This window comes from Corynebacterium sp. Marseille-Q4381 (assembly GCF_036881695.1).
GTDB lineage: Bacteria > Actinomycetota > Actinomycetes > Mycobacteriales > Mycobacteriaceae > Corynebacterium.
Genome location: NZ_JBAJNR010000002.1, coordinates 223,218 through 272,157, shown reverse-complemented (window position 1 = coordinate 272,157; position 48,940 = coordinate 223,218). Strand labels below are relative to the sequence as shown.

The 48,940-nt window shown below is 64.3% G+C and carries 55 protein-coding genes and 3 pseudogenes (1 of these 58 running past the window's edge); 40 read left to right on the top strand and 18 right to left on the bottom strand.

Annotated elements, in window-relative coordinates; translation table 11 throughout:
* Positions 1-128 precede the first annotated feature (128 nt).
* Positions 129-518: a 50S ribosomal protein L7/L12 gene (gene rplL / locus V6D40_RS03140; RefSeq protein WP_334288902.1), complete on the top strand. Its 390-nt coding sequence runs from the start codon at positions 129-131 to the stop codon at positions 516-518.
* A 235-nt stretch (positions 519-753) separates the two neighbouring features.
* Here rplL and V6D40_RS03135 read toward each other — a convergent pair whose 3' ends face one another.
* Entirely contained in the window at positions 754-1,695 is a 942-nt protein-coding gene (locus V6D40_RS03135) for a hypothetical protein (protein WP_334288901.1), read from the bottom strand.
* A gap of 273 nt (positions 1,696-1,968) precedes the next feature.
* On the opposite strand from V6D40_RS03135, the gene V6D40_RS03130 reads away from it, so the two are divergent.
* The 6 genes from V6D40_RS03130 (at position 1,969) to V6D40_RS03105 (ending at position 12,694) form a co-directional block, all read left to right on the top strand.
* Positions 1,969-3,444, top strand: coding sequence for a succinic semialdehyde dehydrogenase (locus V6D40_RS03130; RefSeq protein ID WP_334288900.1), 1,476 nt, complete (start codon positions 1,969-1,971; stop codon positions 3,442-3,444).
* Positions 3,445-3,455: 11 nt separating this feature from the next.
* A complete protein-coding gene (locus tag V6D40_RS03125; protein ID WP_334288899.1) occupies positions 3,456-4,385 on the top strand; it encodes a DUF3068 domain-containing protein in 930 nt (309 codons plus the stop codon).
* Between the two features lie 244 nt (positions 4,386-4,629).
* The gene (gene rpoB, locus V6D40_RS03120) at positions 4,630-8,127 is read left to right on the top strand and encodes a DNA-directed RNA polymerase subunit beta (RefSeq protein WP_334288898.1); all 3,498 of its coding nucleotides are present in this window, start codon (positions 4,630-4,632) and stop codon (positions 8,125-8,127) included.
* Positions 8,128-8,215: 88 nt separating this feature from the next.
* Positions 8,216-12,214 (top strand): DNA-directed RNA polymerase subunit beta', encoded by a 3,999-nt coding sequence (locus V6D40_RS03115; protein WP_334288897.1) that lies wholly within the window; start codon positions 8,216-8,218, stop codon positions 12,212-12,214.
* 190 nt (positions 12,215-12,404) lie between these two features.
* The gene (locus tag V6D40_RS03110; RefSeq protein WP_334288896.1) at positions 12,405-12,539 is read left to right on the top strand and encodes a hypothetical protein; all 135 of its coding nucleotides are present in this window, start codon (positions 12,405-12,407) and stop codon (positions 12,537-12,539) included.
* Positions 12,540-12,547: 8 nt separating this feature from the next.
* Complete coding sequence (locus V6D40_RS03105) at positions 12,548-12,694, top strand: hypothetical protein (protein WP_334288895.1); 147 nt, start codon at positions 12,548-12,550, stop codon at positions 12,692-12,694.
* Positions 12,695-12,704: 10 nt separating this feature from the next.
* Here the strand turns inward: V6D40_RS03105 and V6D40_RS03100 are convergent, their stop codons facing one another.
* Positions 12,705-13,313 carry a DUF1707 SHOCT-like domain-containing protein gene (locus V6D40_RS03100; protein ID WP_334288894.1) on the bottom strand — a complete coding sequence of 203 codons (609 nt, stop codon included), beginning with the start codon at positions 13,311-13,313 and terminating at the stop codon, positions 12,705-12,707.
* 226 nt (positions 13,314-13,539) lie between these two features.
* On the opposite strand from V6D40_RS03100, the gene V6D40_RS03095 reads away from it, so the two are divergent.
* From V6D40_RS03095 to V6D40_RS03065, 7 genes are all read left to right on the top strand, one after another.
* Entirely contained in the window at positions 13,540-13,752 is a 213-nt protein-coding gene (locus V6D40_RS03095; protein WP_334288893.1) for a hypothetical protein, read from the top strand.
* A 6-nt stretch (positions 13,753-13,758) separates the two neighbouring features.
* Positions 13,759-14,115, top strand: a complete 357-nt coding sequence (locus tag V6D40_RS03090) for a hypothetical protein (RefSeq protein WP_334288892.1) — start codon at positions 13,759-13,761, stop codon at positions 14,113-14,115.
* A 198-nt stretch (positions 14,116-14,313) separates the two neighbouring features.
* Entirely contained in the window at positions 14,314-14,682 is a 369-nt protein-coding gene (rpsL, locus tag V6D40_RS03085) for a 30S ribosomal protein S12 (RefSeq protein ID WP_334288891.1), read from the top strand.
* Between the two features lie 7 nt (positions 14,683-14,689).
* The gene (gene rpsG, locus V6D40_RS03080) at positions 14,690-15,157 is read left to right on the top strand and encodes a 30S ribosomal protein S7 (RefSeq protein ID WP_334288890.1); all 468 of its coding nucleotides are present in this window, start codon (positions 14,690-14,692) and stop codon (positions 15,155-15,157) included.
* Positions 15,158-15,413: 256 nt separating this feature from the next.
* Positions 15,414-17,534: an elongation factor G gene (gene fusA / locus V6D40_RS03075; protein WP_334288889.1), complete on the top strand. Its 2,121-nt coding sequence runs from the start codon at positions 15,414-15,416 to the stop codon at positions 17,532-17,534.
* Between the two features lie 349 nt (positions 17,535-17,883).
* Positions 17,884-19,074 carry an elongation factor Tu gene (gene tuf / locus V6D40_RS03070; protein WP_334288888.1) on the top strand — a complete coding sequence of 397 codons (1,191 nt, stop codon included), beginning with the start codon at positions 17,884-17,886 and terminating at the stop codon, positions 19,072-19,074.
* A gap of 99 nt (positions 19,075-19,173) precedes the next feature.
* Positions 19,174-19,863, top strand: a complete 690-nt coding sequence (locus V6D40_RS03065) for a hypothetical protein (RefSeq protein ID WP_334288887.1) — start codon at positions 19,174-19,176, stop codon at positions 19,861-19,863.
* Here the strand turns inward: V6D40_RS03065 and V6D40_RS03060 are convergent.
* The 6 genes from V6D40_RS03060 to V6D40_RS03035 are packed head-to-tail and all read right to left on the bottom strand — an operon-like array spanning position 19,860 to position 23,156.
* Positions 19,860-20,420 (bottom strand): hypothetical protein, encoded by a 561-nt coding sequence (locus V6D40_RS03060; protein WP_334288886.1) that lies wholly within the window; start codon positions 20,418-20,420, stop codon positions 19,860-19,862. The two genes, V6D40_RS03065 and V6D40_RS03060, sit on opposite strands and share 4 nt — an antisense overlap.
* Positions 20,417-21,028: a hypothetical protein gene (locus V6D40_RS03055; protein WP_334288885.1), complete on the bottom strand. Its 612-nt coding sequence runs from the start codon at positions 21,026-21,028 to the stop codon at positions 20,417-20,419. The genes V6D40_RS03060 and V6D40_RS03055 overlap by 4 nt, the downstream gene beginning before the upstream one ends.
* Positions 21,012-22,028 (bottom strand): Asp23/Gls24 family envelope stress response protein, encoded by a 1,017-nt coding sequence (locus V6D40_RS03050; RefSeq protein ID WP_334288884.1) that lies wholly within the window; start codon positions 22,026-22,028, stop codon positions 21,012-21,014. Before V6D40_RS03050 ends, V6D40_RS03055 begins: the two co-directional genes overlap by 17 nt.
* Positions 22,028-22,228, bottom strand: a complete 201-nt coding sequence (locus V6D40_RS03045) for a hypothetical protein (protein ID WP_334288883.1) — start codon at positions 22,226-22,228, stop codon at positions 22,028-22,030. The genes V6D40_RS03050 and V6D40_RS03045 overlap by 1 nt, the downstream gene beginning before the upstream one ends.
* Positions 22,229-22,266: 38 nt before the next feature.
* Complete coding sequence (locus tag V6D40_RS03040; protein ID WP_334288882.1) at positions 22,267-22,593, bottom strand: hypothetical protein; 327 nt, start codon at positions 22,591-22,593, stop codon at positions 22,267-22,269.
* Between the two features lie 2 nt (positions 22,594-22,595).
* The gene (locus tag V6D40_RS03035; protein ID WP_334288881.1) at positions 22,596-23,156 is read right to left on the bottom strand and encodes an Asp23/Gls24 family envelope stress response protein; all 561 of its coding nucleotides are present in this window, start codon (positions 23,154-23,156) and stop codon (positions 22,596-22,598) included.
* Between the two features lie 496 nt (positions 23,157-23,652).
* Here V6D40_RS03035 and rpsJ point away from each other — a divergent pair, with 496 nt between their 5' ends.
* The 15 genes from rpsJ to V6D40_RS02960 all read left to right on the top strand — a co-directional run bounded on the left by rpsJ (position 23,653) and on the right by V6D40_RS02960 (position 34,776).
* The gene (gene rpsJ, locus V6D40_RS03030) at positions 23,653-23,958 is read left to right on the top strand and encodes a 30S ribosomal protein S10 (protein WP_003848085.1); all 306 of its coding nucleotides are present in this window, start codon (positions 23,653-23,655) and stop codon (positions 23,956-23,958) included.
* Between the two features lie 14 nt (positions 23,959-23,972).
* Positions 23,973-24,626: a 50S ribosomal protein L3 gene (rplC, locus tag V6D40_RS03025; RefSeq protein WP_334288880.1), complete on the top strand. Its 654-nt coding sequence runs from the start codon at positions 23,973-23,975 to the stop codon at positions 24,624-24,626.
* On the top strand, positions 24,623-25,294 hold the full coding sequence (rplD, locus tag V6D40_RS03020) for a 50S ribosomal protein L4 (protein ID WP_334288879.1): 672 nt from the start codon (positions 24,623-24,625) through the stop codon (positions 25,292-25,294). Before rplC ends, rplD begins: the two co-directional genes overlap by 4 nt.
* The gene (gene rplW, locus V6D40_RS03015) at positions 25,295-25,600 is read left to right on the top strand and encodes a 50S ribosomal protein L23 (protein ID WP_334288878.1); all 306 of its coding nucleotides are present in this window, start codon (positions 25,295-25,297) and stop codon (positions 25,598-25,600) included.
* Between the two features lie 47 nt (positions 25,601-25,647).
* Positions 25,648-26,481 (top strand): 50S ribosomal protein L2, encoded by an 834-nt coding sequence (rplB, locus tag V6D40_RS03010; RefSeq protein WP_334288877.1) that lies wholly within the window; start codon positions 25,648-25,650, stop codon positions 26,479-26,481.
* Positions 26,482-26,497: 16 nt separating this feature from the next.
* Entirely contained in the window at positions 26,498-26,773 is a 276-nt protein-coding gene (gene rpsS / locus V6D40_RS03005; protein WP_052205395.1) for a 30S ribosomal protein S19, read from the top strand.
* A 3-nt stretch (positions 26,774-26,776) separates the two neighbouring features.
* Positions 26,777-27,136 carry a 50S ribosomal protein L22 gene (gene rplV / locus V6D40_RS03000; RefSeq protein ID WP_334288876.1) on the top strand — a complete coding sequence of 120 codons (360 nt, stop codon included), beginning with the start codon at positions 26,777-26,779 and terminating at the stop codon, positions 27,134-27,136.
* Positions 27,136-27,888: a 30S ribosomal protein S3 gene (gene rpsC, locus V6D40_RS02995; protein ID WP_334288875.1), complete on the top strand. Its 753-nt coding sequence runs from the start codon at positions 27,136-27,138 to the stop codon at positions 27,886-27,888. Before rplV ends, rpsC begins: the two co-directional genes overlap by 1 nt.
* A 2-nt stretch (positions 27,889-27,890) precedes the next feature.
* Positions 27,891-28,307, top strand: coding sequence for a 50S ribosomal protein L16 (rplP, locus tag V6D40_RS02990; RefSeq protein ID WP_334288874.1), 417 nt, complete (start codon positions 27,891-27,893; stop codon positions 28,305-28,307).
* Positions 28,307-28,546: a 50S ribosomal protein L29 gene (gene rpmC / locus V6D40_RS02985; protein ID WP_334288873.1), complete on the top strand. Its 240-nt coding sequence runs from the start codon at positions 28,307-28,309 to the stop codon at positions 28,544-28,546. Before rplP ends, rpmC begins: the two co-directional genes overlap by 1 nt.
* A 2-nt stretch (positions 28,547-28,548) precedes the next feature.
* Entirely contained in the window at positions 28,549-28,869 is a 321-nt protein-coding gene (rpsQ, locus tag V6D40_RS02980; RefSeq protein ID WP_334288872.1) for a 30S ribosomal protein S17, read from the top strand.
* Positions 28,870-29,031: 162 nt separating this feature from the next.
* Positions 29,032-29,997, top strand: a complete 966-nt coding sequence (locus V6D40_RS02975) for an NAD(P)-binding domain-containing protein (RefSeq protein ID WP_334288871.1) — start codon at positions 29,032-29,034, stop codon at positions 29,995-29,997.
* A 49-nt stretch (positions 29,998-30,046) separates the two neighbouring features.
* A complete protein-coding gene (gene glmS / locus V6D40_RS02970; protein WP_334288870.1) occupies positions 30,047-31,909 on the top strand; it encodes a glutamine--fructose-6-phosphate transaminase (isomerizing) in 1,863 nt (620 codons plus the stop codon).
* A gap of 27 nt (positions 31,910-31,936) precedes the next feature.
* Positions 31,937-33,520 (top strand): HlyD family efflux transporter periplasmic adaptor subunit, encoded by a 1,584-nt coding sequence (locus V6D40_RS02965; protein WP_334288869.1) that lies wholly within the window; start codon positions 31,937-31,939, stop codon positions 33,518-33,520.
* Between the two features lie 59 nt (positions 33,521-33,579).
* The gene (locus V6D40_RS02960; RefSeq protein ID WP_334288868.1) at positions 33,580-34,776 is read left to right on the top strand and encodes an ABC transporter permease; all 1,197 of its coding nucleotides are present in this window, start codon (positions 33,580-33,582) and stop codon (positions 34,774-34,776) included.
* Between the two features lie 19 nt (positions 34,777-34,795).
* Here the strand turns inward: V6D40_RS02960 and thiD are convergent.
* The 4 genes and pseudogenes from thiD to V6D40_RS02940 all read right to left on the bottom strand — a co-directional run.
* Positions 34,796-35,611, bottom strand: a pseudogene (gene thiD, locus V6D40_RS02955) (bifunctional hydroxymethylpyrimidine kinase/phosphomethylpyrimidine kinase); the annotation flags it as partial.
* A 15-nt stretch (positions 35,612-35,626) separates the two neighbouring features.
* Positions 35,627-37,225 carry a GTPase family protein gene (locus tag V6D40_RS02950; RefSeq protein ID WP_334288867.1) on the bottom strand — a complete coding sequence of 533 codons (1,599 nt, stop codon included), beginning with the start codon at positions 37,223-37,225 and terminating at the stop codon, positions 35,627-35,629.
* Entirely contained in the window at positions 37,225-39,102 is a 1,878-nt protein-coding gene (locus tag V6D40_RS02945) for a GTPase domain-containing protein (protein ID WP_334288866.1), read from the bottom strand. Before V6D40_RS02945 ends, V6D40_RS02950 begins: the two co-directional genes overlap by 1 nt.
* 141 nt (positions 39,103-39,243) lie before the next feature.
* The gene (locus V6D40_RS02940) at positions 39,244-40,035 is read right to left on the bottom strand and encodes a formate/nitrite transporter family protein (RefSeq protein ID WP_334288865.1); all 792 of its coding nucleotides are present in this window, start codon (positions 40,033-40,035) and stop codon (positions 39,244-39,246) included.
* Between the two features lie 278 nt (positions 40,036-40,313).
* Here V6D40_RS02940 and rplN point away from each other — a divergent pair, with 278 nt between their 5' ends.
* The 4 genes from rplN to V6D40_RS02920 all read left to right on the top strand — a co-directional run bounded on the left by rplN (position 40,314) and on the right by V6D40_RS02920 (position 42,472).
* Positions 40,314-40,682 (top strand): 50S ribosomal protein L14, encoded by a 369-nt coding sequence (gene rplN, locus V6D40_RS02935; RefSeq protein ID WP_052205378.1) that lies wholly within the window; start codon positions 40,314-40,316, stop codon positions 40,680-40,682.
* A gap of 3 nt (positions 40,683-40,685) precedes the next feature.
* Complete coding sequence (gene rplX, locus V6D40_RS02930; RefSeq protein WP_334288864.1) at positions 40,686-41,000, top strand: 50S ribosomal protein L24; 315 nt, start codon at positions 40,686-40,688, stop codon at positions 40,998-41,000.
* A 2-nt stretch (positions 41,001-41,002) separates the two neighbouring features.
* Positions 41,003-41,599, top strand: coding sequence for a 50S ribosomal protein L5 (gene rplE, locus V6D40_RS02925; RefSeq protein WP_334288863.1), 597 nt, complete (start codon positions 41,003-41,005; stop codon positions 41,597-41,599).
* A 90-nt stretch (positions 41,600-41,689) separates the two neighbouring features.
* Positions 41,690-42,472 carry a formate/nitrite transporter family protein gene (locus V6D40_RS02920; protein ID WP_334288862.1) on the top strand — a complete coding sequence of 261 codons (783 nt, stop codon included), beginning with the start codon at positions 41,690-41,692 and terminating at the stop codon, positions 42,470-42,472.
* Positions 42,473-42,545: 73 nt separating this feature from the next.
* Here V6D40_RS02920 and V6D40_RS02915 read toward each other — a convergent pair whose 3' ends face one another.
* The 4 genes and pseudogenes from V6D40_RS02915 to V6D40_RS02905 form a co-directional block, all read right to left on the bottom strand.
* Positions 42,546-42,704: a hypothetical protein gene (locus V6D40_RS02915; RefSeq protein ID WP_334288861.1), complete on the bottom strand. Its 159-nt coding sequence runs from the start codon at positions 42,702-42,704 to the stop codon at positions 42,546-42,548.
* A 103-nt stretch (positions 42,705-42,807) separates the two neighbouring features.
* Positions 42,808-42,927: pseudogene (locus tag V6D40_RS10870) on the bottom strand (carboxymuconolactone decarboxylase family protein); the annotation flags it as partial.
* 94 nt (positions 42,928-43,021) lie between these two features.
* Positions 43,022-43,858, bottom strand: a complete 837-nt coding sequence (fdhD, locus tag V6D40_RS02910; protein ID WP_334288860.1) for a formate dehydrogenase accessory sulfurtransferase FdhD — start codon at positions 43,856-43,858, stop codon at positions 43,022-43,024.
* Entirely contained in the window at positions 43,845-44,126 is a 282-nt protein-coding gene (locus V6D40_RS02905) for a DUF6457 domain-containing protein (protein ID WP_334288859.1), read from the bottom strand. Before V6D40_RS02905 ends, fdhD begins: the two co-directional genes overlap by 14 nt.
* A gap of 136 nt (positions 44,127-44,262) precedes the next feature.
* Between V6D40_RS02905 and V6D40_RS02900 the strand changes: the two genes are divergently transcribed.
* The 7 genes and pseudogenes from V6D40_RS02900 to rplO form a co-directional block, all read left to right on the top strand.
* Positions 44,263-44,982, top strand: coding sequence for a DUF2786 domain-containing protein (locus tag V6D40_RS02900; protein ID WP_334288858.1), 720 nt, complete (start codon positions 44,263-44,265; stop codon positions 44,980-44,982).
* Positions 44,983-45,248: 266 nt separating this feature from the next.
* Positions 45,249-45,647 (top strand): 30S ribosomal protein S8, encoded by a 399-nt coding sequence (gene rpsH, locus V6D40_RS02895; RefSeq protein ID WP_334288857.1) that lies wholly within the window; start codon positions 45,249-45,251, stop codon positions 45,645-45,647.
* 18 nt (positions 45,648-45,665) lie between these two features.
* Positions 45,666-46,202: a 50S ribosomal protein L6 gene (rplF, locus tag V6D40_RS02890; RefSeq protein ID WP_334288856.1), complete on the top strand. Its 537-nt coding sequence runs from the start codon at positions 45,666-45,668 to the stop codon at positions 46,200-46,202.
* A gap of 2 nt (positions 46,203-46,204) precedes the next feature.
* The gene (gene rplR / locus V6D40_RS02885; RefSeq protein WP_334288855.1) at positions 46,205-46,618 is read left to right on the top strand and encodes a 50S ribosomal protein L18; all 414 of its coding nucleotides are present in this window, start codon (positions 46,205-46,207) and stop codon (positions 46,616-46,618) included.
* Positions 46,619-46,658: 40 nt separating this feature from the next.
* Positions 46,659-47,306, top strand: coding sequence for a 30S ribosomal protein S5 (gene rpsE / locus V6D40_RS02880; RefSeq protein WP_334288854.1), 648 nt, complete (start codon positions 46,659-46,661; stop codon positions 47,304-47,306).
* A gap of 6 nt (positions 47,307-47,312) precedes the next feature.
* Entirely contained in the window at positions 47,313-47,498 is a 186-nt protein-coding gene (gene rpmD / locus V6D40_RS02875) for a 50S ribosomal protein L30 (RefSeq protein WP_334288853.1), read from the top strand.
* 7 nt (positions 47,499-47,505) lie between these two features.
* A pseudogene (rplO, locus tag V6D40_RS02870) lies at positions 47,506-47,943 on the top strand (50S ribosomal protein L15); the annotation flags it as partial.
* Positions 47,944-48,188: 245 nt separating this feature from the next.
* On the opposite strand, the gene V6D40_RS02865 reads toward rplO, so the two are convergent.
* Positions 48,189-48,812, bottom strand: a complete 624-nt coding sequence (locus V6D40_RS02865) for a TorD/DmsD family molecular chaperone (protein ID WP_334288852.1) — start codon at positions 48,810-48,812, stop codon at positions 48,189-48,191.
* Positions 48,812-48,940: the 3' end of a dimethyl sulfoxide reductase anchor subunit family protein gene (locus V6D40_RS02860; RefSeq protein WP_334288851.1), read on the bottom strand. 813 nt of this gene lie beyond the right edge of the window; only the last 129 of its 942 coding nucleotides appear in the window; the start codon falls outside the window, past its right edge — the gene reads right to left on this strand; its stop codon occupies positions 48,812-48,814. Before V6D40_RS02860 ends, V6D40_RS02865 begins: the two co-directional genes overlap by 1 nt.

The window sequence follows — 48,940 nt, the reverse complement described above, 5'->3', positions numbered from 1 at the left end:
CCAAGACGGCACGACTTGTTGCCGCACTGCAGGACAAGCAGGACGACGCGGCGTAAACCGCAAACGTCCACCAACAACTACACACCCCATGAAACGACCTCACACGAGGTCAAAGAAAGGAAGCCACAATGGCTAAGCTCACCAAGGACGAGCTCATTGAGCAGTTCAAGGAAATGACCCTCATCGAGCTCTCCGAGTTCCTGAAGGAATTCGAGGAGGTCTTCGACGTGACCGCTGCTGCTCCGGTTGCAGTTGCAGCTGCTCCGGGTGCTGCGGGCGGCGACGCTCCGGCTGCTGAGGAGAAGGACGAGTTCGACGTCGTGCTCGAGTCCGCTGGCGACAAGAAGATCGGCGTGATCAAGGTTGTCCGCGAGCTGGTTCCGGGCCTCGGCCTGAAGGACGCCAAGGAAATGGTCGAGGGTGCTCCGAAGGCCATCCTCGAGGGCGCAAACAAGGACGACGCAGAGGCTGCCAAGACCAAGCTGGAAGAGGCTGGCGCTACCGTCACCCTCAAGTAGTCGCCTAGGGGTGATATCACCCCGCGACCACTCACCCCGGTTCCTGCACCTAGATACGGTGCGGGGCCGGGGTTTTGCGTTGCCGGGGTTTTGCGTTGCCGGGGGTAGTGCCCAGTGTGCGGTGATAGCGGGTAACTCCGGCCGCGATCTGCATTTCCGCAGGTCGCGTTCCGCCGCTGACCGAGTTACCCGCTATCAACTCGCGGCGGGGGAGCCAGGGGCCGCGCCTACGACGCTAGATATCCGGCGGGAGCGGCCCCATCGCGTCGGCAATCACCTGCAGGCGCTCCACCTCGGCGAGGAACTCCTCCTCGCGACGCAGCAGTACCTCCGGGGAAACGCGATAGAGGATAATGCCCTTGTTCTGGATCTTCTTCTCCCTGTTCCGCTCAGCAAGCAGCGTTTCATCCAGCGGTTTGTAGGTCTCGCCGTCGTACTTCACGCCGCCATCGATTTCGATGCCGAGGCGGCGGCGCAGCAGGTCGATGAAGAACTCGCCGACCTTGGCGTTGGCGACCCAACCGTCCATGTTGGCGTCGATAAGCAATGCCCTGGCGTACGACTCGTACGGCGACATCGAGTTCGGGATGGCGTGCTGGACAACCTTCCGCAGCGTGTCGATGTTGCGCGTCGGCCCGAATCTCTCCAGTTCCGCCTCGACGACCTCACGCGTCGTGTGGTGGTGCAAGATCCAATCCATGGCGACCAGCCCCTCGCGGAACCCGTGGTGCAGCGCAATATCGAACGCGGTCGACAGCGGATCCGTCACGCGCACCGTCGCATGCTCCACGATCGTCGGTTTCCTTCCGCGCTGCTCGAGATAGGTACACCCCTTGGGCCATTGGCTTTTCGACGGCACCCTCCCCGCCCCCAACACCAACTCCACCCTTTCCGCAGCCCCAGTTTGGTCCCCGATCACCCACATGCCGTGGATCCGGGCGGCGGATCTGCCCGCCAACGCCGCTTTCCGCATTGACTTCGCGACGGCGAGGCAGCACAGCCACTTCCGCTCGTACGAGCGCAGGCCAGCGAAGTCGTGGTAGGCGACACCGTATTTCGTGGATAGGCCGAGCACCACGGTGCCGGACCCCGCGGCCCCCGAGCCGTCGACAGCCGTGCCATCGCGCCGCAGCTTCAACAGCATTCCGACAAGTTCGTCCTGTTTCCCCCGATCCATACCCGGGATGATGGCAGATGAAACGACAGAGGGGAACGGCGGTTGCTGGAACTGTGGATAACTCGGGCTCGGGCGGCGCGAGTTATCCACAGGTTCGTTGTCCTTGGCTGCGGCCGGCTCTCGGTGATAGCGGGTAACTCCAGCCGCAATCTGCATTTCCGCAGGTCGCGTTCCACCGCTGACCGAGTTACCCGCTATCACCGCCACGGCGCCGCCCGAGCGCCACCAAAGCGCCACCGCGGCGCCGCCCACGCACCGCCTAGGCTGGGCGGCATGAAACGAACGCAGCACATCGACGTCACCAACCCCGCCACCGGCGAGGTGATCGGCCGGGTCCCGAAACAGACCGAAGACGACGTCGAGCGGGCGTTCACCAAAGCGCGGCGCGCGCAGGAGGCGTGGGCGCAGACGAGCTATCGCCACCGCAAGAGGATCATGTTGCGGTTCCACAACCTGGTCATCGACAACCGGGATGAGTTGATGGACCAGATCCAAGACGAGAACGGCAAGAACCGCCTGAGTGCGCTCGAGGAAGTGATGGATGTAGCGTTGACCAGTCGGTATTACGCACATCATGGGCGCGGGTATGTGAGAACGAGGCGTCGGCAAGTGCCAATGCCCTTCTTAACCGTGACGCACGAGCAGCGCCCGCCGAAGGGCGTGGTGGGGATCATTGCGCCGTTCAACTACCCGCTTGCGCTCGCGATCAGCGACGCGATCCCGGCCCTGCTCGCCGGCAACGCGGTGGTGCTCAAGCCGGACTCGCAGACTCCGTTGTCCGCGTTGAAGGGTGCCGAGCTCCTCTACAAAGCGGGCCTGCCGAGGGACCTGTTCCAGGTGGTCACCGGGCCGGGGAGCGAGGTGGGGCAGGCGATCATTAAGCGCTGCGACTTCCTCATGTTCACCGGCTCGACCAAGACCGGAAAAGAGCTGGCCCAACAGGCGGCAGAGCGGCTGATCGACTACTCGATGGAGCTCGGCGGGAAGAACCCCATGATCATCGCCCCGGACGCGCCGCTCGATCGCGCGGTCGAGGGCGCGTGGCTTGCCTGCTTCGCCAACTCGGGCCAGCTGTGCATCTCCATCGAGCGGATGTACGTGCACAGGGACATAGCCGGCGAGTTCATCCCGCGGTTCGTCGACCGCGTGGATCAGATGACGGTGGGGGCGGGCAAGGATTGGGACATCGACATGGGTGCGCAGATCTCGGAGGCGCACACCGACAAGATCGAGGCGTTTGTTAGCGACGCGCTTGCCAAGGGTGCCACAGCGCTGACCGGTGGCCACCGCATCGGCCCGGCGTTCTTCGAGCCGACGGTGCTCACGAACGTGCCCACCGACGCTGACCTCTACACCGAGGAGGTCTTCGGGCCGGTGGTCTACATCGAGGTCGTCGACTCCCTCGACGAGGCGGTGACGAAGGCGAACGACTCGGAGTACGGGCTCAACGCGTCGGTGTGGGCGGGGAGGATGACGGGGCGTCGATTAGCATCCCAGCTTGAGAGCGGAACGGTGAACATCAACGAGGGGTACGCGCCAGCGTGGAGCGCGATGGACGCGCCGATGGGCGGGTTCAAGCAGTCTGGCGCGGGCCGCCGGCACGGGGAGCACGGCATGACGAAGTACACAGAGCCGCGCAACGTCACGCGCACCCGCCGCATGAACCTGATGGCCAACGACCTGCCTCGGGACGTTTTCGCCGACTCCTTGGCCGCCGCGCTGAAGTGGGGCCGCGATATCCTGCGGTAAGGTAGCGCACCATGCACCGTTCCCGCGCTTTTCAGGCACTGCTCGTCGGCCTCGGCGTTGCGCTGCTGGTCGGCGGGCTCGTTGCTCCGAGGTTGCTTCTGGCCAACGCACGCCTGCCCCTCTCCCTCGGCGAGGCCACCTGGACCCTGACGGACGACAACGGCAAACGTCAGGGCCAGCCCGCGCCGGTCACGCGCCAGCTGCACATGGAAATCCGCAACCCCTCCGACGAGGACACCGCCGCCGTGCGCGTCGGCGACACGCTGCGCGCAGGCAAGGCCGGCACCGACTTCGATAACTTGATCACCGCATCCACCTGGTCGTTCGCCCTCGACCGCGAGACCGCCGAGGTGCGCGACCCGGCGGAGGTGCAGCTTGTTATGGGTATGCCCGCGGAGCAGGTGCTTATCGACGCCCCGTGGCTCACCTTCCCCGCAAACGTAGAACAGCGCGCCTACGACGTGTTCGACCCCACCCTTCGCACCTCGGCACCGGCGGAATTCGTGGGCGAGGAGGAGATCGCGGGCCGCACCGTGTACCGCTTCCGCCAGGTCATCGCGCCGGTGAACGTCGCCCAGCTCTACGCCGACGCGCGAAACACCACCTACCTCCCAGGCCCGGAGGGCGAGCCGCAGCGCGCCTTCTACTTCCACTCCGCCGAGCGCGAGCTGCTCGTGGACCGCATTTCCGGCCTCGTGGTCGGCATCAACGAGAAGGTCGACGACTTTTACGGCGACGCAGCCGGCCGCGGCATCGAGAACATTGTGATGTACGACGCGGAGATGGACACGGCGCAGGTCACCGAGCTCGTCCAGGCCGTTTCGGGTGTCGCGCCCGCGTCGCGCGCACATACGATCGCGCGCATCGTCGCCGCCCTCGGTGCGCTGCTGACCGCCCTCGGCGCATTTCTTGCGGTGCGGTTTTCCCGCGCGCGCCGGTAGTGGTGGTAGGCTGCCGGCTGAGTGCTTTACAAGCGCGCCTGTGTAGTATAGGCTGTCTCTTTGCGCTGGAAGCCGTCTCCAGTGTGCGCGCAAACCTTGCTCGAGCGGTTTGGGAAAACCGATTTGACAAGGTGATTTTGCTATCTCTGGGGCGGGTCTTCCGAAGCAGACCAAATGCTAACTTAACCAGCGGAAACGTCGCCAACCTGTATGCCAGAGCAGATTGCTGCGGCCTCCGCCCAAGGTGCTGGAAGGACCCAACTTGGCAGTCTCAGACCAGACCATGAATATGGCTGAAATCCCCGGGGCACCCGAACGCTACTCGTTCGCGAAAATTGCAGAGCCCATCACCGTCCCGGGCCTTCTCGATGTGCAGCTTGATTCCTTCGCGTGGCTCGTCGGCACGCCGGAGTGGCGCGAACGCGAGCAGGAACTCCGCGGCGAGACCGCGAAGGTGACCAGCGGCCTCGAGGACATTCTCGAGGAGATCTCCCCGATCCAGGACTACTCGGGCAACATGAGCCTGAGCCTGTCGGAGCCGCGCTTCGAAGACGTGAAGTACACGATCGAAGAGGCGAAGGACAAGGACATCAACTACTCCGCACCGCTGTACGTGACGGCGGAGTTCATCAACAACGACACGCAGGAGATCAAGTCCCAGACCGTCTTCATCGGAGACTTCCCGCTGATGACGGACAAGGGCACGTTCATCGTCAACGGCACCGAGCGTGTCGTCGTCTCCCAGCTGGTGCGTTCCCCGGGCGTCTACTTCGACGAGACGATTGACAAGTCCACCGAGCGTCCGCTGCACTCGGTGAAGGTCATCCCGTCGCGCGGTGCGTGGCTGGAGTTCGACGTGGACAAGCGCGACACCGTCGGCGTGCGCATCGACCGCAAGCGCCGCCAGCCGGTGACGGTGCTGTTGAAGGCGCTCGGCTGGACCACCGAGCAGATCACGGAGCGCTTCGGCTTCTCCGAGATCATGATGGCCACCCTGGAATCCGACGGTGTCGCCAACACCGACGAGGCGCTGCTGGAGATCTACCGCAAGCAGCGCCCGGGCGAGCAGCCGACGCGCGACCTCGCGCAGTCCTTGCTGGAGAACGCCTTCTTCAAGCCGAAGCGCTACGACCTCGCGCGCGTCGGCCGCTACAAGGTCAACCGCAAGCTGGGCCTCGGCGGCGACCACGAGGGTCTGATGACGCTCACCGAGGAAGACATCGCCACCACGCTCGAGTACCTCGTCCGCCTGCACGCAGGCGAGAACGAGATGAAGGCGCCGAACGGCGAGATGATCCCGATTAACACGGACGACATCGACCACTTCGGCAACCGCCGCCTGCGCACCGTCGGCGAGCTGGTCCAGAACCAGGTCCGCGTGGGCCTTTCCCGCATGGAGCGCGTTGTGCGCGAGCGCATGACCACCCAGGACGCGGAGTCGATCACCCCGACGTCACTGATCAACGTGCGCCCGGTTTCCGCGGCGATCCGCGAGTTCTTCGGCACCTCGCAGCTGTCCCAGTTTATGGACCAGAACAACTCCCTGTCTGGCCTGACCCACAAGCGCCGCCTCTCCGCGCTCGGCCCGGGTGGTCTGTCCCGTGAGCGCGCCGGTATCGAGGTTCGCGACGTGCACCCGTCGCACTACGGCCGCATGTGCCCGATCGAGACCCCTGAGGGCCCGAACATTGGTCTGATTGGCGCGCTGGCCTCCTACGCCCGCGTCAACCCGTTCGGCTTCATCGAGACTCCGTACCAGAAGGTCGTCGACGGTCAGCTTACCGACCAGATCGACTACCTCACCGCGGACGAAGAAGACCGTTACGCCATCGCGCAGGCGGCGACGCCGATGGACAAGGACAACAACCTCACCGGCGAGCGCATCGAGGTCCGCCTGAAGGACGGCGACATCGGTGTTGTCGGCCCCAAGGGCGTCGACTACCTCGACATTTCCCCGCGCCAGATGGTGTCCGTGGCAACGGCGATGATTCCGTTCCTCGAGCACGACGACGCGAACCGCGCGCTCATGGGCGCGAACATGCAGAAGCAGGCTGTGCCGCTGCTGCGTGCTGAGGCCGCCTACGTCGCCACCGGTATGGAGCAGCGCGCCGCGTACGACGCGGGCGACACCGTGATTACCAGCAAGGGCGGCGTGATCGAGAACGTCACCGGCGACTTCATCACCGTTGCCGCCGACGACGGCACGCACGAGACCTACATGCTGCGCACCTTCGAGCGCACGAACCAGGGCACCTGCTACAACCAGACCCCGATCGTGAGCCAGGGCGAGCGTGTTGAGGCCGGCCAGGTTATCGCTGACGGTCCGGGCACGAAGAACGGCGAGATGGCGCTCGGCCGCAACCTGCTCGTTGCGTTCATGCCGTGGGAAGGCCACAACTACGAGGACGCGATCATCCTCAACCAGCGCGTGGTGGAGGAGGATATCCTCACCTCCGTGCACATCGAGGAGCACGAGATCGACGCCCGCGACACCAAGCTGGGCGCCGAGGAGATCACCCGCGAGATTCCGAACGTCTCTGAGGAGGTGCTCAAGGACCTCGACGAGCGCGGCATCATCCGCATCGGCGCGGACGTGCGCGACGGCGACATCCTCGTGGGCAAGGTCACCCCGAAGGGCGAGACCGAGCTGACCCCGGAGGAGCGCCTGCTGCGCGCCATCTTCGGCGAGAAGGCCCGCGAGGTGCGCGACACCTCCCTGAAGGTGCCGCACGGTGAGACCGGCAAGGTCATCGCGGTGCGCCGCTTCTCCCGCGAGGACGACGACGATTTGAGCCCGGGCGTCAACGAGATGATCCGCGTTTACGTCGCGCAGAAGCGCAAGATCCAGGACGGCGACAAGATGGCCGGCCGCCACGGCAACAAGGGTGTTGTGGGCAAGATTCTCCCGCAGGAGGACATGCCGTTCATGGCGGACGGCACCCCGGTGGACATCATTCTGAACACCCACGGTGTGCCGCGCCGTATGAACATCGGCCAGGTCCTCGAGGTGCACCTGGGCTGGCTGGCCAAGGCTGGCTGGACCGTGAACCCGGACGACCCGAAGAACGCCAAGCTGCTCGAGACCCTGCCGGAGCACCTCTACGACGTGCCGGCTGACTCGCTGACGGCCACCCCGGTGTTCGACGGCGCGACCAACGACGAGATCGCGGGCCTTTTGGCTAACACCAAGCCGAACCGCGACGGCGAAGTGATGGTGGACGAGAACGGCAAGACGATGCTGTTCGACGGCCGCTCCGGCGAGCCGTACAAGTACCCGATCTCGGTCGGTTACATGTACATGCTGAAGCTGCACCACCTGGTGGACGAGAAGATCCACGCCCGCTCCACTGGCCCGTACTCCATGATTACGCAGCAGCCGCTGGGCGGTAAGGCCCAGTTCGGCGGCCAGCGTTTCGGCGAGATGGAGGTGTGGGCAATGCAGGCGTACGGCGCCGCCTACACCCTGCAGGAGCTGCTCACCATTAAGTCGGACGACGTGGTCGGCCGCGTGAAGGTGTACGAGGCCATTGTGAAGGGCGACAACATCCCGGATCCGGGCATCCCGGAGTCGTTCAAGGTGTTGCTCAAGGAGCTGCAGTCGCTGTGCCTGAACGTGGAGGTGCTCTCCACCGACGGCACGCCGATGGAGCTCGACGGCGACGATGACGAGTTCGACCAGGCCGGTTCCTCGCTGGGCATTAACCTGTCCCGCGACGAGGGCGCGGCTGCGGATACGGCATAGGGCTAGGACAAGGGGGCGTCGATAAGCAGCTGCTTGCCGACGCACCCGTGAACGAACAGCAACCACCAAGAAGATAAGGAACCATTACGTGTTTGACGTAAACCTCTTCGACGAGCTTCGCATCGGCCTGGCCACCGCCGACGACATCCGTCGCTGGTCCCACGGCGAGGTTAAGAAGCCGGAGACCATTAACTACCGCACCTTGAAGCCGGAGAAGGACGGCCTGTTCTGCGAGCGCATTTTCGGCCCGACCCGCGACTGGGAGTGCGCCTGCGGCAAGTACAAGCGCGTGCGTTACAAGGGCATCATCTGCGAGCGCTGCGGCGTCGAGGTGACCAAGTCCAAGGTGCGCCGCGAGCGCATGGGCCACATTGAGCTGGCCGCTCCGGTTACCCACATCTGGTACTTCAAGGGCGTGCCGTCGCGCTTGGGTTACCTGCTTGACTTGGCGCCGAAGGACCTCGAGCGCATTATCTACTTCGCAGCCAACATCATCACCTCCGTGGATGATGAGGCCCGCCACAACGACCTCTCCACCCTGGAAGCAGAGATGCTCATGGAGAAGAAGGAAGTTGAGGCGGACGCCAACGCGGAGATCGCGGAGCGCGCGCAGAAGCTGGAGGAGGACCTCGCTGAGCTCGAGGCCGCCGGCGCGACCGCTGCTGCCCGCAAGAAGGTGCAGAACGCCGCGGACAAGGAGATGACTCACATCCGCGAGGCCGGCGAGCGCGAGGTGGAGCGTCTGGACGAAATCTGGACCACCTTCACCAAGCTCGCCCCGAAGCAGATGGTTATCGACGAGAACCTGTACGAGGAGCTCGTCGACCGCTACGAGGACTACTTCACCGGCGGCATGGGCGCCGAGGCTATCCAGACCCTGATCCGCAACTTCGATCTCGACGCTGAGGCCGAGGAGCTGCGCGGCATCATCGCCGAGGGCAAGGGCCAGAAGAAGATCCGCGCCCTGAAGCGCCTGAAGGTTGTCGCTGCGTTCCAGCGCTCCGGCAACGACCCGGCCGGCATGATCCTCGACGCGATCCCGGTGATCCCGCCGGAGCTGCGCCCGATGGTGCAGCTCGACGGCGGCCGCTTCGCCACGTCGGACCTGAACGACCTGTACCGCCGCGTGATCAACCGCAACAACCGCCTGAAGCGCATGATCGACCTCGGCGCGCCCGAGATCATCGTGAACAACGAGAAGCGCATGCTGCAGGAGTCTGTGGACGCGCTGTTCGACAACGGCCGCCGAGGCCGTCCGGTCACCGGCCCGGGCAGCCGCCCGCTGAAGTCCCTGTCCGACCTGCTCAAGGGCAAGCAGGGCCGCTTCCGCCAGAACCTGCTGGGTAAGCGCGTGGATTACTCTGGCCGTTCCGTGATTATTGTCGGTCCGCAGCTCAAGCTGCACGAGTGCGGTCTGCCGAAGCTGATGGCGCTCGAGCTGTTCAAGCCGTTCGTGATGAAGCGCTTGGTTGACAACGACTACGCGCAGAACATCAAGAGCGCGAAGCGTAAGGTGGAGCGCCAGCACCCTGAGGTGTGGGACGTGCTCGAAGAGGCGATTGCGGAGCACCCGGTGCTGCTCAACCGCGCACCGACGCTGCACCGCCTCGGCATCCAGGCGTTCGAGCCGAAGTTGGTCGAGGGTAAGGCTATCCAGCTGCACCCGCTGGCCTGCGAGGCCTTCAACGCCGACTTCGACGGCGACCAGATGGCAGTTCACCTGCCGCTGTCTGCAGAGGCGCAGGCCGAGGCCCGCATCCTCATGCTGTCCTCGAACAACATTCTGTCTCCGGCGTCGGGCAAGCCGCTGGCAATGCCGCGCCTGGACATGGTCACCGGCCTGTACTTCCTCACCATGGTGAAGGGCCCGCAGGAGATCGGCGGCGAGGGCGCGTACGCCCCGGCCGACGAGAACGGTCCGGAGCAGGGCGTTTACTCCTCCTACCGCGAGGCCATCATGGCCTACGACCGCGGCGTGCTCGGCCTGCAGGCTCCGATCAAGGTGCGCATCGACCACCTGCGCCCGACCCCGGAGATCGAGCAGGAGCAGTTCCCGGAGGGCTGGACCAAGGGCCAGGCCTGGATGATGGACACCACGCTCGGCCGCATCATGTTCAACGAGCTTCTGCCGTTCAACTTCCCGTACCAGGAAGGCGCGATGGTGCGCAAGGGCGGCGGTTCCGGCAAGGTGCTGCTCGGCGACATCATCCAGTCCATGGTTGAGAAGTACCCGATGATCACCGTTGCCCAGGTGCTGGACAAGATGAAGGACGCCGGTTTCTACTGGGCGACCCGCTCCGGCGTGACCATCTCCATGTCAGACGTGCTGGTGCTTCCGAACAAGGTAGAGGTGCTCGAGGAGTACGAGCGCGAGGCCGAGGAGATCGAGCGCAAGTTCTGGGAGAAGGGCGCGCTGACGGAGGAGAACCGCTACGACCGCCTGGTCGAGCTGTGGCAGGACGCCACCAACAAGGTGGGTCAGGCTGTGGAGGATCTCTACCCGGACGACAACCCGATTCCGATGATCGTGAAGTCCGGTGCTGCCGGTAACATGCGCCAGATCTGGACCCTGGCCGGTATGAAGGGCATGGTTGTGAACTCGCGCGGCGAGTACATTACCCGCCCGATCAAGACCTCCTTCCGTGAGGGTCTGAGCGTGATGGAGTACTTCAACAACTCCCACGGTTCCCGTAAGGGCCTGGCCGATACCGCGCTTCGTACCGCAGACTCCGGTTACCTGACGCGTCGTCTGGTCGACGTGGCGCAGGACGTCATCGTCCGCGAGGACGACTGCGGCACCCACCAGGGTGTCAAGGTGCCGGTGGCCGAGGAGACCGCTGGCTCCTTCCACCGCCACGACCTGGTCGAGACCTCCGTGTCCGGCCGCGTGCTCGCGGCGGACGCGAAGGACGCAGACGGCAACGTCATTCTCGAGGCCGGCACCGAACTGTCCGAGGAGCGCATCGACGCGCTCGTCGCGGCCGGCGTTACCGAGGCAAAGGTCCGCTCCGTGCTGACCTGCCAGACCCCGACCGGCGTGTGCGCGAAGTGCTACGGCAAGTCCATGGCGTCTGGCCAGCTGGTGGACATCGGCGAGGCTGTCGGCATCGTCGCGGCGCAGTCCATTGGTGAGCCGGGTACCCAGCTGACCATGCGTACCTTCCACCAGGGTGGTGTCGGCGGCGACATTACCGGTGGTCTGCCGCGTGTCCAGGAGCTGTTCGAGGCCCGCGTGCCGAAGAACCGCGCCCCGATCGCCTCCGTGGCCGGCACGGTCACACTGGAGGACGAGGGCAACTTCTGGACGCTGACGATCCACCCGGACGACGACTCGGACGACGTGGTCTACGAGAAGCTGTCGAAGCGCCAGGGCCTGGCCCAGGTGCGCCGCCCGATGGAGTCCAACCCGGACGCCTACATCGAGCGCACCCTGCGCGAGGGCGACCACGTTGAGGTTGGCGAGCGCCTTATGCGCGGCGCCGCCGACCCGCACGACGTGCTCGAGGTGCTCGGCCGCCGCGGTGTGGAGAAGCACCTGATCAACGAGGTGCAGGCCGTGTACCGCACCCAGGGTGTGTCGATTCACGACAAGCACATCGAGATCATCATCCGCCAGATGCTGCGCCGCGGCACCGTCATCGACTCGGGTACCACCGAGTTCCTGCCGGGTACTCTGGTGGACCTCTCCGAGGCACGCCAGGTCAACGCGGCAGCGGTTGCCGACGGCGGCGAGCCGGCGGAGATGCGCTCCGAGATCATGGGTATCACCAAGGCCTCCCTGGCAACCGAGTCCTGGCTGTCGGCGGCCTCCTTCCAGGAGACCACCCGCGTGCTGACCGATGCCGCGATCAACAAGCGCTCCGACAAGCTGATCGGCCTGAAGGAGAACGTGATCATCGGTAAGTTGATCCCGGCTGGTACCGGCATCTCCCGCTACCGCAACATTCAGGTCAAGCCGACCGAGGCGGCCCGCTCTGCGGCGTACTCGATTCCGAGCTTCGGCGACTCCATCTACGGCGACGAAGGCTACGGCGAGTTCACCGGCGCCTCCGTCCCGCTGGACGAGTACGGTTTCGACCAGATCTAAGGCGGCCTAGCACTTCTGGCATCTAGCTAGGTCTGCTGGCCCGGTCCCGGTTTCGGGGCCGGGCTTTTTGCTTTTCGACGGACCCCGGCCCCAACTTGGTACGGCGTCTGCAAATGGACGAGTAGGACGCCTGCAAATGGACGAGTAGGACGTCTGCAAATGGTCGATTAGTGGTGTTACGATGCAGCTCATGACCTATTTAGACCGCACCGTCGACGCCGAACTCGACGAGCTCCTTCCCCATGTGGCCGCGGTGGCGTTAGACGGACCTAAGGGCGTTGGCAAAACGGAGACGGCGGGGCGACGTGTTTCCCACAAGAGTTGATCGACGCGATGCCGGAGGAGGACCGCGCGCTCGCCGCCGCGCAGCTCGACGACGGCTCCATGTGGCCCACGAGCTACGCAGTGCTTTCGCTTGACGACGACACCTCCAACCACATCCGCGCACTCATCCGACGGGCTGCCCCGGCTCAGCACTAGCGGTTCAGCGCTAGCTGATGTGGGCGTCGCGTGCCGCGCGGATGATGTCGACGCCGCCCATAAGCGCCAGGCCGCGGACTCGAACCACCGGCGCGTCGCTGGGCAGGTGATCGTGAGAGGTGCTGGACGAGGGGTCGTCGCGACGCTCAAAGCCGCCCAAGACACCGATGCCGTCGTCGATCACCCGGACGTCGTCGGGGACGATGATGTCGATGCCGCCCATCACCGCAAACGCGTTAATCACCGTTTCGTGTGCGGACAGTGTCGCGTTCCTGAGGTCGAGGTCGTTGCCTCCCATGACTGTGATGGAGGTGTGTGTCGGGGCGACGTGCCAACGTCCCTTCTTCACGGACTCGCCCATGATGGAAAAGGAGAGGGCGGAGCCGCCGGGCTGGGAGCTGATGGGCTCGAGGGTCCCGCTGCCGTGTTCCACGGGGGTGAGGTCCGCAACTAACGCAGGCAGTTCGTCGGCGTAGGTGGCGGCCCACAGTGCCTTGGTGCGGTCGTCGAATTCGGTGAGGCTGAGCTGGCCGTCGACGTGGGCGTCGTCAAGCAATTGCGAAATGCGCTCACGCTCGGTGTTGCTGGCCCGCTTGCGGGGAGCATTCGGTGTGGTCATGAGCCCAGATTAACCGGAGCCCGCGCACAGACGCCGTGCTCAGGCTTAATATCCAGGCGTGAGCGGAAAGTCGCCCAAGCGCGACTATTGCGGCGCTGCTCGCCCTCGTCGGTGTGACGGGTATAAGCGGCGGATTCGAGGAGGCCGAGCCGGAAGGTTACATGTTCGCCGAGGTGCCGGAGATGCGCTGGCTTCTCGGCGAACGCACTGCGGAGGTGACCCTCAAATGAGCGCTCCAAGCCGCCGCGTTGCCGCTGTCGCAGCCTCCCTCGCCCTCATCAGCTTGGGAGTGTTCATCCGCGGCCAGCTGCCGAAGGCCGAGGACCTGGTGTACGCGCCGTACGAATACGGCAGCGCTGCCCCGAAACTGGGCACATTCGACAGCGCTCGCGTGACTGTGTCCGAAAAGCTCAACGGTGTGCCCTCGCACGCGAGCTGAGTGCAGATGAATTTCGGATTCACCCCGGAGGCCACCACGGTGCTCCGCGGGCGAATCCAGGCGGAAGACGGCACCCTGTTCGATTCAGTCGATCCTGGGCTTCGTGCGTGCGAGGTGACCTACCCAGGCGTCCGCACCGAGTGCACGATGGTCTTTGAAATACCGCTGGACAAACTCCCCGGTGCCACAAGGGATCGACCTATGAGATGGACCTGGTGGGCGACGGCCCCCATAGCGGTGGCGGTGATGTTCGCGGCGTCCTCCCAATCCCTGGTGGACAACTACCTGCCGTGGACCTGGTCGAAGGAGCAGGTTGTCGAGGCCGGCGCCGCAGGCCAGTTGGGCTGGGGTGGGCGTCGATAAGCAACTTGTGCTCTTTGCGCCACGTGGTGTACCTTTATCGAGGTTTCCCCCGCGAATACCCGCGGAGTGGAAGTTATTGAACTCCATGCGACCCGCTCACACGGTAGTTCATGCAAAACGGCAGGGCCCCGGAAAAGAGCCCCTATTTTTGCATGTATAGCCAAGCTTGGGCGGTCGCGTAACCACGAAAGAGCGTGAATGCCTACTATTCAGCAGCTGGTCCGCAAGGGCCGCAAGGACAAGAAGACCGAGGTTGCTACGGCCGCCCTCAAGGGCTCCCCGCAGCGCCGCGGCGTGTGCACCCGTGTGTACACCACCACCCCGAAGAAGCCGAACTCCGCGCTGCGTAAGGTCGCCCGTGTGCGCCTGACCTCCGGTGTTGAGGTTTCCGCTTACATCCCGGGCGAGGGCCACAACCTGCAGGAGCACTCCATGGTGCTCGTGCGCGGTGGTCGTGTGAAGGACCTGCCGGGTGTGCGTTACAAGATCATCCGCGGCGCACTGGATACCCAGGGTGTCAAGGACCGCAAGCAGGCTCGCTCCCGTTACGGCGCGAAGAAGGGATAAGTAAACAATGCGTAAGCAAAAAGCACCTGAGCGTCCCGTAGTCAAGGATCCGGTTTACAACTCCGAGCTGGTCACCCAGCTGGTGAACAAGGTCCTCATCGACGGCAAGAAGTCCACGGCAGAGCGCATCGTCTACGGCGCACTCGAGATGTGCCGCGAGAAGACCGGTACTGACCCGGTCGGCACCCTGGAGAAGGCTCTGGGCAACATCCGCCCGGATCTCGAGGTCCGCTCCCGCCGCGTCGGTGGCGCCACCTACCAGGTTCCGGTCAAAGTTGAGCCGGGCCGCTCCAACACGCTGGCTCTGCGCTGGATGGTCACCTTCACCCGCCAGCGTCGCGAGAACTCCATGACCGAGCGTCTCGCCAACGAGATTCTGGATGCGTCCAACGGTCTCGGCGCATCGGTGAAGCGCCGCGAGGACACCCACAAGATGGCGGAGGCCAACCGCGCCTTCGCGCACTACCGCTGGTAGTAGTAGAGCCATTTTCGCAATTGCGTCAATGCGCACCGACCCGGTGGACAATCAGCCCGCGGCTTATGCCGTGGTCGAAATATCGATGATTGTCACCGGGTCGTTGCTATGTGGCGCGTAAGCGGGGGTCTCCCAGTGCTACTTTCGCGAAGTAATGGAATAATCGAACAAGGAAAATATCCGCTATAGACGCTTCGGCGTCGCAGAAGTATCGCGGCGCGGCGGTGTCGACAACTAACAAGTTGGGGTAATAAACGTGGCACAAGAAGTGCTTAAGGACCTGAACAAGGTTCGCAACATCGGCATCATGGCCCACATCGATGCTGGTAAGACGACCACCACCGAGCGCATCCTGTTCTACACGGGTATCAACCGCAAGGTTGGCGAGACCCACGACGGTGGCGCAACCACCGACTGGATGGAGCAGGAAAAGGAGCGCGGCATCACCATTACGTCCGCCGCGGTGACCTGCTTCTGGAACAACAACCAGATCAACATCATCGACACCCCGGGCCACGTGGACTTCACCGTTGAGGTGGAGCGCTCCCTCCGCGTGCTCGATGGCGCTGTCGCCGTCTTTGACGGTAAGGAAGGCGTTGAGCCGCAGTCCGAGCAGGTGTGGCGTCAGGCTGCGAAGTACGACGTTCCGCGTATCTGCTTCGTCAACAAGATGGATAAGCTCGGCGCGGACTTCTTCTACACCGTCGGCACCATCGTCGACCGTCTCGGCGCGAAGCCGTTGGTTATGCAGATCCCGATTGGCGCAGAGGACAACTTCGACGGCGTCGTCGACCTCGTCGAGATGAAGGCGTACCTGTGGCCGGGCAAGGTTGAGACCGGTACCCCGCCGCAGATCCAGGAGATCCCGGCTGAGCTTCAGGAGCAGGCTGAGGAGTACCGCGAGAAGCTGCTCGAGACCGTCGCCGAGTCCGATGAGGAGCTCATGGAGAAGTACTTCGGCGGCGAGGAGCTCACCGTCGAGGAGATCAAGGCTGCCATCCGCAAGATGACGGTTAACTCCGAGGTCTACCCGGTCTTCTGCGGCACCGCGTACCGCAACAAGGGCATCGAGCCGATCCTGAACGCTGTCGTTGACTACCTGCCGAGCCCGCTGGACATCGGCGAGGTGCACGGCACCTCTGTGGACGGCAGCGAGGAGCTCACCCGCAAGCCGTCTGTTGAGGAGCCGTTCTCCGCACTGGCGTTCAAGATCGCTGTGCACCCGTTCTTCGGCAAGCTCACCTACGTGCGCGTCTACTCCGGCCAGGCTATCCCGGGCGAGCAGATGCTCAACTCCACCAAGAGCAAGAAAGAGCGCGTGGGCAAGCTCTTCCAGATGCACGCGAACAAGGAGAACCCGGTTGAGCACGCTGACGCCGGCAACATCTACGCGTTCATCGGTTTGAAGGAGACCACCACGGGTGACACCCTGTGCAACCCGGATCACCCGATCATCCTCGAGTCCATGGACTTCCCGGACCCGGTTATCCAGGTGGCCATCGAGCCGAAGACCAAGGCTGACCAGGAGAAGCTGGGCACCGCTATCCAGAAGCTCGCCGAAGAGGACCCGACCTTCACCGTCAAGCTCGACGAGGAGACCGGCCAGACCGTTATCGGCGGCATGGGCGAGCTGCACCTCGACGTGCTCGTGGACCGCATGAAGCGTGAGTTCAAGGTTGAGGCGAACATCGGTTCCCCGCAGGTTGCGTACCGCGAGACCATTCGCAAGAAGGTCGAGAGCCTCGACTACACCCACAAGAAGCAGACCGGTGGTTCCGGCCAGTTCGCGAAGGTCATCGTCACCATCGAGCCGTACAACCCGGAGCCGTCGGAGCTGGAGGAGGGCGAGTCCGCAACCTACAAGTTCGAGAACGCCGTCACCGGTGGCCGCGTGCCGAAGGAGTACATCCCGTCGGTTGACGCGGGTATCCAGGACGCGATGCAGTACGGCTTCCTGGCCGGCTTCCCGCTGGTGAACATTAAGGCGACCCTCGAGGACGGCGCGTACCACGACGTCGACTCCTCTGAAATGGCCTTCAAGCTCGCTGGCTCCCAGGTTCTGAAGGAAGCTGTGGCGAAGGCGAAGCCGGTTCTGCTCGAGCCGGTCATGGCCGTCGAGGTTGTCACCCCTGAGGAGTACATGGGTACCGTCAACGGCGACATCAGCTCCCGCCGTGGCCAGGTGTACGCGATGGAGGACCGCTCGGGCGCCAAGGTTGTGCGCGCGAAGGTGCCGCTGTCCGAGATGTTCGGCTACATCGGCGACCTGCGTTCGTCCACCGCTGGCCGCGCGAACTTCTCCATGGTGTTCGACTCCTACGCTGAGGTTCCGCAGAGCGTCGCACAGGAGATCATCGACGAGCGCAACGGCAACTAAGCCGGGCAGCGCCTCCCGCATCCTTTCCTGACGGCCCGTCGCCGCTAGCCAGGGCGGCGGGTCGAACGAGGGGGAGGAGTGCATCACCTGGTGGGTAGCGGCTCGCTGAGACCCTGCGATCGAAGCAGATCGCCGGGGTTTGAGCCGGCCGTTACCCACTAGGTAGGTCCGGGTTTGATACGGATCGGCCGGTTTGTAAAACGGTCATTCAGAATCTAGGATCATGTAACTGGCACATTGTGAAATGGTCGTTGCTTGGCGTCCTGCGCGAGTGGGCCGTGGAGCAAGGCAAATGTAAACCACGTGGCTGCGAAGGTCGTAGCCACCATGAAGTCCAGGAGGACAACAAGTGGCAAAGGCAAAGTTCGAGCGTACGAAGCCGCACGTCAACATTGGCACCATCGGTCACGTCGACCACGGCAAGACCACCACCACGGCTGCCATCACCACCGTGCTGGCTAACCAGTACCCGGAGGAGAACAAGGCGTTCGACTACGCCGCCATCGACAAGGCTCCGGAGGAGCGCGAGCGCGGCATTACCATCAACATCTCCCACGTGGAGTACAACACCCCGAAGCGCCACTACGCACACGTTGACGCCCCGGGCCACGCCGACTACATCAAGAACATGATCACCGGCGCTGCTCAGATGGACGGCGCGATCCTCGTGGTCGCTGCTACCGACGGCCCGATGCCGCAGACCCGCGAGCACGTGCTGCTCGCTCGCCAGGTGGGCGTTCCGTACATCCTCGTTGCGCTGAACAAGTGCGACATGGTTGACGACGAGGAGATCATCGAGCTCGTCGAGATGGAGGTCCGCGAGCTTCTGGCTGAGCAGGACTACGACGAGGAAGCTCCGATCGTTCACATTTCCGCTCTGAAGGCTCTCGAGGGCGAGCAGAAGTGGGTCGACTCTATCGTTGAGCTCATGCAGGCTTGCGACGATTCCATTCCGGACCCGGTCCGCGAGACCGACCGCGACTTCCTGATGCCGATCGAGGACATCTTCACCATTTCCGGCCGCGGTACCGTGGTTACCGGTCGTGTGGAGCGCGGTGTCCTCAACCTCAACGATGAGGTCGAGATCATCGGTATCCGCGAGAAGTCCCAGAAGACCACCGTTACCTCCATCGAGATGTTCAACAAGCTCCTCGACACCGCTGAGGCCGGCGACAACGCAGCTCTGCTGCTCCGCGGTCTGAAGCGCGAGGACGTTGAGCGTGGCCAGGTCGTTATCAAGCCGGGCGCTTACACCCCGCACACCAAGTTCGAGGGTTCTGTCTACGTCCTGTCCAAGGACGAGGGCGGCCGCCACACCCCGTTCTTCGACAACTACCGTCCGCAGTTCTACTTCCGCACCACCGACGTGACCGGCGTTGTGAAGCTGCCGGAGGGCACCGAGATGGTTATGCCGGGCGACAACGTTGAGATGTCCGTTGAGCTCATCCAGCCGGTCGCTATGGACGAGGGCCTGCGCTTCGCCATCCGCGAGGGCTCCCGCACCGTCGGCGCTGGCCGTGTTACCAAGATCCTCGACTAATTCGAGACTTGGCTAGCACCAGTTAGTTAGCTAAGAAGAGCCGCATCCCGCCACGGGGTGCGGCTTTTCGCGTTTCTGGGGTCCAGTACACTTTGCTGCGTGCAAGGATCAGACCCCACCCGGATCCCGCGGCTCATAAGCGCTCTCCAAGACGCTTGGGAGGGCCAGCCCGATCTCTCGCTCCCGGCATTCATCGGCATGCTGCAGACGAAGGGGTTGTCCTGGGGCTCGACTGAAGAGGAGCTTTTGATGCTTCTCGATGAGGTGTCCTCCCGCCACCCCGCCCTCATCACAGCGGCGCCGGCCTCTCCGACGGTGATCGCTACGTCGTCACCGCGTATGACCGTCACGCTGTCCGGCGGCACGGTCATTGCCCGCAGCGGCGACGACCCCCGCCGGATGCCCGGGCTGTGGAGGTACTCGGGCCTGCGCCCAGCTGGCCCTGGGAGGCCCCTCGTCATCACCGACGAGGAGGGGACGGAGCACCGGATGGGGGTTGTCGAGTTGATGACGGTGATTGACGCCGCGCGTGCACCGGGAACTGCGTTTCTCGAGCAGACAGAAGTGGGTTCGGCTAGGTGGCTTATTCTCTTCGAGGATGGAAGCCGGGCCGTGCTAGGCCAGCGGCTTCGTATGTGGACGACCGCGGGGCGCGAGACCGAACTCGAGATTATCCCGTGGCGCGCTGTTGCGGTGGTACCGGGCGGGGAAATGGAAGTGGCCCCAGCGGGCGGCGGTAAAACTCGCCGGCTGGGGCCGGTTGCGGCAGTCTGGCTACTAGAGGTCTAGGCCGCTACGCGGTCCAGATGCAGCTTCCACACGGCATCGATCTCCATCGTGTGGTTGGCGATACGGAAGTCCTCGTTTGCTCGCTCGATCGCCTGAATTGCTTCCTCGAGCTGGTACTCGGGTTCCGCGGTGACCGTGAATGTCGCGGTCGGGCGCTGGCCGACCATCGCCACGCGGCAGTCTGCCTTGGCGATAGCTTCCTCGCTGGAAAGGGCAGCGCAAGCTGCGTCGCTCAGCCGCTGAACATTGATGACAGTCTCTCCGTGCGCCGGGTCAGCCGGGGTGATCTCGCGGTTGGAGAACGCCCGGCTGCGCACGTTGGCGAGGATGAACCAGAGTCCGAGCAGGAACAGCAGGAGCGCGGAGATAATCAACGCGGAGTTGTACCAACTCTGGTCGGTGACCGCCGCAATTGCGGAGCGGTCGAACTGGTTGAGCCAGTCGCTGACGTAAGGGATATCCCAATACAACGCGGCGGGCAGTAGGCCAGCAACCAGTAGAAGGAGGCCGATGAGAAACGTCACGAAACGGTCGAAGAATGCGAGGCCCTTGGTCATCGTGCCACCTCCTGGGTGTTAGCGGCCTGGTTCGGCTGCACCGGTGCAGTGGTCTTCACCGTGACCGCCGGTGGGGTCTGCAGTCGGTAAAATTCGCCGTTGAGTGCTGCTGCGACGCGCTCCTGCGCTGTTCCCGTGCCGTCTTCAGGCACGTCAACGGTCAGCTTCTTCCGGTCTGCCTTAGAGCGGATCGTTTCCCCGCCCGTCTCAGCGCGGGCGGTAGACGTGGCCTTCCGGGCGATGTCGACCGGGCGCATCCAGACGGATGCGGTGGAATTGACGCGGACGTGGGTGCGCTTGCGCGGTACGAACGAGGCAATGATGAGCCACAGGCCGATCAGCGAGATGATGATTCCCACGGTCACAGCCACAGCGTCGACCACGTGGTTAGCTAAGAAGTCGAGCACGGGCTGCACCCACGAGGTGAAAGGCTCGTCTTGGTATACAAACCACAGTTCCCGAGCCAAAAGGCCCGCAAGCGCGAGGAACGCAAGCCCGACCACAACGGTGATCCATCGGGCAGCTGGGTTCGCTCGCGGCTCGCCGCCAGGGTGCGGTCCGAGGGGGCGGGGCTGTTCCGCCGCGCGTTCTCTAACGGGTGCGGTCATAGTACTTCTCCACCGGTCGGATCGTGATCTGCTTCAGGGGCTGCGGCGCCGGTGCAACAGGCCGGAGCACCTGCTGTGGTGGGGGAGGGGCGACGTGGCGCAGCTTCGGCGCTGGCGGAATCGACACCTCCACCATCGGCGGGCGGTCTACCAGCACCTGCTTCAGGGGCTTGCGCAGCGGCAAGGAAACCGGCTCGACCCGCGTCTGGTGCGCATACACAGGTGCGAGCGCCGGCCTCGGCCGCGCGCGGGCGGGCACGAGCGGGCGAGGTTCCGGCACGTCCACCCCGTGAACGTCCGTCGAGTGGACGTGAATTGCTGCCAGCTCCTGCGGGCGGGTCGGCAGTGGGACGCGAACCTCGCGCTCTGGGGGCACCGAAATCTCCTCGAGTTCGCGGGCAGGGCCGACGAAACCGGAGGTTCGTACGTAGCCCGGTTCGGGGGTTGCCACGTGATCCACCTCTGGTTCCGCGGGCACTTCGACGTGCTCGACCTCGGGCGGCGCCGGGACGGTAACTTCGCGCATTTCCTCCCACGAGGCCGCGACCTCGATCGGCGTCAGTTCTTCGCGCTCCTTCGTCACAGGAGAGGTGACGCGGGACGGGGACACGCGGATTGCGTCCGGTTCTGGCTCAGCGGTGTGGCTCGCCACGTCGTCCCATGTGACGCGGCCCTGCTGCGGGTCGCTTTCCACATGGGCGACGGTGACCTTGACGCGGGACACATCGAGGCCGCACAGGGCTCGGATGTGGGCGATGATCGTGGCGCGCACAGCGTCGGTGATCGCCGCGACCGGCGCAGGGTATGTCGTCGCGATTTCGGCATCGACCGCAGCAATGGAGGAGGCCAAGTCCAAGCGCACGTTAACGCGCGGGTACTTGCGCCCAGCGATGCCGGCGAGCTGCGCGTCGAGGTGGTGCACGCCGGGTACGGTCAGCGCCGCCAGCTCGGCGACGCGCTCCACCGCCTTTTCGCTGATGTGGTAAAACGACTCGTCCATTAGCCTCGGCCTCTGCCGGAGGTCGTGCTCACAGCGCGGGCCAAATCAACGCGCCCGTCGAGCTGGGCGCCGACAACGCCGCCGATGACGGAGAAGAGCAGCAGCCACAGCAGCCCGAGGGCTCCGCCGAAGGTGACGAAGAACGCGACGATAACGCCGATAAGCACGCCGAGAGCCGTCTTGTTCGCAAAGATATCCATGTTAAAACACCAGTGTTTCCGGTTGAAGTGTCTTCCGGTTAGTCGGACGAGGACGCGCCGTCAACAGCGTCGGCGACAACGACGTCGACGAACGTGAAGTCCGTGTTGGCAAGAATCGCGTTTCGCACGTCACCGGCGACAGACTCGATGTCCCTGCCGGAACTGACGTCGAAGACAATGTGCGCCTCGATGCCGGTTCCCGCGTCGCCGCGTTGCGCGTGCTTCAGACCCTCAACGCGCTCTCCGGGAAGCAGGAGAGCGACTTCGCCGACGCGACCCCCGTCGAGGCCCGCCACACCGTCCACGCCTAGCGCGGCATCGCGCGCTGCGTGGGCCGTTTCGCGGGTAACGGTGGCCTGTGCCATAACTACTGGCCCAGAGCCGGGTTAGCTGCCTGGTAGTTCACCGGCTCGTCGTACTGTTCCTGGGGCGCGGCGGTCTCCTGCTCCGGCAGGTGAACGTCGTGGACGGTGACGTCGACACGGTCGACGATCAGGCCGGTCATGCGGGTGACGGCGACGGTGATGTTCTCGCGGATGGCGTTGGCCAGCTCGTGAATAGCAACGCCGTATTCTGCGATGATGGCGACAGCGACGTTCACATGGCCGTCCTGGACAGCGACGTTGACACCCTGCTGCACGTTGGTGGAGGACGTGAAGGACTCGCGGACAGCACCCCACATGCGGGCTGCACCGCCGCCGAGGTTGTGCACGCCGGACACCTCGCGGGCGGCGATGCCGGCGATCTTGCCCACAACGTTGTCGTCGATAACCGTGGTGCCGTGCTCGGTCTCCAGGTTCTCGTTGCGCGGGCGAACCTGCTCCGGCTCAACAGCCGAAGTGGTGGAAGCGGCCGGGGTAGCGGCGGCAGTGTTCGCGGCCGCCGTAGTCTCGGTGGAGGTGGAGTTAGCCGGGGTGTTCTGGGCCATGATGGGTCCTTTCAAAGGGAGATACGTACATGGCAAGCCTACCTGCTTTTAAGGAAATGGGTTTGGTGTTGCGCGGGGCGTCGGCAAGCGGAAATTGCATTTACTTTGTGCCGTGTGTTTAAATACGCAGGTTGCTTTGACATGGCCCGTGCGCACGCACCGGCGATGGTGAAGCGACCATGACACACCCACCGGGGTGGGACATGGCAAATAAACAGCGGCAGTACGCGAAAGGTCACGCACCCTTCCGAGTCTGACACCTATTCCTTATCTATTAAGGGACGGGGAAAGCAATGGCACGTACGCGCAGTTTTGCGCCGTTCGCCCCATCTTTCCGGCAGTGTCATGGCAGTCATTGAACGACACTGGCGTTGAGCCAAGGGCCCAGCCCGGACAACGTTATAGAGAAACTACAAGCTACAACCCCACCAATTCCGAATACGAGCTTTACTCAAGGCAAGTAACGGGAATGTGGGGATGCGAGGAAGAGGTAAGCGTGGCGGGACAGAAGATCCGCATCAGGCTCAAGGCCTACGACCACGAAGCGATCGACGCATCCGCGAAGAAGATCGTTGAGACGGTCACCCGCACGGGTGCCCGCGTCGTTGGACCGGTGCCGTTGCCCACTGAAAAGAACGTGTACGCCGTCATTCGTTCTCCGCACAAGTACAAGGATTCTCGCGAGCACTTCGAGATGCGCACCCACAAGCGCCTCATCGATATTCTCGATCCGACGCCGAAGACCGTCGACGCGCTTATGCGCATCGACCTTCCGGCCAGCGTTGACGTGAACATCCAGTAAGCAGGAGAACAAAAATGTCTGACAACCAGAAAGGGATTCTGGGCAAGAAGATCGGCATGACCCAGATCTTCGACGAGGACAACCGAGTTATCCCGGTTACCGTCGTCCAAGCTGGTCCGTGCGTGGTCACCCAGATCCGTACCCCAGAGACCGATGGCTACTCCGCCATCCAGATCGCTTACGGCGACATCGATCCCCGTAAGGCGAAGAAGCCGCAGGCTGGCCACTTCAAAAAGGCTGGCGTGAACCCGCGCCGCTACGTGGCTGAAATCCGTATGGACGACACCTCCGAGTACGAGGTCGGCCAGGAGTTCAACGCGACCATCTTCGACGGCGACACCTACGTCGACGTCGTCGGCACCACCAAGGGCAAGGGCTACGCCGGCGCCATGAAGCGCCACGGCTTCGCCGGCCAGGGTGCTGCCCACGGTAACCAGGCATCGCACCGCCGCGTCGGCGGCATCGGCGCCTGCGCTACCCCGGGCCGCGTGTTCAAGGGCAAGCGCATGGCTGGCCGCATGGGCGGTAACCGCGTTACTACCCAGAACTTGAAGATCCAACGCATCGACGGCGACAACAACCTGATCCTGATCAAGGGCGCTATCCCGGGCCCGAAGGGCAGCCTTGTTACCGTCAAGACCGCAGTGAAGGGCGGTGCTCACGCATGACGAACTTGACGCTCGACGTCCACACCGCTGAGGGAGCTACCAACGGCACCGTTGAGCTTCCGGCAGAGTTTTTTGACCGCGAGGCTTCGATTGCGCTGATGCACCAGGTTGTTATCGCGCAGCTCGCGGCAGCCCGCCAGGGCACCCACGCCACCAAGACCCGCGGCCAGGTCCGCGGCGGTGGCAAGAAGCCGTTCCGCCAGAAGGGCACCGGTCGCGCCCGCCAGGGTTCGATCCGCGCGCCGCACTTCACCGGCGGTGGCACCGTTCACGGTCCGCAGCCGCGTTCCTACGCGCAGCGCACCCCCAAGAAGATGATCAAGGCAGCTCTCGCAGGCGCACTGACCGACCGCGCACGCAACGGTCGCATCCACGTTGTGGAGGACCTTGTCCCGGGCCAGACCCCGTCGACAAAGTCCGCCCGCGCCTTCATCGAGCGCCTGACCGACCGTAAGTCCGTTCTGCTGGTTACCGGCAGCGAGGATGTCAACTCCCGTCTTTCCGCACGGAATCTGCCGGGCGTCCACATCATCTCTCCGAACATGCTGAACACCTACGACGTGCTCAACGCTGACGACGTCGTGTTTACGGTCGAGGCACTGCACACCTTCATCAACCGCGGCAACGAGCTCGCAGCTGCAGCCGGCGCTACGGAGGAGGAGAAGTAAATGGCTAAGATCGCCAACGCTCGCGACATCATCATCGCCCCGGTTCTCTCTGAGAAGACCTACGCGCTGATGGAGCAGAACACGTACACGTTTTTCGTGAACCCGTCTGCGAACAAGACCCAGATCAAGATTGCCGTGGAAGAGATCTTTGGCGTCGACGTTGCTTCGGTGAACACCGCGAACCGCGAGGGCAAGCGCAAGCGCTCCCGCACCGGTTTCGGTAAGCGCAAGGACACCAAGCGCGCCTACGTCACTCTCCGCGAGGGCAGCGACTCCATCGACATCTTCGGCGGCGCAACGGTCTAAGACCGTGGCTCTCGTATCACGAAGATACCGATAGAAAAGGACACACTATGGCTATTCGCAAGTACAAGCCGACAACCCCGGGTCGCCGCAACAGCTCTGTTTCCGAGTTCGAGGAAATCACTCGCTCGACTCCGGAGAAGTCCCTGCTGCGCCCGCTCCCGAAGAAGGGTGGCCGCAACTCTCACGGCCACATCACCACCCGCCACCGCGGCGGCGGCCACAAGCGTCGCTACCGCGTGATCGACTTCCGCCGTTCCGACAAGGACGGCGTGCTGGCAAAGGTCGCTCACATCGAGTACGACCCGAACCGCACCGCCAACATTGCGCTGCTGCACTACTACGACGGTGAGAAGCGCTACATCATTGCGCCGAAGGGTCTGACCCAGGGCACCGTGATCGAGTCCGGTCCGAACGCCGACATCAAGGTTGGCAACAACCTGCCGCTGCGCAACATCCCGACGGGTACCACCATCCACTGCGTGGAGCTGAAGCCGGGCGCAGGCGCCAAGCTCGCCCGTTCCGCAGGTACGTCCATCCAGCTTCTGGGTAAGGAAGGCTCCTACGCAGTGCTGCGTATGCCGTCCTCCGAGATCCGCCGCGTGGACATCCGCTGCCGCGCAACCGTTGGTGAGGTCGGTAACGCCGACCAGATCAACATCCGCTGGGGTAAGGCCGGCCGCATGCGCTGGAAGGGCTGGCGCCCGACCGTGCGTGGTGTGGTTATGAACCCGGTTGACCACCCGCACGGTGGTGGTGAGGGTAAGACCTCCGGTGGTCGCCACCCGGTTTCGCCGTGGGGCCAGAAGGAAGGCCGCACCCGCAACCCGAACCGTTACTCGAACAACATGATCGTGCGCCGCCGTCGCACGAAGAAGCGCTAAGAGGAGGTAAGACTACATGCCACGCAGCCTGAAGAAGGGCCCGTTCGTCGATGAGCACCTCCTCAACAAGGTGGACGCTCAGAACGAGGCCGGCACCAAGCAGGTCATCAAGACCTGGTCTCGCCGCTCGACCATTCTCCCCGATTTCATCGGCCACACCTTTGCTGTCCACGACGGACGCAAGCACGTGCCGGTGTTCGTAGACGAGTCCATGGTCGGCCACAAGCTCGGCGAGTTTGCACCCACCAAGACCTTCAAGGGTCACGTCAAGGAAACGAAGGGACGTCGATAAGCAATGGCTGAGACCATCACCACTGCATCCGCGACGGCCAAGTTCGTGCGCACTACCCCGATGAAGGCCCGCCGCGTGCTGGCTCTCGTCCGCGGGAAGTCCGTGTCCGAGGCCCTCGCAATTCTGAAGTACGCGCCGCAGGACGCCGCTAAGCCGGTTGCCAAGGTCGTCGCGTCCGCAGCGGCCAACGCCGAGAACAACTTCGGCCTGGATCCGCGCACCCTGGTTATCGCAGAGTGCTACGCCAACGAGGGCCCGACCATGCGCCGCTACCAGCCGCGCGCACAGGGCCGCGCATTCCAGATCCGGAAGCGCACCTCCCACATCACTGTTGTCGTCGAGTCCAAGGAAGAGGCGAACTAATGGGTCAGAAAATCCACCCCCACGGCCTGCGCCTGGGTATCACTTCCGATTGGAAGTCCCACTGGTACGCCGACAAGAACTACGCCGACTACGTTGCTGAGGACATCAAGATCCGGGAGTACCTGGAGAAGAACCTCGAGCGCGCCGGTATCGCCGATGTTGTCATCGAGCGCACCCGCGACCGCGTCCGCGTGGACATTCACACCGCCCGACCGGGCATTGTGATTGGCCGCCGCGGCGCTGAGGCTGACCGCATCCGCCGCGAGCTGGAGAAGCTCACCGGCAAGATGGTCGCCCTCAACATCATCGAGGTCAAGAACGTCGACGCCAACGCGACCCTGGTCGCGCAGTCGATCGCTGAGCAGCTTGTCAACCGTGTGGCGTTCCGCCGCGCGATGCGCAAGGCTATCCAGTCCGCGATGCGCAACCCGCAGGTCAAGGGCATCAAGGTGATGACCTCTGGCCGTCTGGGCGGCGCTGAGATGTCCCGTGTCGAGCGCTACCACGAAGGCCGCGTGCCCCTGCACACCCTTCGTGCGGAGATCGACTACGGCACGGCAGAGGCACACACCACCTTCGGCGTCATCGGCGTCAAGGTGTGGATCTACAAGGGCGATGTCGTCGGTGGCGTTCGTGAGTCTGAGCTCAACGCACCGAAGAACGAGCGCGGTGGCCGCGGCGACCGCGATCGCCGCCCGCGCCGCGGTGGCCAGCGCCGCCAGCAGCGCGCCGAGCAGAAGCAGGAGGGCTAAACATGCTTATTCCTAAGCGCGTGAAGTACCGCCGTCAGCACCGTCCGGGCCGTTCCGGCGTGTCCAAGGGCGGCAACCAGATCAACTTCGGTGACTACGGCCTGCAGGCTCTCGAGCCGGCCTACATCACCAACCGCCAGATCGAGTCCGCTCGTATCGCGATCAACCGCCACGTCAAGCGCGGCGGTAAGGTCTGGATCAACATCTTCCCGGACCGTCCGCTGACCCAGAAGCCGCTCGGCGTGCGTATGGGTTCCGGTAAGGGCCCGGTTGAGAAGTGGGTGGCCAACGTGAAGCCGGGCCGCATCCTCTTCGAGATGTCCTACCCGAACGAGGAGACTGCTATGGAGGCTCTGCGCCGCGCTGGCGCGAAGCTGCCGTGCAAGACCCGCGTGATCAAGAAGGAGGACCAGTTCTAATGGCTACCGGTACCCCCGCATCCGAATTCCGCGAGCTCAACGACGATGAGCTGCGCACCCGCCTGTCCGAGGCGAAGGAAGAGCTGTTCAACCTGCGCTTCCAGCTCGCGACGGGTCAGTTGACCAACAACCGCCGCATCTCCACCGTGAAGCGCGACATCGCACGCATCTACACCGTGCTGCGCGAGCGCGAGCTCGGCCTGTCCGTTGTACCCGAGTCTGCAGGAGCTGAGGCATAACCATGACTGAGGCAAACGTGACTGAGAACAACACTGGCAAGGGCCCGAAGCACACTGAGGCGAAGCCGAAGGAGAAGGGCCTGCAGAAGCGTCGCCGCGGCTACGTCGTGTCCGACAAGATGGACAAGACGATCGTGGTTGAGGTTGAGGACCGCAAGTCCCACCCGCTGTACGGCAAGATCGTCCGTACCACCACGCGCGTGAAGGCGCACGACGAGACCAACTCCGCCGGCATCGGCGATCTCGTCCGCATCGAGGAGACCCGCCCGCTGTCCAAGGACAAGCACTTCCGTCTCGTCGAGATCATCGAGAAGGCTCGTTAAGCAAGCACCGCTTATCGACGCAAGCGTCAACCCGCCCAGCCCAACTCCAGGGCCGAGGCGGGTTTCGCCGTACCTATGGGCAACTGACTAGACTCGCCGTCATGAATCACCTGCCCAAGGTCATGGCGGCGCTACCGCGCATGCCGAAAGTGGTGGGTTTCGTTGGCTGAGCACCATACCGCCATCATCGTTGGTGGTGGTCAATCCGGCCTAGCCACCGCCTATTACCTGCGCCGCCTTGGGGTGGACTTCCTCGTCTTGGACAACCAAGAAGCCCCAGGCGGGGCGTGGTTGCATGCGTGGCCTTCGCTCACGCTGTTTTCGGCCGCAGGATTTTCTAACCTGCCCGGCTGGCCTATGCCGCCGCACCCGGGGTATCCGCCGGCGAGCCACGTCGTCGATTACCTCGAACGCTACGAACGCAGATACGACCTGCCCGTTCGACGCCCGGTCGATGTCCGAGACGTGGAACACGACAGCGGGGTGTTCCGCTTGGATACGTGCGCCGGTCAATTCACTGCAAACCATCTTGTCGCCGCGACGGGCACTTGGTCCGCGCCTTTTGTGCCCCACTATCCCGGCACGTTCCGCGGGCGTCAGTGGCACACGGTCACCTACCCTGGGCCTGAACCGTTCCGCGGCGCAAAGGTCGCGGTGGTTGGCGGTGCGAACTCGGGTGCGCAGATCGCCGGGGACCTCATTGGCACTGCGGAGGTCACGTGGTTCACGCGGGGTGAGCCTCGCTGGATGCCTGATGACGTCGACGGACGAGACCTTTTCCTCCGCAGCCGCCGACAGATCCTGGGCGGCATTGCTGGGCCGGATCTCGGGGACATTGTCGCGCTTCCTCGTCTCCGTGAGCTCCGCGATTCCCACCAGCTCACCGCCACGCCCATGTTCCACAACCTGGATGAGCTTGATCACGACCACCTGATCTGGTGCACTGGCTTCCGGCCAGCCCTCGGCCCGTTCCGTCACCTCGTTCGCGGTCGCGAACCTGTGGTGGACAATCTGCACCTTGTTGGCTACGGCAACTGGAACGGCGAAGGTTCGGCGACGTTGATGGGTGTGGCGCCCTTTGCCAAACAGGCCGCCCGGGACATCGCCGGCATCGAAGAAAGCACCTGAGCGTACCTATTTTCTACCCACGTGGGTGATCGCGTGTAGCGTTTTTCCCATGTGTGGAATCGTCGGATATGTCGCTGCGAATGCGCAGCGCGACGCCAAGAACGTGATCATTGATGGGCTGCGCAGGTTGGAGTACCGGGGCTACGACTCAGCCGGTGTCGCCATCGCGGCGAACGGCACCATCGAGTGCCGGAAGAAGGCGGGCAAAGTCGCCGACCTAGAGGCCGAAATCGCGGACAACCCGCTGGACACTTCCAGCCTGGGCATCGGCCACACCCGTTGGGCCACCCACGGCGGCCCAACGGACGAGAACGCGCACCCGCACGTCGTCGGCGGCAACAAGCTGGCGGTGGTGCACAACGGCATCATCGAGAACTTCGCCGCGCTGAAGGCGGAGCTTGCGGGCAAGGGCTACGCCTTCGCCTCTGAGACGGACACCGAGGTTGCGGCGACGCTGCTGCTGGACATCTACAACGCAGAAGCAGGCGCGGACCTGACAAAGGCGATGCAGCTGACCGCGCAGCGCCTCGAGGGCGCGTTCACCCTGCTGGCGATCCACGCGGACCAACCCGACAAAATTGTGGCGGCGCGCTGGAACTCGCCGCTGGTGATCGGCACCGGCGAGGGCGAAAACTTCCTGAGCTCGGACGTTTCCGGCTTCATCGAGTACACCCGCGACGCGGTCGAGATGGACAACGGCCAGATTGTCACCGTCACGGCGGACGGCTATGACATCATCACCTTCGACGGGGAGGCTGCTGAAGGCAAGGCATTCCGCGTCGAGTGGGACATCACAGCCGCCGAGAAGGGCGGCTACAACTCCTTCATGGAGAAGGAGATTCACGACCAGCCCGCTGCTGTGCGCGACACGCTCTACGGCCGTTTCGACGACACCGGCGCGCTCACCCTCGACGAGCTGCGCATTGATGAGTCGGTGCTGCGCTCGGTGAACAAGATCATCATCGTGGCATGCGGCACCGCAGCCTACGCTGGCCAGGTGGCCCGCTACGCAATCGAGCACTGGTGTCGCATCCCGACGGAGGTGGAGCTCGCGCACGAGTTCCGCTACCGCGACCCGATTGTCAACGAGCAGACTTTGGTCGTGGCGGTTTCCCAGTCCGGCGAGACGATGGACACGCTCATGGCTGTGCGCCACGCGCGCGAGCAGGGGGCGAAGGTAATCGCGATCTGCAACACCGTGGGCGCCTCCATTCCGCGCGAGGCGGATGCCGTGCTCTACACCTACGCCGGCCCCGAGATCGCCGTGGCGTCGACGAAGGCGTTCATCTCCCAGATTGTTGCGGCGTACCTGCTCGCCCTGTACCTGGCGCAGGTGCGCGGCAACAAGTACGCCGATGAGATCCGCCGCATTGTGGCGCAGCTGCAGGAAATGCCGGACAAGATCCAGCAGGTGCTGGACCGCGCAGGCGAGGTGCGCGAGCTGGGCGACGAGCTGGCGGACGCCAAGTCGGTGCTCTTCCTCGGCCGCCACGTCGGCTTCCCGGTCGCCCTGGAGGGCGCGCTGAAGCTGAAGGAAGTGGCCTACATGCACGCGGAGGGCTTCGCCGCAGGCGAGCTCAAGCACGGCCCGATCGCGCTTGTGGAGGAGGGGCAGCCGGTCTTCGTCATCGTCCCGTCGAAGCTGTCCCGCAACAACCTGCACGCCAAGGTTGTCTCCAACATCCAGGAGGTGCGCGCCCGCGGCGCCGTCACCATCGTCATTGCGGAGGAGGGCGACGAGGACGTGGTCCAGTTCGCCAACCACATCATCCGCATCCCTGAATCAGCGGGCCTGCTGCAGCCGCTGCTGGCGACGGTGCCGCTGCAGGTCTTCGCCTGCGCGGTGGCGGAGGCGAAGGGCCTCAACGTCGACCAGCCGCGCAACTTGGCTAAGTCTGTGACCGTCGAGTAGCGCCGGTAGCTTTGCTATCCTAACTGCGTGAAAACTCGAAAGCTCGCTGCTCGTAGCGCGCCGGTTCTCGCGGCGCTTCTCCTTGCTGCCTGCGGGGACGGCACCGGGGCCGTGCCCGCATCGGACACGGTGCAGCTGGCGCCGAAGGACGTGGTTTCAAAGGTGTCGGCGAGCGCCAACATCGGTTCGGTGGAGGTGGTCGCGCTGACCACCACACTGACAGGTCCCGTCACGGCTATCGACGTCCGCGTCGGCCAGCCGGTGCAGGAGGGCCAGATCGTCGCGCGGGTCGACACCTCGAGCGCGCAGCGCGAGCTCGATGCCCAGCGGGCGCAGCAGATGACGTCGGACGTGGCGTCGCAGAACGAGCTCCAGCGCGCCCAGCAGGAGCTGGGGCAGCAGCAGGAGGCGCTGAACCGCGGGCTCAACAGCCGCATCACGCAAGCCGAGGCGGCGCAGCGCGAGGCTCAGCTGCTTTACGACGACGCGTTGGCCACCTTCAACCACCAAAAGCAACTCCACGAGTCCGGCATGGACCCCGACATCGTGCAGCAGGCGAACGCGGTCGACGCGGCCCGCCGCAACGTCACGCTTGCCGGGTTGGATTCGGTGCGCGCGAACGTCAACAACGTGGTCTCGGCGCTGACCTCGCAGATCGACCAGATGGGCCCCGTCATCGGCATCCTCGAGGCGGATGAGCGCTACACCGGCGCCCAGCGCGAGCTGGACGCCGCGCAGCGCGCCTACGATGCCTCCCTCCAGGCAGTCGACGCCGATTTGGAGGCGAAGCAGCGCGCGGTTTCCCAGGCGTTCCAGTCGAAGAACAACGCCGATATCGCTCTCGAGGTCACGCGCCTGTCGGTGCAGCAGGAGCTGGCAGCCACCGCCTCCAGCGTGGACCAGGCGCAGCGCAGCCTGAGCGCGTCCCAGGCTGCTGCCGAGGTGGGGCAGAGCCAGCTGCGCGTCGATGTCGCCTCCGGCGAGGTCCGCTCCCCGATGAACGGGGTGGTCACCGAGGTCATCGCGCAGCGCGGTCAACCGTCGGCGGGGCACCTTGTCACCGTCGCAGACCCGAACCGGCTCATCCTTACCGCGAACGTGAACGAGGTTGACTCGGGCAAGATCACGGTGGGCAACGAGGTCACCTTCACTACTCCGAGCAGCGGGATGAAACAGTACCGCGGCAAGGTCACCGACATTTCCTCTGTTGCGGCGCCAGCCCCGGGCGGGCCCGAGGGCGGCCAAGCCCCGGCGCGGCCGGAGTTCCCCGTCACCATCGAAGTCACCGGCGACACGGAGGGGCTCCGCATCGGCGGCACCGCGAAGGTGCAGATCACCACTGGCACGGCGAAGGAGACGCTAACCGTGCCCCGCGAGGCGGTTATCGACAACAACGGCTCCTACTCCGTCATCGTGCTCACCCCAGTCGACGGCTCCGAGGAGGAGTACGACGTCGCGAGCGCTGACGTCACCCTCGGACTCGTCACCGACCTCGAGGCCGAGGTTAAAGGTTTGCCCGAGGGCACGCGCGTGGTGAAGTCGCCGGGGGACTACCGCGACAGGGTGGGCACCCGGGTCGCGCTGCTTGATAACGGCGGCGAGCAGGAGTGAATCCCCGCGAGGCGCTCAGGCTTGCAAGCACGAGCCTGCGGGCCAACAAGCTGCGCTCGGTGCTGACACTTCTCGGCGTGATTATCGGCATCGCGGCAGTGGTGGCGATTATGTCGCTTGGTAAGGGAATGCAGCAGCAGCTCTTGGACGACTTTGAGCAGTTCGGGCTGAACGACGTTAACGTGCAAGTCAAAGCTCGCCAAACCGAGCAAGACGCAGACACCTGGTACTACGAGGAAGTTCCGGAGGAATCGCTCATCACGCCCGAGATGGTGGACCAACTCCGCGGTTACATTGGTCCGCAAATCCAAGGCATTGCGCTCGACGCCGGCCGCGAGACCGCCCGCGTCACCCGGGGGCTGAACGAGGGCAAGGCTGGAGTCGAGTTCGTCAACGCGGACTACATCGAGGTCCAGAACCACACCCTGACCGCCGGGCGAGTGTTCACCGACGACGACATCGCCGCTGATCGGGCGGTCGCCGTTATCTCCCCGGAAGTCGTGGAGAAGTATTTCAACGGGGACCCCGATTCGGCCGTCGGCGCGAATCTCGACGTCGAGGTCGGCGGGCGCTACGCCAGCTTCCAGGTGGTTGGCGCCTACGGGCGGGCTGCGAAGTCCTCGCCGCTGGTTTACGTTCCGGAGGACGCGCTGATCTACGTGCCGTACACAGCGCAAGCCCGGCTTGCTAGCGACCCCGTCCAGGGTTTCTCCATGATGCAGATCCGCGCGCTCACCCCAGAGGGCACGGACAGCGTGTCCCAAGACGTCACCACGTGGGCGGAGCAGGCGTACGCAGACGACGCGGATTTCGAGGCGAAGGTGCTCGACACCAAGTCCGAAATTGATCAAGTCAACCAGACGATGTCCATGATCAGCCTCGTCATCTCGGCTATCGGCGGCATCTCGCTTTTGGTCGGCGGCATCGGCGTGATGAACATCATGCTGGTGTCCGTCACCGAGCGCACCCGGGAGATCGGCGTGAGAATGGCGCTGGGCGCCACCCGCCGGGCGGTGCGCACCCAGTTCGTGACAGAGGCCATGATGATCTGCCTGCTCGGCGGCGTCATCGGGGTGCTGCTGGGTACCGCGGTGGGTATGGCCGGCACCTCGGCGATGGGCAGTATGGCGCTGCCACCGGTAAGCGCCGTACTGATCGCGCTGCTGTTCTCGCTCGCGATCGGGCTCTTCTTCGGCTGGTACCCGGCCAGCCGAGCCGCGCGCATGCGCCCCATCGAGGCGCTGCGCTACGAGTAGGGGCGGCTTAGACCCCGTCCGCCAAGCGGTAGAGCCGGTGGAAGTGGTGCACGGGTCCGTGGCCTTTGCCCACGTTGAGCTCGTCGGCTGAGGCGATCGCCTCGTGCAGCCAGGTCGAGGTCCAGGCAAGCGCGGCAGCGGGGTCCGAATCCAGCAGCAGGCGCGCTGCCAGCGCTGAGGACAGCGAACACCCCGTGCCGTGGGTGTTCTTGGTGTCCACGCGGGGTACCTCGGCGACGTCCGTGGTCCCGTCGGGCTGGACCAGCGCGTTGGATGCGGCGTCGCCGCTCAAATGCCCACCCTTTACCAGCACCGCCACGCCGGTCGCGCGGGCGTAGTCGCGGCCCTGCTCGAGCGCTTCTTCGAAGCTTTCAGCCTCAGCGTTATTCGTCAGCACCGCCAACTCTGGGATGTTCGGCGTGACCACGGTGGCGTGATCCTTCACAAACTGGCGAAGCGCCTCTTCCGCGTCCTGGGTGAGGAGGCGGTCGCCGGAGGTCGCCACCATCACCGGGTCGACCACCACGACGGGCACGCCCTGGCCCTTCAGGAACTCGGAGACTGTGTTTGTGGTGGCGGCGTCGCCAAGCATGCCCACCTTGACCGCGTCGACCTGGACGTCGTCGAACACGGCAGCGAGCTGGGCCTGAAGGAACTCCTGCGGCGGGGTGTGGATTTCGCGCACGCCCTGGGTGTTCTGCGCGACGAGTGAGGTGACCACGCACATGCCGAACCCGCCTGCGACGGAGATCGACTTCAAATCAGCCTGAATGCCGGCGCCGCCTGTTGGGTCGGTGCCGGCGATGGAAAGCACGTTGGGGATTCGCGTTGTCATGCCACCCCAACGTACCTACTTGGCGGCGGTGGTGATGCGGTTGGCGAAGTGGTCGTAGTCGTTGCGGATCGCCTGCAGCGGTTCGACGACGGTGGTCTGCGAGGTGGCCGCCACCTCTTTCTGTATTGCTGCGCGGGTGCGTCGGCGCACGTTACCGCCGATCACCCCGCCGAAGACGGAGGTAATCAGGCCGATTACCAACCCGATGAGCAGTCCGGCCATGATCAACAGCGTCGGCACCGGCCAGCCCTCGACCTGCGGGACGAGGTTATCGCCCACGAGCGGGGTGAGCACACCGGGCACGAACGCCACCACGAGGTACCAGATGACGCCGATAAGTGCCGCGACGAGCGCGAGCCATTGGAAGACAGTGAGGATCGACCAGCCCTTCGACGGCTCCGCGGGCAGCTGCGTGCGTGCGATCGAGCGGTCCAGCTCCGAGGGCAGCGCCTGGGAGATGTCTTCGGTGCGGTCGGCGATAGCGGCGGAAAACGCGTGGGGCAGTCCCTCAGCAGCGGCGTGGGAGTAGTCGCGCAGTCCTTTGTTAGCCACCGCCTTGGACGCGGCGTCAAGCTCCGGCATGGAGGTGCGGTGCACGCCGACCTCGTCGGCCTCTTCGCGCAAGCCCAGCCGCTTCAAGGGGTCGGGCCTGAAACGGGTGATCCAGGATGTCAGCAGCCAGCCGGTGCGCTCGCGCAGGCGCTTGCGGTAGGCCGCAGCCGTGGTGTCGGCGATGCGGTCTGCGCCGGCGGCCTGCGAAAGCACAGCGTCGAGCTGTTTCTTCGCATGTTTGTCCACGGCGCCGGCCTCGCGGGCGGGGAGGAACTCGCGGGTCGCGGCCTTGATGTCGGCCTCGATGCGGGCGGACTGGGCGTTGTGGGCTTTCGCCACCTTCGCGATTGCGCCGCGCAGGTCGTCGATCCCGTCGCCGCTGCGGGTTGAGGTGGGGATGACGGTGATGTTTGACAGGCCGTCGGCAAGCAAAAGCTCCTTGTAGCTGCCAGCAACCGTCGGCCGGTCGAGCGGGTGGAGCAGGTCGGCTTTGTTCAGCACCGCAAGCGTTACCGCGGCGTGGCCGGCGTGCGGTCGAATGAACTGTTCGTGGATAACGGAGTCGGCGTACTTCTCCGGGTCGGACACCCACACCAGCACGTCCACCTGGCCGGCGAGGCGCGTGGCGATCTCGCGGTTCGACAGTTCGACCGAGTCGAAATCGGGCAGGTCGAGCAGGATGATGGGGCCAGCGTGCGGGGCGAAATCGCCCTCGCGGTTGCGGCGGTCCTCAACTCCCAACCAGTCCAGGAGTTCCTCGGAGCCCTCCGGGTGCCAGACGGCGGCGAGCGGGGAGGACGTGGTGGGGCGCCTCGCCGCAGCCTTGCCCAAGTCCTCGCCGACGACCGCGTTAAAGAGGCTTGTTTTGCCGGAGCCGGTTGCGCCGAAGAAGCCCACCACGGTGTGCTCGGCGGACAGCGCGCGGCGTTCGGCGCCAGACGTCGCGACGCGCTTGAGCTGGTGAACCTCCACCTGGGGCAGGTACGGCGCGGCAATGTCGGCGGCCTCATCCAGCGCGTTTAGCCGCTCGCCGAGGGTGGGCTTCGCAGAAAAGATGCCCATTAGTTTCGCTCCTGCCCGAACGTGCCGCGCAGCTGGTCGAACAGGCCGCGCAGCGTGCCGCTTTCAAAGCTCGCCTGGACGTCCTCGCGTACCGCAGGAGGGTTGGCAGCAGGTGCGGGCAGCGGTGTGAGCACACCCGGGAACCGCTTATCGACGGCCCCTCGAGCCCCATCCGCCGCCTGACGGATGGTTTCCGCGGATGCGCCCTGGAGTAGGGGGTCAGTGAGCGAGAAGTAGCGCTCGCGCTCCTCGCGCAGCAGGTCGTCGAGGCGCATGTCGAGGTCGCGGCGCGCGTCTGAGGCCATGCGGCGGACGGTGTCCTCTCCAAAGATTGTCTCGAGCAGCTTCTGGCCAACCACAGCTGAGCCGCCCGCGATGCCGACCTCCACACCTGTCAGACCCGCGGTGGTGGAGAAGACCATGAGCATCAGCGCTACCGTGGCCACGTTCAGGCCCAGCGACATGACGCGGGCGCGCTGGCGCTTCTCGCCGGCGGTCTCCTGAATGTGCTCGACAATGCCGGACTGCCAGTCGCGGATCAGCTGCGCCGCGCGGGCGTTGATGTCCTCGCTCGCGCGCGCAAGAGACGGATCGGCGTGCTGGCGCAGCTCCGGTGCGACGGCGCCGACGTGCGCCCAGGCCCGGGAGGCGGCGGTGTCGGCCGCGTCCACGATCACGGCGTGCAGGCCGGACTCGAGCTCGGTCTCCACCTCGCGGATCGGCGCCGGTTCACCGGAGAAAAAGCTGCCGACCTTGTCCACCGTCTGCGAAAACCACCGCTCAAAACCCCTGATCACGTCGGATGTGCCGACGACGTCCTGCCAGCGGTCCATGACCTCGGCGCGCAGCATCTTGCCGTCGGAGGTCGCGTCAATGATGTGGCGGTGCGCGGACTTGTACAGCTCGAAGATGGATTCGTCGAGCTGGTTGGCGAAGTCCTCGCGGCGCTGGCGGCTCTCCGTGATGGCGGATACCCGGTCTAGCGCGCCCTCGAGCGCGCCCGCGACCGTCTTGCCGGCGACCGCGCGGCGGGCGGCTGAATCCTCCGCCAAGCGCTGCAGGTAGTCGCGTAAGGGGCTGACCAGCGCAGCGTCCAAGAACTCGTCTGCGGCTGCTGCATCTTTGCCCAGGTCGGCCACGAACGGCACCGTGAAAACGGTGGCGCCTGTCAGGCCGGCCTCGTCCATCATGCGGCGCAGGTCCTGCGGCACGGTCTTCTGGGCGACCTCGTCGAGGCGGTTCAGCACCACCAGGACCTCGATGCCGCGGCCGGCCGCGTCGTTCAAGAAATTCCACACGAGCTGGTCGGCGTAGCGCGCCGGAGTGGTGACGAAGATCCACAAATCGGCAGCGGCGAGCAGCTGGGAAGCGAGCGCGCGGTTGCGGTCGTCGATGGAATCGAAATCCGGTGCGTCGAGAAGCGAAAGCCCCTGCGGGATGCTTTGCGTCTCCACGATGCGAAGCGCGGTCGACTGTTCGTTGCCCGCGCCGTGGGAGCGGGTGAGACCAGGCAGCACGCGAGGGGAGTTGAACCACTCCGCGTCTGCCGGGTTGGCCACGAGCACCGGTTGGCGGGTGGTGGGGCGGATGACGCCGGGGTTGGAGACGCGCTCTCGCAAAAGCGCGTTGACCAGGGTGGACTTGCCGGATCCGGTGGAGCCGCCGATGACGGCTAAAAGTGGCGCGTCGAGATTAGCCAGGCGCGGCAGGATGTAGTCGTCCAGCTGGTTGACCACGGCGTTGGCGTCCGCAGCCACGTCGGGCGCGAGCGTGGTTGCCGCCAGCGTGTCGCGCAGGGTGCGGACCGCATCGAGCGGGTCGTTGCCCGCGGGGGACGCGGTCGGCTGTGCAGATGGCTGAACTGCTGGAGTATTCACGCCGACCATCTTTCCAGACACGCCAGCCCGCGTCGCGATGCGAGCCCAGCGGTGTCGCGGCACGCGGACAGAAAAAGCGGCGCACGAGCTCGAAAAGGTTGATGTCGAGCGCGCACGCCGCAGGCAAGCGTAAGGGAGCAGCTAGTCCTTATAGTCGGTCTTCGTCAGGTTCAGCCATCCGTAAAGGCCACCCATGATCAGGCCGCCGCCGACGAAGTTGCCCAGCCACACAACGGACCAGTTTCGAATCACGTTCCAAGCGGTGAAGCCCTCGATCGCGTCGGGGCCGAGGGTGAAGCCGCCGAGGGTGGTGAGGATGAAGTTCGCGATGGAGTGCTCGTAGCTCATGGTCGCGAACGACGGAATAATCAAGATGACGCCCCACAGCTTGGCGCTGTAGTCCTTGCCGGCCTGGGTGGCCAGCATGAAGGCGATGTTGACCACCATGTTGGCCAGGATCGCCTCGACAAACAAGGTGGCGGAGGATTTCTGCAGTTTGGCCACGAGGAGCCCGTGGAGGAAGCTGTCCGCTTCGACGTGCTGGCCGATGGTGGTCCGCGAGATGAGCCAAGCGATGACTACGGCGCCGACGAGGTTGAAGAAGGTGACGAACAGGACCAGGAGAACGCCTCGCCAGAAGGCGGTCAGTTTGTGTATGGACCCGTAGGTCATGAACATCATGTCACCGGTGGCGAGCTCGCCTTGTAGGACGATGATGATATACAGCGTGGAGGCGAAGATGGCGCCGAACGCGTACTTGCCCCAGCCGGGCGCGTACTCGTCGAGCAACTGCGCGGTGGAGGCCGCGAACGCGGTCATGATGCCGAGGTAGACGCCCGCTAGGATTGCTCGAGTGGCGAAGCGGGCCGGCTCTTGCCCAAACAGAGCCAACTTGTTGGAAATGATTTTGGGGGCAGCTTCAAAGAAACTCACATTTTCAATTTATTACAGGTATCACCAAGAAGCGAGACGGGAATTTGAGGTTCGCTAGCTGGCGTGATTAACTGTTCCAGTTGTCTTGCGCTGGTCGGGCGTGACGCGCGTTTCCGAGTGGATCGCCCGAGACCCTTCGACCACGTTGTGCTCCCCCTCGTGCGCGAGGAACGAGCGAACGGGGTTCGTCGATAAGCAATAGGCTTCAAGCAATACTTTGACCACGTGCGTTCAGGACGGAAATCTGGCGCACATTGACCCAGGTCAGGAGACCACAAGTGATTCAGCAAGAATCGCGCCTGAAGGTCGCCGACAACACGGGTGCACGTGAGATCCTGTGCATCCGCGTCCTCGGTGGATCTGTGAAGCGCTTTGCCGGTATCGGCGACACCATCGTCGCCACCGTGAAGGAAGCCGCCCCGGGCGGCAACGTGAAGGAAGGCGAAGTCGTGCGCGCCGTCGTTGTGCGCGCGAAGAAGGAGACCCGTCGCCCGGACGGCTCCTACATCTCCTTCGACGAGAACGCAGCTGTGCTGATTAAGAACGACACCGAGCCGCGCGGCACCCGCATTTTCGGCCCGGTTGCTCGCGAGCTTCGCGACAAGAAGTTCATGAAGATTGTGTCTCTCGCACCGGAGGTGATCTAACCCATGAAGATCAAGAAGGGCGATATGGTGCAGGTCATCGCCGGCAAGGACAAGGGCGCCCAGGGCAAGGTCATCGCGGCCTACCCGCAGCGTGACAAGGTCCTGGTCGAGGGCGTCAACCGCATCAAGAAGCACGTCGCGAACTCCTACAACGAGCGTGGCGCCGAGTCCGGCGGCATCGTGACCCAGGAGGCCCCGATCCACGTCTCAAACGTGATGATCCTGGACTCCGACGGCAAGCCGACCCGCGTTGGCTACCGCTTCGACGAGGACGGCAAGAAGGTCCGCGTGGCCAAGTCGAACGGGAAGGACATCTAACAATGACTGAAGCAACCCAGACTGTTTCGACCTACACCCCGCGCCTGAAGACCCGCTACCAGGACGAGATCCGCACCAAGCTGAACGACGAGTTCAACTACGACAACGTCATGCAGATCCCGGGCCTGACCAAGATCGTGGTCAACATGGGCGTCGGTGACGCTGCCCGCGACTCCAAGGTGATCAACGGCGCTCTCGAGGACCTCACCGCGATCACCGGTCAGAAGCCGCAGCTGCGCCGCGCGAAGAAGTCCATCGCGAACTTCAAGCTCCGCGAGGGCATGCCGATCGGCGCGAAGGTGACCCTGCGCGGCGACCGCATGTGGGAGTTCCTGGACCGCCTGCTCACCGTTGCGCTGCCGCGTATCCGCGACTTCCGCGGCCTGAACGACAAGCAGTTCGATGGTAACGGCAACTACACGTTCGGCCTGTCCGAGCAGACCATGTTCTACGAGATCGACATCGACAAGATCGATCGCGTGCGCGGCATGGACATCACGCTCGTGACCACCGCCACCAACGACGACGAGGGCCGCGCGCTCCTGCGCCACCTCGGCTTCCCGTTCGCTGACAAGGACGGCAAGATGCAGCAGGCCTAAGGGCTTGATGCTTGCCGACGCCCCCTGGCACCCGTTGAAAGCGGGACCGGGGGCTTCGGCGTTTTCTGGGTGGGGTGTAAGGTCTGTCACATGTCTCTCGCAGAAACACTTGATAAGGGCGCAGCCAAAAAGGTTGAGCTCCTCGACAACGACTTCGGTCGTTTCGCCGGCCGCGCCGTCCTCGCCGGCATTTACCTCACCGTCGCCACCGCGTTCGCAGGTGTCGCGGGCAACGCGGTGGAGAAGCTCGCGCCGGGGCTCGGCAGCGTCGTTTTCGCGCTGCTCTTCGGATTTGGCCTCTTCGCCATCGTCGTGCTGAACGGCGAACTTGCCACGGGCGACATGATGTTCGGCTCCTGGGCCTCCGCCAAAGGCAACCAGTCGTGGGGCAAGACCATCTGGTTCGTGGTCGCAGCCACGCTGTGCAACCTCGTCGGCGCGTTCATCGTCGCCGCCATCCTGAGCCAGTCGGCGAAGCTGGGCTCAATGGATAACACCCACCTCATCGCCACCATCTCGGAAGGCAAGGTGGACAAGTCCGCGTGGGGCGCGTTCATCGAGGCGGTCCTGGCGAACTTCGTGGTCAATATGGCCATCGTGATGGCGCTGCAGTCCAAGGAGATTGTGTCCAAGTTCTTCGCCATCGTGCCGATCATCGCGATTTTCGTGGGCCTGGGCCTCGAGCACATCATTGCCAACTTCTCGCTCATGACCATGACCCTGTTCGCCGACCCGCAGCCGGAGAACTTCACCTTCGGCGCCGTCGGCCTGAACTGGCTGATGGTGTGGCTGGGCAACTTCATCGGCGGCGGCCTCGGCATCGGCGCCGTCTACGCCTGGCTGAACAACACCAAGACGGTGTACAAGGACTGACCCGAGACCACGTTGCACGAGGTGAACCCGCATCTCCCGAGACTGGGAGGTGCGGGTTTTGGCTGCCGGGCGGTTACTGCGCGAGGTCGAACTCGCTGGCGTCCTTCACACTCGCCGGGTCCATCTGCGCGGCGATGCCGAAGCGGTTGTACACGTTGATCGTGATGATGGCGACGAGCACATTGCGGGTGCCTTCGGCGCCGTAGTGTTTCCATCCGCGCCCAAAGCTCATCAGAGATCGCTTCCTCGCGGTCTTCGAGCTTGGTCACTGCGTCGGTGAACTCGAGCAGCGCAGTTTCTTTGTCGTCGAACTGGTCCTTGTGCTCGGTCCAGTTCTCGATCGCGGTGATCTTCTCCTCGCTAAAGCCCGCGACGCGCGAGTTGCGGCGGTGCGTGGTCGTGCACACGCGGCAGCCGTTGAGCGCGGCCGCGCGAAGGAAGACGTGCTCGGCGGTCTCGGGTTCGAGCGCCTACTCCACGTGCTGGACAGCGGGGTAGAACGGCGCTTGGTACCCGGGGGACACTTCGCGTGCAGTCATGCATTCGACCCTACGCAAGTTCGCCGGCGTACAAGTTGAAACGGTCGGGCCGGGTGAAGCCGGCCAGCGCCATACCCGCCTCGCGGGCGAGCTCAACTGCCAACGACGACGCCGCCGACACGGCCACCAGCGCCGGGAATCCAGCCATGGCCGCCTTCTGCACCAGTTCGAATGAGGCGCGCGAGCTCATCACCAGGATGAGGTCGGAGGCGGGGAGGCTGCCGCCCAGAAGCAAATGCCCGATCACCTTGTCCGCGGCGTTGTGGCGCCCGATATCTTCTCTGACAACCACTGCGTTGCCGTCCAGGTCGAAGGCGCCCGCTGCGTGAATGCCGCCGGTCTTGCGGAACTGCTGCTGCTCGGCGGCGAGCAGGTCCGGCAGGCGCATCACCAAGTCCGGGTTGAGCTTGACGGGCTCGATGGGCTGATGCGTCTTGTGCAGGATCTCGCTGATCGACTGCGTCCCGCACACTCCGCACGCGCTAGTGGTGGGGGTGAGCCTGATGAACTCCGGGGTGACCGGCTTTGCGGTCGCAGCAAGGTCGATGTCGAGCAGGTTGTAGGTGTTGGTGCCCTCGGGGTTCTGCGAGCCTGCGCAGTATCGGGCAGTGGTGACGTCCTCGGCGCGCTTGATTAACCCCTCTGCGTAAAGCCAGCCGTGGGCGAGCTCGATGTCGTGGCCGGGCGTGCGCATCGTGGTCGTCAGCGTGTCTCCGCCCGCGCGGATTTCTAGCGGCTCTTCCACCGTCACGGTGTCCGCGCGAGTGTCGGTGTAGAACCGCCCCGCGCTGTCGCCCTGTCCCCGGGTGACCTTGGTGACCGCGAAGCGGCGGTTAATTCTGCTCATACGTCGACAGCATCTCCTCTACCCGCGCAACCATGTCGCGCACTGTAGCGGCGTCGCCGGCCCCTGCGCCAGCTGCGAGCCCGACGACGAAGGCGGTGGTGGGCGCGGCTGGGCGCGACGGCCCGTTGTGGGCCACTGCCGCCGTGAGGTCGAGGATGTCGCCGACGAGGCCGCGCACGAGCTCCGGGTCGATGCCGAGCTCTTCCGCCACAGCGGTGAGCCATCGGTGGGTCGTGGTCAGTGATGTGTCGCTCTTGTTCTCAGCCATGGCACTTCACTGTAGTGAACGCGGGTTGTCCACAGGGGCACCGAGGCAAATTCCACAGGCTCGCGCGGTATGCCCTTGGCCGTGTTGGGGCAGCGGGATATAACTGTGACACCAACAACGAAAAGAGGGGATTACCTTGCAAAACATCGACAAAATCAAAGAGAAGGTGCAAAAACTGCTCAACCAGGCGGCCGATCGGCAGGGAACGCCCGAGGGCGACTCGTTCTACGACAAGGCGTTCACGCTCATGGCTACGTACGGGTTCGACGAACGCGACCTCACAGCGCTCGACGAGGGCGACCGCCCGACGTACAAGACGTACACATTCAGCGGTAGTTACACCGACATGCAGTCGCGTCTGCTTCACGCTATTGCTGGCGCGCTCCACTGCACGGGTTTTCACCGGAGCGCTTCGTGTTCGACCAGGGTTAAGGAGGCCACCATCTTCGGCCTGGGGAGGCATCTGGAGCGGGTGGACATGCTGTACTCGCTACTGTTGCCGGTGATGATGGCCAAGGCCCGCGGACTGCAAAAGGAGAGCGAGTTCGATTCACTTGTGGTGAGCCGCCGGTCGTTTATGGCGGGGTTCGCGCACCGCATCGCCGAGCGCCTCCAAGCCGCGGAGGAGACCGTCGCCTCGTCGAACGAGGGGTACGGGCTGGTGCTTGTCGGCGATCTGTCGGCCGCCCAAACCGCCCGCGACGAATACGCAGTGGACCATGGGCTAGCGATTGGCGCAGCGCGGGCTAGCAAGCGCTCGCTTGATCCCGCCGCCTTCTTCCAGGGCCAAGACGCGGGCAGCATGACCGACATCGGACAGACCCGCGTCCAAGCACGCCCGGCGCTGCCGTGTTAGGGCGCGGCAGGGGATTTGCTTATCGTGTGGCGGAGCAGGTAGCTTAGACCGTCGGACTTATGTCCGAGAAGTTTTTTACACCATCCAACTTTGTTGCAGGCCCCCCGCCGAAATGCGGACCGCGTGCAAGGGAGGCGGCGAGCGCCCCACGTTACTGAGCGTGGGGAGCGTGAAGTAGCCCCCGACAGACCACACGGAGAACGCGACCTTATCTATACGGGTCAGGTGGGTTAGGGAACCGCAACGAGAAAGGGAAACGGTCTCTTATGACCATGACTGATCCGATTGCGGACATGCTGTCCCGCGTGCGCAACGCGTCGCACGCGCAGCACGACAACGTGTCCATGCCTTCGTCGAAGATCAAGGTGAACATCGCCGAGATTCTGAAGCAGGAAGGCTACATCAACGACTACAAGGTTGAGGACGAGAAGGTTGGCAAGACGCTGACCCTCGACCTCAAGTACGGCCCGACCCGCGAGGCTTCCATCGCTGGTCTGCGCCGCGTGTCCAAGCCGGGTCTGCGCGTGTACGCGAAGTCCAACGACCTGCCGCAGGTGCTCGGCGGCCTTGGCGTGGCGATCATCTCCACGTCGTACGGCCTGCTGACCGACCGCCAGGCACAAGAGAAGGGCGTAGGCGGGGAAGTCCTCGCTTACGTCTGGTAAAGGGAGGTTGGATTAACAATGTCGCGTGTAGGTAAGGCACCTATTGCCATCCCGAACGGCGTTGAGACGAAGATCGACGGCCAGCACGTCGAGGTGAAGGGCCCGAAGGGCACCCTGACCCTGGATCTGCCGGAGCCGATCACCGCCTCCGTCGAGGACAACGAAATCGTGGTGTCCCGTCCAGACGACCACCGCAACAACCGCGCTCTGCACGGTCTGTCCCGCTCGCTGGTCAACAACCTCGTTGTCGGCGTGACCGAGGGCTACAAGATCAACATGGAAATCTTCGGTGTTGGTTACCGTGTGCAGCAGAAGGGCCAGGACCTCGAGTTCTCCCTCGGCTACTCGCACCCGATCCTGATCACCGCGCCGGAGGGCATCAAGTTCTCCGTCGACGGCAATACCAAGTTCTCGATCGAGGGCATCGACAAGCAGCAGGTTGGCCAGATTGCAGCGAACATCCGCCGCCTTCGCAAGGATGACCCGTACAAGGGTAAGGGCATCCGCTACGAGGGTGAGCAGATCCGCCGCAAGGTCGGAAAGACGGGTAAGTAATCATGAGCAACACCGCAGAGAACACTGCAAACGCGAAGCGCACCCCGGTTGGCAAGGACATCTCGTCCCGCCGCCGCGAGGCTCGCGCACGCCGCCACTACCGCATCCGCAAGACCCTGCGCGGTACGCCGGAGACCCCGCGTCTTGTCGTGCACCGCACCTCGCGTCACATCCACGTCCAGGTCATCGACGACCTTGCAGGCCACACCCTGGTCTCCGCGTCGTCGATGGAGCCGTCCATCCGTGACATGGAGGGCGACAAGAAGGACAAGGCAGCCCAGGTGGGCAAGCTGGTCGCTGAGCGCGCGAAGGAAGCTGGCATCGACGCCATCGTCTTCGACCGCGGCGGCTACAAGTACCACGGCCGCGTTGCGGCGCTGGCTGACGCAGCTCGTGAAGGTGGTCTGAAGTTTTAATGATCACCGCAATTAACACCATCAACGGAAGGATCGCGTAATGGCCGAACGTGAACGGCGTGACGGCGGGCGCTCCGCCGACGACCAGAACAACAACAACCGCGGCGAGCGCGGGGAGCGTGGCGGCCGCGGCCGCCGCGACCGCGACGACCGCCGCAACCAGAACGATGACCGCGACAAGTACATTGAGCGCGTCATCACCATCAACCGCGTTGCGAAGACCGTTAAGGGCGGCCGCAACATGTCCTTCACCGCGCTCGTGGTGGTAGGCGACGGCCAGGGCATGGTCGGCGTTGGCTACGGCAAGGCGAAGGAAGTTCCGGCTGCTATTCAGAAGGGTGCTGAGGAAGCTCGCAAGAACTTCTTCCGCGTCCCGATGATCGGCGGCACCATCCCGCACCCGGTGCAGGCAGAGGAAGCCGCGGGCATCGTTATGCTCCGCCCGGCTGCTCCCGGTACCGGTGTGATCGCCGGCGGCGCAGTGCGCCCGGTGCTCGAGTGCGCGGGTGTTCAGGACATCCTGGCGAAGTCCCTCGGCTCCGACAACGCGCTGAACGTGGTTCAGGCGACTGTCGCAGCTCTGAAGGAGCTCGTCCGCCCCGAGGAAGTTGCTGCTAAGCGCGGCAAGTCCGTCGAGGAAGTCGCTCCCGCCCGTATGCTGCGCGCACGCGCAGGTCAGGAGGCGTAAAGAACAATGGCACTGAAGATTACGTTGCACCACGGCAAGGTGGGCGAGAAGCCGGTCACCCGCAAGAACCTGGAGGCTCTGGGTCTGCGCAAGATTGGCCAGTCTGTTGTGAAGAAGGACAACGCCGCTACCCGCGGCCAGATCCTGGCGGTGCGCCACTTGGTCACCGTTGAAGAAGTAGCAGGGGAGTAGATAGCACATGGCTGACATCATTAAGCTCCACGACCTGCGTCCGGCTCCGGGTGCCAACAAGGCTAAGACCCGCGTCGGCCGCGGTGAGGCCTCCAAGGGTAAGACCGCTGGCCGCGGTACGAAGGGCACCAAGGCTCGTAAGCAGGTTTCCGCTGCTTTCGAGGGTGGCCAGATGCCGCTGCACATGCGTCTGCCGAAGCTGAAGGGCTTCAAGAACCCGAACCGCATCGAGTACCAGGTGGTCAACGTTTCCGACTTGGCCGAGGCGTTCCCGCAGGGCGGCACCATCGCCATCGCCGACATTGTTGCGGCTGGCCTGGTCCGCGCTAAGGAGCCGGTGAAGGTTCTGGGCAACGGCGACATCAACGTCAAGCTCGACGTGACCGCCACCAAGTTCTCGAAGTCCGCAGTAGAGAAGATCGAGGCTGCCGGCGGCTCCACCACCACGGAGGAGTTCCGCCCGCGCGCCGCGAAGAACGTTGAGGGCCCGGTTGCTTCCGCGGCCGGCGACGCGACCCCGGCGGCTGAGGCCACCGAGGGTGCCCGCGGCGTCCTCGACTCCGACCCGCTGCAGGGCGGCTCCACGGTGATCGATTCCGATCAGACCGAGGCCTAGACCCCGCACGGGCTAAGCAGGCGGCCCGCTTTCCGAAACACCATCGGAAAGCGGGCCGTTTTTGTTTGCCTGGATCAGCGGATGCGAAGGGCGGCGTGCAGGACGCCGCGGGTCAAACTAGGAAGAGCCTGGTACACGCCGGTTGCCGCGTGCTGTTGTACGCCGTCGAGCACCTGATCTGCGAACCTTGCAGGGTGCGAGGCGGTAAACGACCGGAGGAAGCCCACAAGACGCTCGCGCTCATCGACCGACGCGGCGCCCGCGGCCATCCCTGCGACGTGAGCGATACACCGCAGCTCCAAACCAAGGTGGTCCGGCGGGAGGTTGCCCCACTGCTTCGTCGCGTTGAAGCCGACGGCTTTGTACGCCGCCTCAACCTCCGCAGCTGCGCCATCGAGCACGAGGCCGTCGGGAGAGAAGTAAGGCGACTCGTACGGCTGGGCGAGTGGTGTTCCGGCCCCTATGAAGAGGTAGAGGTGGTCGCGTTTGAGGTCCTCAACGGTGTCCGGGCGGCCGCATTCCGCGCGCTCGATGAGCGAGGTAGCGGCTGCCCGCGAGGACGCGTCCTGGAGCGGCCAGTCCGCCAACAGGTCAGGGTTGGTGAGCGCTTGCAGCATCTCTGGCGAAGGTTCGTCGAGAAAAAGCTGGCCGACTATGTCAGCTGCGAGGCTCAGACGCTGCGCGTGTTCCGTGTCCACTAAATGCCCACCCTGTCCATCGCGCCGTAGAACATGAACCGCCCGGCCAGCTCGGCGACAACCACCATGACGTAAGCCACGATGATCCAAGCAAGCGTGGATGCGGTGGGCCGTTGTTTCCGGCCGCT

Excerpts from the sequence above, each read along its gene's own strand:
- rplL (WP_334288902.1), top strand. The coding sequence starts at position 129 with ATGGCTAAGCTCACCAAGGACGAGCTCATTGAGCAGTTCAAGGAAATG.
- V6D40_RS03135 (WP_334288901.1), bottom strand. The coding sequence starts at position 1,695 with ATGGATCGGGGGAAACAGGACGAACTTGTCGGAATGCTGTTGAAGCTG.
- V6D40_RS03130 (WP_334288900.1), top strand. The coding sequence starts at position 1,969 with ATGAAACGAACGCAGCACATCGACGTCACCAACCCCGCCACCGGCGAG.
- V6D40_RS03125 (WP_334288899.1), top strand. The coding sequence starts at position 3,456 with ATGCACCGTTCCCGCGCTTTTCAGGCACTGCTCGTCGGCCTCGGCGTT.
- V6D40_RS03110 (WP_334288896.1), top strand. The coding sequence starts at position 12,405 with ATGACCTATTTAGACCGCACCGTCGACGCCGAACTCGACGAGCTCCTT.
- V6D40_RS03105 (WP_334288895.1), top strand. The coding sequence starts at position 12,548 with ATGCCGGAGGAGGACCGCGCGCTCGCCGCCGCGCAGCTCGACGACGGC.
- V6D40_RS03100 (WP_334288894.1), bottom strand. The coding sequence starts at position 13,313 with ATGACCACACCGAATGCTCCCCGCAAGCGGGCCAGCAACACCGAGCGT.
- V6D40_RS03095 (WP_334288893.1), top strand. The coding sequence starts at position 13,540 with ATGAGCGCTCCAAGCCGCCGCGTTGCCGCTGTCGCAGCCTCCCTCGCC.
- V6D40_RS03090 (WP_334288892.1), top strand. The coding sequence starts at position 13,759 with ATGAATTTCGGATTCACCCCGGAGGCCACCACGGTGCTCCGCGGGCGA.
- rpsL (WP_334288891.1), top strand. The coding sequence starts at position 14,314 with ATGCCTACTATTCAGCAGCTGGTCCGCAAGGGCCGCAAGGACAAGAAG.
- rpsG (WP_334288890.1), top strand. The coding sequence starts at position 14,690 with ATGCGTAAGCAAAAAGCACCTGAGCGTCCCGTAGTCAAGGATCCGGTT.
- V6D40_RS03060 (WP_334288886.1), bottom strand. The coding sequence starts at position 20,420 with ATGACCAAGGGCCTCGCATTCTTCGACCGTTTCGTGACGTTTCTCATC.
- V6D40_RS03055 (WP_334288885.1), bottom strand. The coding sequence starts at position 21,028 with ATGACCGCACCCGTTAGAGAACGCGCGGCGGAACAGCCCCGCCCCCTC.
- V6D40_RS03050 (WP_334288884.1), bottom strand. The coding sequence starts at position 22,028 with ATGGACGAGTCGTTTTACCACATCAGCGAAAAGGCGGTGGAGCGCGTC.
- V6D40_RS03045 (WP_334288883.1), bottom strand. The coding sequence starts at position 22,228 with ATGGATATCTTTGCGAACAAGACGGCTCTCGGCGTGCTTATCGGCGTT.
- V6D40_RS03040 (WP_334288882.1), bottom strand. The coding sequence starts at position 22,593 with ATGGCACAGGCCACCGTTACCCGCGAAACGGCCCACGCAGCGCGCGAT.
- V6D40_RS03035 (WP_334288881.1), bottom strand. The coding sequence starts at position 23,156 with ATGGCCCAGAACACCCCGGCTAACTCCACCTCCACCGAGACTACGGCG.
- rplC (WP_334288880.1), top strand. The coding sequence starts at position 23,973 with ATGTCTGACAACCAGAAAGGGATTCTGGGCAAGAAGATCGGCATGACC.
- rplD (WP_334288879.1), top strand. The coding sequence starts at position 24,623 with ATGACGAACTTGACGCTCGACGTCCACACCGCTGAGGGAGCTACCAAC.
- rplW (WP_334288878.1), top strand. The coding sequence starts at position 25,295 with ATGGCTAAGATCGCCAACGCTCGCGACATCATCATCGCCCCGGTTCTC.
- rplB (WP_334288877.1), top strand. The coding sequence starts at position 25,648 with ATGGCTATTCGCAAGTACAAGCCGACAACCCCGGGTCGCCGCAACAGC.
- rpsS (WP_052205395.1), top strand. The coding sequence starts at position 26,498 with ATGCCACGCAGCCTGAAGAAGGGCCCGTTCGTCGATGAGCACCTCCTC.
- rplV (WP_334288876.1), top strand. The coding sequence starts at position 26,777 with ATGGCTGAGACCATCACCACTGCATCCGCGACGGCCAAGTTCGTGCGC.
- rpsC (WP_334288875.1), top strand. The coding sequence starts at position 27,136 with ATGGGTCAGAAAATCCACCCCCACGGCCTGCGCCTGGGTATCACTTCC.
- rplP (WP_334288874.1), top strand. The coding sequence starts at position 27,891 with ATGCTTATTCCTAAGCGCGTGAAGTACCGCCGTCAGCACCGTCCGGGC.
- rpmC (WP_334288873.1), top strand. The coding sequence starts at position 28,307 with ATGGCTACCGGTACCCCCGCATCCGAATTCCGCGAGCTCAACGACGAT.
- rpsQ (WP_334288872.1), top strand. The coding sequence starts at position 28,549 with ATGACTGAGGCAAACGTGACTGAGAACAACACTGGCAAGGGCCCGAAG.
- glmS (WP_334288870.1), top strand. The coding sequence starts at position 30,047 with ATGTGTGGAATCGTCGGATATGTCGCTGCGAATGCGCAGCGCGACGCC.
- V6D40_RS02950 (WP_334288867.1), bottom strand. The coding sequence starts at position 37,225 with ATGGGCATCTTTTCTGCGAAGCCCACCCTCGGCGAGCGGCTAAACGCG.
- rplX (WP_334288864.1), top strand. The coding sequence starts at position 40,686 with ATGAAGATCAAGAAGGGCGATATGGTGCAGGTCATCGCCGGCAAGGAC.
- rplE (WP_334288863.1), top strand. The coding sequence starts at position 41,003 with ATGACTGAAGCAACCCAGACTGTTTCGACCTACACCCCGCGCCTGAAG.
- V6D40_RS02920 (WP_334288862.1), top strand. The coding sequence starts at position 41,690 with ATGTCTCTCGCAGAAACACTTGATAAGGGCGCAGCCAAAAAGGTTGAG.
- V6D40_RS02915 (WP_334288861.1), bottom strand. The coding sequence starts at position 42,704 with ATGAGCTTTGGGCGCGGATGGAAACACTACGGCGCCGAAGGCACCCGC.
- fdhD (WP_334288860.1), bottom strand. The coding sequence starts at position 43,858 with ATGAGCAGAATTAACCGCCGCTTCGCGGTCACCAAGGTCACCCGGGGA.
- V6D40_RS02905 (WP_334288859.1), bottom strand. The coding sequence starts at position 44,126 with ATGGCTGAGAACAAGAGCGACACATCACTGACCACGACCCACCGATGG.
- rpsH (WP_334288857.1), top strand. The coding sequence starts at position 45,249 with ATGACCATGACTGATCCGATTGCGGACATGCTGTCCCGCGTGCGCAAC.
- rplF (WP_334288856.1), top strand. The coding sequence starts at position 45,666 with ATGTCGCGTGTAGGTAAGGCACCTATTGCCATCCCGAACGGCGTTGAG.
- rplR (WP_334288855.1), top strand. The coding sequence starts at position 46,205 with ATGAGCAACACCGCAGAGAACACTGCAAACGCGAAGCGCACCCCGGTT.
- rpsE (WP_334288854.1), top strand. The coding sequence starts at position 46,659 with ATGGCCGAACGTGAACGGCGTGACGGCGGGCGCTCCGCCGACGACCAG.
- rpmD (WP_334288853.1), top strand. The coding sequence starts at position 47,313 with ATGGCACTGAAGATTACGTTGCACCACGGCAAGGTGGGCGAGAAGCCG.